General features: G+C 72.8%; 58 protein-coding genes and 1 riboswitch (1 of these 59 only partly in view). Of the genes, 20 read left to right on the top strand and 38 right to left on the bottom strand.

Going from position 1 to position 54,754, the window contains the following annotated elements; all coding sequences use genetic code 11:
* Window positions 1-119 precede the first annotated feature (119 nt).
* On the bottom strand, window positions 120-770 hold the full coding sequence (locus tag ACZDYF_RS15945) for a GntR family transcriptional regulator (protein WP_191791148.1): 651 nt from the start codon (window positions 768-770) through the stop codon (window positions 120-122).
* 145 nt (window positions 771-915) lie between these two features.
* Here ACZDYF_RS15945 and ACZDYF_RS15940 point away from each other — a divergent pair, with 145 nt between their 5' ends.
* Window positions 916-1,338, top strand: a complete 423-nt coding sequence (locus tag ACZDYF_RS15940; RefSeq protein WP_191791149.1) for a DUF1801 domain-containing protein — start codon at window positions 916-918, stop codon at window positions 1,336-1,338.
* Between the two features lie 108 nt (window positions 1,339-1,446).
* Here the strand turns inward: ACZDYF_RS15940 and ACZDYF_RS15935 are convergent, their stop codons facing one another.
* Both ACZDYF_RS15935 and ACZDYF_RS15930 read right to left on the bottom strand, forming a co-directional pair.
* Window positions 1,447-3,270, bottom strand: a complete 1,824-nt coding sequence (locus ACZDYF_RS15935) for a cation:proton antiporter (RefSeq protein ID WP_475059232.1) — start codon at window positions 3,268-3,270, stop codon at window positions 1,447-1,449.
* A gap of 62 nt (window positions 3,271-3,332) precedes the next feature.
* Complete coding sequence (locus ACZDYF_RS15930) at window positions 3,333-3,950, bottom strand: TetR/AcrR family transcriptional regulator (protein WP_475059229.1); 618 nt, start codon at window positions 3,948-3,950, stop codon at window positions 3,333-3,335.
* Between the two features lie 146 nt (window positions 3,951-4,096).
* On the opposite strand from ACZDYF_RS15930, the gene ACZDYF_RS15925 reads away from it, so the two are divergent.
* The 5 genes from ACZDYF_RS15925 to ACZDYF_RS15905 all read left to right on the top strand — a co-directional run bounded on the left by ACZDYF_RS15925 (window position 4,097) and on the right by ACZDYF_RS15905 (window position 9,506).
* Window positions 4,097-4,483 carry a DUF1304 domain-containing protein gene (locus tag ACZDYF_RS15925; RefSeq protein ID WP_475059225.1) on the top strand — a complete coding sequence of 129 codons (387 nt, stop codon included), beginning with the start codon at window positions 4,097-4,099 and terminating at the stop codon, window positions 4,481-4,483.
* 51 nt (window positions 4,484-4,534) lie between these two features.
* Window positions 4,535-5,539, top strand: coding sequence for an NADP-dependent oxidoreductase (locus tag ACZDYF_RS15920; protein WP_475059222.1), 1,005 nt, complete (start codon window positions 4,535-4,537; stop codon window positions 5,537-5,539).
* A gap of 175 nt (window positions 5,540-5,714) precedes the next feature.
* Entirely contained in the window at window positions 5,715-7,088 is a 1,374-nt protein-coding gene (locus ACZDYF_RS15915; protein ID WP_475059219.1) for a sensor histidine kinase, read from the top strand.
* Entirely contained in the window at window positions 7,085-7,738 is a 654-nt protein-coding gene (locus tag ACZDYF_RS15910) for a response regulator transcription factor (protein ID WP_475059216.1), read from the top strand. The genes ACZDYF_RS15915 and ACZDYF_RS15910 overlap by 4 nt, the downstream gene beginning before the upstream one ends.
* Window positions 7,739-7,898: 160 nt before the next feature.
* Window positions 7,899-9,506: a PP2C family protein-serine/threonine phosphatase gene (locus ACZDYF_RS15905; RefSeq protein ID WP_475059213.1), complete on the top strand. Its 1,608-nt coding sequence runs from the start codon at window positions 7,899-7,901 to the stop codon at window positions 9,504-9,506.
* Between the two features lie 4 nt (window positions 9,507-9,510).
* Here the strand turns inward: ACZDYF_RS15905 and ACZDYF_RS15900 are convergent, their stop codons facing one another.
* The 4 genes from ACZDYF_RS15900 to ACZDYF_RS15885 form a co-directional block, all read right to left on the bottom strand.
* Window positions 9,511-10,209, bottom strand: coding sequence for a response regulator (locus ACZDYF_RS15900; protein ID WP_475059414.1), 699 nt, complete (start codon window positions 10,207-10,209; stop codon window positions 9,511-9,513).
* Window positions 10,206-11,450 carry a sensor histidine kinase gene (locus ACZDYF_RS15895; protein ID WP_475059208.1) on the bottom strand — a complete coding sequence of 415 codons (1,245 nt, stop codon included), beginning with the start codon at window positions 11,448-11,450 and terminating at the stop codon, window positions 10,206-10,208. The genes ACZDYF_RS15900 and ACZDYF_RS15895 overlap by 4 nt, the downstream gene beginning before the upstream one ends.
* 188 nt (window positions 11,451-11,638) lie before the next feature.
* Entirely contained in the window at window positions 11,639-12,361 is a 723-nt protein-coding gene (locus tag ACZDYF_RS15890) for an Lsr2 family DNA-binding protein (RefSeq protein WP_475059205.1), read from the bottom strand.
* A 135-nt stretch (window positions 12,362-12,496) separates the two neighbouring features.
* Window positions 12,497-12,943 (bottom strand): hypothetical protein, encoded by a 447-nt coding sequence (locus tag ACZDYF_RS15885; RefSeq protein WP_475059201.1) that lies wholly within the window; start codon window positions 12,941-12,943, stop codon window positions 12,497-12,499.
* 322 nt (window positions 12,944-13,265) lie between these two features.
* Between ACZDYF_RS15885 and ACZDYF_RS15880 the strand changes: the two genes are divergently transcribed.
* Window positions 13,266-14,204 carry a pentapeptide repeat-containing protein gene (locus ACZDYF_RS15880; RefSeq protein ID WP_475059198.1) on the top strand — a complete coding sequence of 313 codons (939 nt, stop codon included), beginning with the start codon at window positions 13,266-13,268 and terminating at the stop codon, window positions 14,202-14,204.
* 99 nt (window positions 14,205-14,303) lie between these two features.
* Here ACZDYF_RS15880 and ACZDYF_RS15875 read toward each other — a convergent pair whose 3' ends face one another.
* Together ACZDYF_RS15875 and ACZDYF_RS15870 are read right to left on the bottom strand one after the other, a co-directional pair.
* Window positions 14,304-14,486: a hypothetical protein gene (locus ACZDYF_RS15875; protein ID WP_191791162.1), complete on the bottom strand. Its 183-nt coding sequence runs from the start codon at window positions 14,484-14,486 to the stop codon at window positions 14,304-14,306.
* A 102-nt stretch (window positions 14,487-14,588) separates the two neighbouring features.
* A complete protein-coding gene (locus tag ACZDYF_RS15870) occupies window positions 14,589-15,539 on the bottom strand; it encodes a quinone oxidoreductase family protein (protein WP_475059194.1) in 951 nt (316 codons plus the stop codon).
* A gap of 249 nt (window positions 15,540-15,788) precedes the next feature.
* On the opposite strand from ACZDYF_RS15870, the gene ACZDYF_RS15865 reads away from it, so the two are divergent.
* The gene (locus tag ACZDYF_RS15865) at window positions 15,789-16,592 is read left to right on the top strand and encodes an SCO4651 family lipoprotein (RefSeq protein ID WP_475059190.1); all 804 of its coding nucleotides are present in this window, start codon (window positions 15,789-15,791) and stop codon (window positions 16,590-16,592) included.
* 157 nt (window positions 16,593-16,749) lie between these two features.
* Here the strand turns inward: ACZDYF_RS15865 and arfB are convergent, their stop codons facing one another.
* Window positions 16,750-17,187 carry an alternative ribosome rescue aminoacyl-tRNA hydrolase ArfB gene (arfB, locus tag ACZDYF_RS15860; protein ID WP_475059187.1) on the bottom strand — a complete coding sequence of 146 codons (438 nt, stop codon included), beginning with the start codon at window positions 17,185-17,187 and terminating at the stop codon, window positions 16,750-16,752.
* Between the two features lie 210 nt (window positions 17,188-17,397).
* Between arfB and ACZDYF_RS15855 the strand changes: the two genes are divergently transcribed.
* Complete coding sequence (locus ACZDYF_RS15855) at window positions 17,398-20,544, top strand: DUF5979 domain-containing protein (protein ID WP_475059184.1); 3,147 nt, start codon at window positions 17,398-17,400, stop codon at window positions 20,542-20,544.
* A 106-nt stretch (window positions 20,545-20,650) separates the two neighbouring features.
* On the opposite strand, the gene ACZDYF_RS15850 is transcribed toward ACZDYF_RS15855, so the two are convergent.
* From ACZDYF_RS15850 to ACZDYF_RS15825, 6 genes are all read right to left on the bottom strand, one after another.
* Window positions 20,651-21,289 carry an SRPBCC family protein gene (locus ACZDYF_RS15850; RefSeq protein WP_475059181.1) on the bottom strand — a complete coding sequence of 213 codons (639 nt, stop codon included), beginning with the start codon at window positions 21,287-21,289 and terminating at the stop codon, window positions 20,651-20,653.
* 103 nt (window positions 21,290-21,392) lie between these two features.
* Window positions 21,393-22,193, bottom strand: a complete 801-nt coding sequence (locus tag ACZDYF_RS15845; protein ID WP_475059178.1) for a class I SAM-dependent methyltransferase — start codon at window positions 22,191-22,193, stop codon at window positions 21,393-21,395.
* An 87-nt stretch (window positions 22,194-22,280) separates the two neighbouring features.
* Window positions 22,281-23,096: an MBL fold metallo-hydrolase gene (locus tag ACZDYF_RS15840; RefSeq protein WP_204806658.1), complete on the bottom strand. Its 816-nt coding sequence runs from the start codon at window positions 23,094-23,096 to the stop codon at window positions 22,281-22,283.
* 118 nt (window positions 23,097-23,214) lie between these two features.
* Complete coding sequence (locus tag ACZDYF_RS15835; RefSeq protein WP_475059174.1) at window positions 23,215-24,603, bottom strand: MFS transporter; 1,389 nt, start codon at window positions 24,601-24,603, stop codon at window positions 23,215-23,217.
* Window positions 24,600-25,589 carry a polysaccharide deacetylase family protein gene (locus ACZDYF_RS15830; protein WP_475059169.1) on the bottom strand — a complete coding sequence of 330 codons (990 nt, stop codon included), beginning with the start codon at window positions 25,587-25,589 and terminating at the stop codon, window positions 24,600-24,602. The genes ACZDYF_RS15835 and ACZDYF_RS15830 overlap by 4 nt, the downstream gene beginning before the upstream one ends.
* Window positions 25,573-26,823 carry an ROK family transcriptional regulator gene (locus ACZDYF_RS15825; protein WP_475059166.1) on the bottom strand — a complete coding sequence of 417 codons (1,251 nt, stop codon included), beginning with the start codon at window positions 26,821-26,823 and terminating at the stop codon, window positions 25,573-25,575. Before ACZDYF_RS15825 ends, ACZDYF_RS15830 begins: the two co-directional genes overlap by 17 nt.
* Before the next feature lie 299 nt (window positions 26,824-27,122).
* Here ACZDYF_RS15825 and ACZDYF_RS15820 point away from each other — a divergent pair, with 299 nt between their 5' ends.
* On the top strand, window positions 27,123-27,857 hold the full coding sequence (locus ACZDYF_RS15820) for a DUF4097 family beta strand repeat-containing protein (RefSeq protein WP_204806664.1): 735 nt from the start codon (window positions 27,123-27,125) through the stop codon (window positions 27,855-27,857).
* A gap of 36 nt (window positions 27,858-27,893) precedes the next feature.
* Here ACZDYF_RS15820 and ACZDYF_RS15815 read toward each other — a convergent pair whose 3' ends face one another.
* Window positions 27,894-28,754, bottom strand: coding sequence for an NAD(P)H-binding protein (locus ACZDYF_RS15815; RefSeq protein WP_475059163.1), 861 nt, complete (start codon window positions 28,752-28,754; stop codon window positions 27,894-27,896).
* An 86-nt stretch (window positions 28,755-28,840) separates the two neighbouring features.
* On the opposite strand from ACZDYF_RS15815, the gene ACZDYF_RS15810 reads away from it, so the two are divergent.
* On the top strand, window positions 28,841-29,254 hold the full coding sequence (locus tag ACZDYF_RS15810) for a winged helix-turn-helix transcriptional regulator (protein WP_191791174.1): 414 nt from the start codon (window positions 28,841-28,843) through the stop codon (window positions 29,252-29,254).
* 48 nt (window positions 29,255-29,302) lie between these two features.
* Here the strand turns inward: ACZDYF_RS15810 and ACZDYF_RS15805 are convergent, their stop codons facing one another.
* Both ACZDYF_RS15805 and ACZDYF_RS15800 read right to left on the bottom strand, forming a co-directional pair.
* Window positions 29,303-29,773 carry a hemerythrin domain-containing protein gene (locus ACZDYF_RS15805; RefSeq protein ID WP_364075953.1) on the bottom strand — a complete coding sequence of 157 codons (471 nt, stop codon included), beginning with the start codon at window positions 29,771-29,773 and terminating at the stop codon, window positions 29,303-29,305.
* Window positions 29,774-29,874: 101 nt separating this feature from the next.
* Window positions 29,875-30,507: a nucleoside/nucleotide kinase family protein gene (locus tag ACZDYF_RS15800; RefSeq protein ID WP_475059156.1), complete on the bottom strand. Its 633-nt coding sequence runs from the start codon at window positions 30,505-30,507 to the stop codon at window positions 29,875-29,877.
* Between the two features lie 124 nt (window positions 30,508-30,631).
* On the opposite strand from ACZDYF_RS15800, the gene ACZDYF_RS15795 reads away from it, so the two are divergent.
* A complete protein-coding gene (locus ACZDYF_RS15795; RefSeq protein ID WP_400274905.1) occupies window positions 30,632-31,048 on the top strand; it encodes a VOC family protein in 417 nt (138 codons plus the stop codon).
* 55 nt (window positions 31,049-31,103) lie between these two features.
* On the opposite strand, the gene ACZDYF_RS15790 is transcribed toward ACZDYF_RS15795, so the two are convergent.
* The 5 genes from ACZDYF_RS15790 to ACZDYF_RS15770 all read right to left on the bottom strand — a co-directional run bounded on the left by ACZDYF_RS15790 (window position 31,104) and on the right by ACZDYF_RS15770 (window position 34,605).
* A complete protein-coding gene (locus ACZDYF_RS15790; protein WP_475059151.1) occupies window positions 31,104-31,406 on the bottom strand; it encodes a hypothetical protein in 303 nt (100 codons plus the stop codon).
* 131 nt (window positions 31,407-31,537) lie between these two features.
* Window positions 31,538-32,344, bottom strand: a complete 807-nt coding sequence (locus ACZDYF_RS15785) for a C40 family peptidase (RefSeq protein WP_475059148.1) — start codon at window positions 32,342-32,344, stop codon at window positions 31,538-31,540.
* A 5-nt stretch (window positions 32,345-32,349) separates the two neighbouring features.
* A riboswitch (cyclic di-AMP (ydaO/yuaA leader) is annotated at window positions 32,350-32,531 on the bottom strand.
* Window positions 32,532-32,713: 182 nt separating this feature from the next.
* A complete protein-coding gene (locus ACZDYF_RS15780; protein ID WP_191791182.1) occupies window positions 32,714-33,004 on the bottom strand; it encodes a DUF4287 domain-containing protein in 291 nt (96 codons plus the stop codon).
* A 48-nt stretch (window positions 33,005-33,052) separates the two neighbouring features.
* Window positions 33,053-33,886 carry an alpha/beta fold hydrolase gene (locus ACZDYF_RS15775; RefSeq protein ID WP_475059144.1) on the bottom strand — a complete coding sequence of 278 codons (834 nt, stop codon included), beginning with the start codon at window positions 33,884-33,886 and terminating at the stop codon, window positions 33,053-33,055.
* A 101-nt stretch (window positions 33,887-33,987) separates the two neighbouring features.
* Window positions 33,988-34,605, bottom strand: coding sequence for a DUF305 domain-containing protein (locus tag ACZDYF_RS15770; RefSeq protein ID WP_475059140.1), 618 nt, complete (start codon window positions 34,603-34,605; stop codon window positions 33,988-33,990).
* A 196-nt stretch (window positions 34,606-34,801) separates the two neighbouring features.
* Here ACZDYF_RS15770 and ACZDYF_RS15765 point away from each other — a divergent pair, with 196 nt between their 5' ends.
* Window positions 34,802-36,160 (top strand): ferredoxin reductase domain-containing protein, encoded by a 1,359-nt coding sequence (locus ACZDYF_RS15765; RefSeq protein ID WP_364075942.1) that lies wholly within the window; start codon window positions 34,802-34,804, stop codon window positions 36,158-36,160.
* 73 nt (window positions 36,161-36,233) lie between these two features.
* Here ACZDYF_RS15765 and ACZDYF_RS15760 read toward each other — a convergent pair whose 3' ends face one another.
* Window positions 36,234-36,782, bottom strand: a complete 549-nt coding sequence (locus tag ACZDYF_RS15760) for a DoxX family protein (protein ID WP_475059137.1) — start codon at window positions 36,780-36,782, stop codon at window positions 36,234-36,236.
* Window positions 36,783-36,904: 122 nt separating this feature from the next.
* A complete protein-coding gene (locus ACZDYF_RS15755) occupies window positions 36,905-37,474 on the bottom strand; it encodes a GNAT family N-acetyltransferase (protein WP_475059132.1) in 570 nt (189 codons plus the stop codon).
* Between the two features lie 89 nt (window positions 37,475-37,563).
* Between ACZDYF_RS15755 and ACZDYF_RS15750 the strand changes: the two genes are divergently transcribed.
* Window positions 37,564-37,950, top strand: a complete 387-nt coding sequence (locus ACZDYF_RS15750) for an ArsR/SmtB family transcription factor (protein WP_191791186.1) — start codon at window positions 37,564-37,566, stop codon at window positions 37,948-37,950.
* A 101-nt stretch (window positions 37,951-38,051) separates the two neighbouring features.
* Entirely contained in the window at window positions 38,052-39,809 is a 1,758-nt protein-coding gene (locus ACZDYF_RS15745) for a SulP family inorganic anion transporter (protein ID WP_475059411.1), read from the top strand.
* Here the strand turns inward: ACZDYF_RS15745 and ACZDYF_RS15740 are convergent.
* The 4 genes from ACZDYF_RS15740 to ACZDYF_RS15725 all read right to left on the bottom strand — a co-directional run bounded on the left by ACZDYF_RS15740 (window position 39,799) and on the right by ACZDYF_RS15725 (window position 42,188).
* Window positions 39,799-40,092 carry a DUF1905 domain-containing protein gene (locus tag ACZDYF_RS15740; RefSeq protein ID WP_475059127.1) on the bottom strand — a complete coding sequence of 98 codons (294 nt, stop codon included), beginning with the start codon at window positions 40,090-40,092 and terminating at the stop codon, window positions 39,799-39,801. The two genes, ACZDYF_RS15745 and ACZDYF_RS15740, sit on opposite strands and share 11 nt — an antisense overlap.
* Window positions 40,093-40,148: 56 nt before the next feature.
* Entirely contained in the window at window positions 40,149-40,766 is a 618-nt protein-coding gene (locus ACZDYF_RS15735; protein WP_475059120.1) for a hypothetical protein, read from the bottom strand.
* Window positions 40,767-40,834: 68 nt separating this feature from the next.
* Complete coding sequence (locus ACZDYF_RS15730; protein WP_475059115.1) at window positions 40,835-41,284, bottom strand: hypothetical protein; 450 nt, start codon at window positions 41,282-41,284, stop codon at window positions 40,835-40,837.
* A gap of 454 nt (window positions 41,285-41,738) precedes the next feature.
* On the bottom strand, window positions 41,739-42,188 hold the full coding sequence (locus tag ACZDYF_RS15725) for a hypothetical protein (protein ID WP_475059111.1): 450 nt from the start codon (window positions 42,186-42,188) through the stop codon (window positions 41,739-41,741).
* Window positions 42,189-42,212: 24 nt separating this feature from the next.
* Here ACZDYF_RS15725 and ACZDYF_RS15720 point away from each other — a divergent pair, with 24 nt between their 5' ends.
* On the top strand, window positions 42,213-42,353 hold the full coding sequence (locus ACZDYF_RS15720; RefSeq protein WP_475059107.1) for a hypothetical protein: 141 nt from the start codon (window positions 42,213-42,215) through the stop codon (window positions 42,351-42,353).
* A 40-nt stretch (window positions 42,354-42,393) separates the two neighbouring features.
* On the opposite strand, the gene ACZDYF_RS15715 is transcribed toward ACZDYF_RS15720, so the two are convergent.
* The 3 genes from ACZDYF_RS15715 to ACZDYF_RS15705 are packed head-to-tail and all read right to left on the bottom strand — an operon-like array spanning window position 42,394 to window position 45,629.
* On the bottom strand, window positions 42,394-43,104 hold the full coding sequence (locus ACZDYF_RS15715; RefSeq protein WP_475059103.1) for a hypothetical protein: 711 nt from the start codon (window positions 43,102-43,104) through the stop codon (window positions 42,394-42,396).
* Between the two features lie 12 nt (window positions 43,105-43,116).
* Window positions 43,117-45,378 carry a hypothetical protein gene (locus ACZDYF_RS15710; RefSeq protein ID WP_475059097.1) on the bottom strand — a complete coding sequence of 754 codons (2,262 nt, stop codon included), beginning with the start codon at window positions 45,376-45,378 and terminating at the stop codon, window positions 43,117-43,119.
* The gene (locus tag ACZDYF_RS15705; RefSeq protein ID WP_191791194.1) at window positions 45,375-45,629 is read right to left on the bottom strand and encodes a hypothetical protein; all 255 of its coding nucleotides are present in this window, start codon (window positions 45,627-45,629) and stop codon (window positions 45,375-45,377) included. The genes ACZDYF_RS15710 and ACZDYF_RS15705 overlap by 4 nt, the downstream gene beginning before the upstream one ends.
* A gap of 231 nt (window positions 45,630-45,860) precedes the next feature.
* Here ACZDYF_RS15705 and ACZDYF_RS15700 point away from each other — a divergent pair, with 231 nt between their 5' ends.
* The 3 genes from ACZDYF_RS15700 to ACZDYF_RS15690 all read left to right on the top strand — a co-directional run bounded on the left by ACZDYF_RS15700 (window position 45,861) and on the right by ACZDYF_RS15690 (window position 47,550).
* Window positions 45,861-46,532, top strand: a complete 672-nt coding sequence (locus ACZDYF_RS15700; RefSeq protein ID WP_475059089.1) for a hypothetical protein — start codon at window positions 45,861-45,863, stop codon at window positions 46,530-46,532.
* A gap of 72 nt (window positions 46,533-46,604) precedes the next feature.
* Entirely contained in the window at window positions 46,605-46,874 is a 270-nt protein-coding gene (locus tag ACZDYF_RS15695; protein WP_475059085.1) for a DoxX family protein, read from the top strand.
* A 4-nt stretch (window positions 46,875-46,878) separates the two neighbouring features.
* Window positions 46,879-47,550 carry a M23 family metallopeptidase gene (locus tag ACZDYF_RS15690; RefSeq protein ID WP_475059082.1) on the top strand — a complete coding sequence of 224 codons (672 nt, stop codon included), beginning with the start codon at window positions 46,879-46,881 and terminating at the stop codon, window positions 47,548-47,550.
* A 24-nt stretch (window positions 47,551-47,574) separates the two neighbouring features.
* Here ACZDYF_RS15690 and ACZDYF_RS15685 read toward each other — a convergent pair whose 3' ends face one another.
* The 5 genes from ACZDYF_RS15685 to ACZDYF_RS15665 form a co-directional block, all read right to left on the bottom strand.
* The gene (locus ACZDYF_RS15685; RefSeq protein WP_191791198.1) at window positions 47,575-48,063 is read right to left on the bottom strand and encodes a nitroreductase/quinone reductase family protein; all 489 of its coding nucleotides are present in this window, start codon (window positions 48,061-48,063) and stop codon (window positions 47,575-47,577) included.
* A 76-nt stretch (window positions 48,064-48,139) separates the two neighbouring features.
* Window positions 48,140-49,774: an MFS transporter gene (locus ACZDYF_RS15680; RefSeq protein ID WP_475059077.1), complete on the bottom strand. Its 1,635-nt coding sequence runs from the start codon at window positions 49,772-49,774 to the stop codon at window positions 48,140-48,142.
* On the bottom strand, window positions 49,771-50,781 hold the full coding sequence (gene glsA, locus ACZDYF_RS15675; RefSeq protein WP_475059074.1) for a glutaminase A: 1,011 nt from the start codon (window positions 50,779-50,781) through the stop codon (window positions 49,771-49,773). Before glsA ends, ACZDYF_RS15680 begins: the two co-directional genes overlap by 4 nt.
* Before the next feature lie 131 nt (window positions 50,782-50,912).
* Window positions 50,913-52,499 carry an MDR family MFS transporter gene (locus tag ACZDYF_RS15670; RefSeq protein WP_475059069.1) on the bottom strand — a complete coding sequence of 529 codons (1,587 nt, stop codon included), beginning with the start codon at window positions 52,497-52,499 and terminating at the stop codon, window positions 50,913-50,915.
* A 171-nt stretch (window positions 52,500-52,670) separates the two neighbouring features.
* On the bottom strand, window positions 52,671-53,414 hold the full coding sequence (locus ACZDYF_RS15665; RefSeq protein WP_475059064.1) for a DUF305 domain-containing protein: 744 nt from the start codon (window positions 53,412-53,414) through the stop codon (window positions 52,671-52,673).
* A gap of 161 nt (window positions 53,415-53,575) precedes the next feature.
* On the opposite strand from ACZDYF_RS15665, the gene ACZDYF_RS15660 reads away from it, so the two are divergent.
* Window positions 53,576-54,754: the 5' portion of a carbohydrate-binding protein gene (locus ACZDYF_RS15660; RefSeq protein ID WP_475059061.1), read on the top strand. It continues 555 nt past the right edge of the window; the window shows 1,179 of its 1,734 coding nt (coding positions 1-1,179); its start codon is at window positions 53,576-53,578; its stop codon lies beyond the right edge, outside the window.

Below are 54,754 nucleotides of genomic sequence, written 5' to 3'. Positions count from 1 at the left end.
GTTCTTTCTCGGGGGACGACGACGGTGAGACGGGGCGGCCCGTCGACGGGCAGGGCACGGCCACGACAGGAGGCCGAGCGGGAGGTCGAGGGGACGGCGGAGCCAGGCGGGCGGGCCCGTCAGCCGTAGTTGCCCCGCTGGACGTGCGCGCGCAGCGCGGCCTCGTAGGCCTGCGCGTCTCCGGCGCGGGCGAGCGTGGCGAGCACGCGGTGGTCGGCGAGGAGCCGCGTGGGTGAGGTCGCGTCCCGACGGACGGCGCGGTGGGTCAGGAGCTCGAGGCGTGGGCCGAGCTGTGCGAAGAGGTCCTCGATCACGTCGTTGTCGCCGGCGCGGATGACCCGGGAGTGGAACGCGAAGTCCGCCTGCGAGAAGGCGAGCAGGTCGCCGTCCTGCTCGGCGACCACCTGCTGGGCGACGAGGTCGTCGAGGTCGTGCGCGACGCCGTCGGGCAGGGGGTTCCCGTCCAGGGCGCGGATCGCGGACGACTCGAGCATGATCCTGACCGCGAGGAGGTCCGCGACCTCCTTGTCCGCGACCGTGGCGACGATCGCTCCGCGCTTGGGGAACAGCGTGAGGAGGCGGCACGTCTGGAGCTGGAGGAACGCCTCCCGGACGGGGGTGCGGCTGATGCCGAGCTCGTCGGCGACCTCGCCCTCGGTGAGGAGCGCCCCGGGGGCCGTCTCGCCCGTGATGATCGACGCGGACACCGCGGCGAAGGCGCGTTCGACGGCGCTGGGGGCCTGGTCGTCGGACTTCTTGCGAGGCGACATCTTTCGACCATAGCACCTTAGATGCAAGGGGGCACCCGGGGTTGCGCGGCTACGGTCTGGTCACGTTCTGGCGCGCCCGGTCGCCTGTCCCCGGGACCCCGCATAGCCTCGTTCGACCAGCCGCCCCGACCGGATGGAGCTCTCCGTGCAGAAGACCGGGACCGACCCCGACGAGTACCTGACGACCCTTCCCGAACGATTCCGCGACGACGCCCTGCGCCTCGACGCCGAGATCTCGGAGGTGATGGCGGGCCGCTCCCGGGTCCTGTGGGAGGGCGTCTCCTGGGGCGGCACCGACCAGCGGATCATCGGGTACGGCGACCTGCTCCAGGCACGTCCCCGCGGCGGGAGCGTCGAGTGGTTCGCGGTCGGCCTCGCGGTCCAGCAGAACTACCTGAGCGTGTACGTCAACGCCGTCGAGGACGACCAGTACGTCGCCCAGAAGTACGCGCACACCCTCGGTCGCGCCAAGATCGGCAGCTCGAGCGTGAGCTTCAAGGCCCTCGCCGACATCGACCTGGACGCGCTGCTGCACCTCGTGCGCATCGCCCGGGACCAGACGGCGTAGCGCGCCCTGCACTCCGGCCGCACCCCGCCGAGAAGTGAGTTGGTGGCCCTGGATCGCCGAATCCAGGGGCACCAACTCACTTCTCGGCGGGGGCGGTGCCGCGCGGGGCTACCGTTCCGCGGACGGCGCGTGCATCTCGACGCTGATCTGGCTCGCGTCGAGCACCTTGAGCGTCTCGTCCATGGCCCCCGAGCTGTAGGTGCCGTGGTCGCGCACGTGCAGCAGCTCCTCGCGCTGGGCCGCGAGCACCGCGAGCCGCAGCTCCCGGTACTGCCGGTGCTGCTCGTCGGCCTCGGTCGCCTCGCGGTCCACGAGGTCGTCGTGCGCGATCTCCTGGCGCACGCGCTCGATCGTCTCGGGCGCGTACGGCGTCCCGTCCGGACGGGCGAGGCCGGGCGCGTCGATCACCTCGGAGGCCACGCGCGAGAGCTCGCCCAGGAGCGCGAGCCGCTCGTCGTTCTCGGTCGAGGTGTCGACCGTCAGGTCGAGGCGTCGCACGACCCACGGCAGCGTGCCGCCCTGGACCAGTAGCGTGCCCGCCGCGACGAAGAACGCGATGAGGACGAGCAGCGCGCGGTGCGGGGTGTCGGCCGGGAGGGACTGGGCGGCCGCGAGCGTCACGACGCCGCGCATCCCGGCCCACACGAGCAGCACGCCCTCGCGGCGCCCGAGCGGCTCGGCCGCCAGGTAGTCGATGTCGGCGATGCGGCGCGTGAGGAACGTCTGGACGCGGGCCATGCGGCTCTGGACGCGCGGGTCATCGAGCGAGGGCGCCTCCCCCGGACCGGCGGGACGCCCAGGGCCTCGGGCCCCGGCGCGGCGCGGCGCGCGGCGTCGCTGCCCGCCCCTGCCCGGTCCGCGGTCCGCGGTCGTGGGCAGCTCGCCGCGGTCGAGCTTGTCGGTCGCGGCCGCGAGCTTCTCGCGCACCTCGGGGTTGCGCCGGTTGGAGCGCTTCATGAGCCACAGCAGCGCCGCGACGAACACCGAGCGCAGCGCGACGACGACGAGCGCGGCCAGGAGCGCGAGCCCCGCAGCCGTCCACAGGCTGCCGTGCTCCGCGCGGACCTCCTCGACGAGCCCGAACACCTCGAGCCCCATGAGCAGGAAGACCCCGCTCTCGAGCAGGAGCTCGACGGTCCGCCAGTTCGCCTTCTCGGCGATGCGGTCCTGCGGGCTCAGGTGCTTGGGTGCGCCGAGGCCCGTGACGATGCCGGCCGTGACGACCGCGACGAGTCCCGAGGCGCCCAGGTGCTCCGAGGGCAGGAACGCGATGAAGGGCACGACGAACGAGATCGCGGTGTTGGAGGTGGCCTCGCGCACGCGCGACCGGAGCCACAGGTTCGCCTTGCCGACGAGGAGGCCGATGACGACGGCGACGACGACCGCGTAGACGAAGTCGCCCGCGACCTGCCCCACGGAGACGGTCGCGGCGGTCGCGGCGATGGCCGAGCGCAGCAGCACCAGGGCAGAGGCGTCGTTGAGCAGGCTCTCGCCCTCGAGCACGGTCACGACGCGCGGCGAGACGCCGGCCTTCTTGACGATCGAGGTCGCGACGGCGTCGGTGGGGCTGATGATCGCGCCGAGCGCGATGCCCGTCGCGAGCCCGATCCCCGGGACGAGCAGGTGGAACAGGAGGCCGAGCACCACGGCGCTGATGACGACGAGCACCACGGACAGGCCGCTGATGGCCTTGAGGTCTCGCCGGAAGTCCATCGCGGGCATGCTGACGGACGCCGAGTAGAGCAGCGGCGGCAGCACGCCCGCGAGGATCCACTCGGGGTCGACCTCGACGGCCGAGACCGCGGGGAGGAACGACACCGCGACGCCCAGGAGCACGAGGATCAGCGGGGCGGCGACCCCGAGGCGTGGCGCGAGGGCGGTCACGCCGACGACCGCCAGGACGCCGGCGATCAGGTAGGGGGCGAACTCCATGGGCTTCTCGTCTCGTTCGGGGAATTACTTCCTATCAGACGAAGCATCTGCGCCCCGCACCGCTACGCGTCGCGCGGAACCCACTCTGCCGCCTGGTCGCGGGCGGCGCGCAGCATCGCGACGGCCTCGTCCTGGTTGACGCGCGCGAGCGCGAGCGCGCTGAGCTGGAGCGAGAGCAGCAGGCGCCCACGCCGCTCGACCGCGTCGTCCGCGAGCGCCGGGTCCGCGGCACGCAGCGCCCCGGCGAGGGCGTCGCTCAGCTCGGCCCGGTAGGCCTCGACCGCGGCGCGCAGCGCCTCGTCGTGCCCGGCGGCCCCGGTCGCGCACCCCACGAGGAGGCAGCCGAGCCGCGGGGAGTCGGCGGGCAGCTGCCCGACGGCGGAGGCGAGACGGTCGAAGTACGTCACCACCGCTCGTCCGGCCTCGGGCACGGTGGCGCTCCCCTGGCCTGCGGCGACGAGCGGGCGCAGGCGGGGGCGGATCACGGTGTCGAGGTAGTCCTCGACGGCCGCGTCGAACAGCCCCCGCTTGGATCCGAACGCGTGGTAGAGGCTCGACCGGTTGAGCCCGGTGGCGCGCTCGAGGTCCGGGAGGGATGCTCCGTCCAGGCCCTGGTCCCAGAACACGTCCCGGGCCGCCTGGACCACCGTGGTGGTGTCGAACGACTGCGACCTGCCCATGTGGACCGCCTCACTTTCCACGCCTCGTATTGCACCGACCGGTACACAACTGTACCGTCGAATAGTAGACCGACTGGTTCAGAAAGGCGTTCGCGCCGGCAGCGGCGGGCACGAGAGCACGCCCCTCACCCTGGAGGACACCACCCATGACCGCGACAGCACTGGTCTTCGCCGGCCTCGCCGCACTGATCCACGTCTACATCTTCGTGCTCGAGTCGGTGTCCTGGACCTCACCACGGACCCGCGCCACGTTCGGGACCACCGCGCAGGAGGCACGCGCCACCAAGGAGCTCGCGTTCAACCAGGGCTTCTACAACCTGTTCCTCGCGGCCATCACCGTGATCGGCATCGTGCTGGTCACGAGCGAGCACACCGGGATCGGCGCCGCGCTCGTCCTGAGCGCGACCGGCTCGATGGTCCTCGCCGGGCTCGTGCTGATCGTCTCGTCGCCCGCCAAGGCCCGCGCCGCGCTCGTCCAGGCCGTCCCGCCCGCGATCGCGGTCGTGCTGCTCGTGATCACCCTCGTGTCCTGACGGCCACCAAGCCATCCCCCGCAGAACCCCTACCGAAGGAAACCCCGACGCATGACCTCCTCCACGCAGATCCAGCTCGTCGCCCGCCCCACCGGCTGGCCCACGCACGACGACTTCCGCACCGTCCAGGTCGAGCTCGGTGAGCTCGCCCCCGGCCAGGTACGCGTCCGGAACGAGTTCGTGTCCGTCGACCCGTACATGCGCGGACGCATGAACGACGTGAAGTCCTACACCCCGCCCTACGTGCTGGGCGAGACCATGACGGGCGGCGCCGTCGGACGCGTCGAGGCCTCGACGGCCGAGGGCTTCGCCGTCGGCGACGTCGTGCTGCACCAGCTCGGGTGGCGCGACGTGGCCCAGGGCGACGCGGCCGCGTTCCGCGTGGTCCCCGAGCTCCCGGGCGTGCCGCTATCCGCCTACCTGGGGATCCTGGGCATGACGGGGCTCACGGCCTACGTCGGGCTGCTCGAGATCGCGGGCCTGCGCGAGGGCGACACCGTGTTCATCTCGGGCGCTGCGGGGGCAGTGGGCACCGCGGCCGGCCAGATCGCTCGCCTCAAGGGCGCGGGGCGCGTCGTCGGATCGGCGGGGACCCCCGAGAAGGTCGCGCTCCTGACCGAGCGCTACGGCTACGACGCGGCCTTCAGCTACAAGGACGGGCCGGTCGCCGACCAGCTCGCCGTCGCCGCACCCGACGGGATCGACCTGTACTTCGACAACGTCGGCGGCGAGCACCTCGAGGCCGCGCTGGGCGCGTTCAACGACTTCGGCCGCGCGGCCCTGTGCGGCGCGATCTCGCAGTACAACGAGACCGAGCCCGCGGTGGGCCCGCGGAACATGGGCAACATGGTGACGCGCAGCCTCATGCTCCGCGGTTTCACGATCGGCAACCACCTCGAGCACTTCCCCGCGTTCTCGCGCGACATGGGCGCGTGGCTCCAGGCCGGCGAGGTCGTGTTCGACGAGACCGTGGTCGACGGGATCGAGAAGTCCGTCGACGCGTTCCTCGACCTCATGCGCGGCGCGAACACCGGGAAGATGGTCGTGCGCGTCTGACGTTCGTCGGAGCCCGACCGAGAAGTGAGTAGATGCCCCTGGATCGCCGGATCCGGGGGCATCTACTCACTTCTCGGCATTCGATGCCACCGCGAGCGCCTCCCCCGCAGGAGGGAGGCAGGGTCCGTCGCACGCCGGTGCCGCACCCCGGGCCGGACCCGCAACAATCGTCGACATGGTCACCGCTGCCCCTCCGACCGAGCCCATCGCCCTACCGCCGACCGCCGGGGTCGTCGTCCCCGGCCGCTCCGACCGGACCGGAGCCTGGCGTCCCTGGGTCTTCCCCGGGGTGCTCGCCCTGCTCGTGGGGCTGTTCGCGACGATCACCCCCTTCATGCCTCTCCTCGGGTCCCCTCTGGGGCTGTGGGGGGACAGCCTCGCGTCCCTGTCGCTGATCACACCGGTCCTCCAGGTGGGCAGTCTGAGCGCGACCGTCGGCGTCCTCCTCTCGCGTCGTTCCCGTGCCCTCGCCTGTGTGCTGGCGAGCTGGCCCTTCCTCCTGACTCCGCTGGTCGCGACCTTCGTCTGGGCCTGGTGGCTCGCGCTGCTCGCGATCGCCGTGGTCTGCGCGTACGACGGGTGGCGACGGGCGGTCGTACCGTTCGTCCTCGCGGTGGGAATCGCCGCGGGGTACTGCGTCACGGGCATCTACGCGCTGCTGCCCGTGGGCCCGGTGACCCCGGGCAGGGACGCGTGGATCACCTTCGTCCTCTACGTCGTCTACTCGGTCGCCGTGCTGGCCACGAGCGCGGCGGTCGGCGCGAGCCGCCGCGCACGGGCGCGCACGGCCGCCGCAGCTCGCGCCTCCGACCAGGCCTTCGCGGTCGAGACCGTCGCCGTCGAGCGGGCCCGGATCGCGCACGACCTGCACGACGTCGTCGCGCACCACATCTCGCTCGTCGCCGTCCGCGCGGAGTCGGCACCGTACGTGCACCCGTCGATCGACGCCGAGTCCCGGGTCGTGCTCGCGGAGATCGCCGACGACGCCCGGCACGCGCTGGGCGAGCTGCGTCAGGTGCTCGCGGTGCTGCAGCGCACCGAGGGCGCCGACCGGGCGCCGCAGCCCGGGGCGGGTGACGTCGTGGCGCTCGTGGACGCGGCGTGGTCGGCCGGGCAGCAGGTGACGGTCGTGGGAGACGTGCCCGACCTCCCGCCGACCCAGGGGCTCGTGCTCTACCGCGCGGTCCAGGAGTCGCTGACGAACGCGCGCCGCCATGCCCCGGGCCAGCCGGTGACGCTCGCCCTCGGGACGGGAGCGACGTCGTCGGGCACGGCCGTGACCGCGCGCCTCTCCAACCTCCTGGTCCCCCGCACCTCCCCCGCCGCCCCGGGGCGGGGGCTGCTCGGGATGCGCGAGCGCGTCGAGTCGATCGGCGGCTCGCTCACGGCGGGCGAGCAGGACGGCGTGTTCGTCGTCGACCTCACGCTCCCGGTCGGCGAGCCGGAACCGGCCACGGCACCGGAGCGCACGGAGACCTTCCGGTACGGCTCCACGGGCGACGACCTGGCCGCCCCGCTTCCCGACGCCGTGGACGGGACCGACGCGTGACCCGCGTCGTGGTCGCCGACGACCAGCCCGTGGTCCGGTACGGCTTCGCCGCGATCCTCGACGCGGCCGACGACATCGACGTCGTCGGGTCGGCGGGGAACGGGGCCGAGCTGCTCGACGTCGTCGCCGCCCACCGGCCCGACGTCGCGGTCGTGGACGTGCGCATGCCCGTCATGGACGGGATCGCCGCGACGGCCGAGATCTGCGCACGCCACCCGGGCACGAGCGTCCTGATCCTCACGACGTTCGACCTCGACGAGTACGTGTTCGACGCGCTCCAGGCCGGGGCCTCGGGCTTCCTGCTCAAGGACACCCCGGCACCCCGTCTGGTCGAGGGTGTGCGTCTCGTCGCGGACGGCTCGATGCTCCTGGGCCCGACGATCACACGCCGCCTGGTCGGCGACTTCGCGCAGCGCACGACCCGGGCCGCCCCGGGGATCGAGAACCTCACGGGCCGCGAGCGCGAGGTGCTGCTCACGGTCGCCCGGGGGTTGTCGAACGCCGAGATCGGGGCCGAGCTGTTCATCACCGAGCAGACCGTGAAGTCGCACGTGTCGGAGGTGCTGCGCAAGCTCGGGTGCCGCGACCGCGTCCAGCTCGTGATCGCGGCCTACGAGTCGGGGCTCGTCGGCGTGCCGGAACGCGGGTGACGCCGCGGGGCGTCGGCGACGCCCAGTGCGCAGCTCGGGTCGTCCACCGGGCAGGTCTGACGACCCGGACTGCACGCTCGGCGCAGTCAGGGCTGTGGGCGGCACCGGTGTGCACTGCACAGGATGCACGGCGCGCTGCCGGAACCTCCTATCATGAGTCGTGAGTTCCGACTGGTTCGACCTGGCCACCCAGGGCACCGAGAGCGGTGAGCTGGCCCGGTCGATCGACTGGTCTGCCACCCCGCTCGGCTCCCCCGACACCTGGCCCAAGACGCTGCGCGCCGCCGTGCGCCTGTGCTTCAGCACGCGCTTCCCCATCTTCATCGCCTGGGGTCCCGACCTCACCATGATCTACAACGACGGCTACCGGCCCATGCTCGGGCAGGACAAGCACCCTGGCGCGATGGGTGCCCCGGCAGGCGAGGTGTGGGCCGAGATCTGGGACGAGATCGAGCCCCTGTTCGCCGGGGTCCTGAAGACCGGCGTGCCCACCTGGTCCGAGGACCAGGTCCTGATCATGAACCGCTCGGGCTTCGACGAGGAGACGGCCTTCACCTTCTCGTACAGCCCCCTGCGGGACGAGGACGGGACGATCTGCGGGGTCATGGACGTCGCGACCGAGACCACGGGCCACGTGGTCGACGCTCGACGCCTCCAGACGCTCGGCACCCTCACCGCGACCCTGCAGCGCCTCCAGGGCGACGTCGACGAGCTCGCCGCCGCGACCGTCGGGGTGCTCGGGCGCAGCGTCGACGTCACCCGCGCGGACCTCTACCTCGACACCTCGGCCGGTCTCGTGGCGTTCGCGTCGACGCACGAGCGCCACGACGAGTCGGTCCCGTCGCAGGTCCTGCGCGAGGTCGCCGACGAGCGACGACTCGAGCAGGTCGGTACGGCGCTCGTCGCCCCCCTCGCGGCGAGCCGCGACCGGTCCGTCGCGGGCGTGATCGTCCTCGAGGGAAACCCGCTCCGCCCCGACGACGAGGACCAGCGCTCGTTCCTGCAGCTCGTGGCCTCCGCGGTCGGCACCGCGCTGAGCAGCACGCTCACCCAGATCCGGCAGGTCGATGAGCTGCGCAACGTCGCGAACGCCCTCCAGGACGCGATGCTGCCCGACGACCCGACGGCCCCGGGGTGGCACACGCGCTACCGCCCGGCCGACGACAGCCTCCTCATCGGCGGCGACTGGTACGACGTCGTGGACCTGTCCGGTGGGCGGTTCGGCCTGGTCGTGGGCGACTGCGTGGGCAAGGGCCTGCGCGCCGCGGCCGTCATGGGTCAGCTCCGCAGCGCGAGCCGCGCCCTGCTCCTTGAGAACCTGGGCCCCGCGGCCACGCTCGAGGGCCTCGACCGCTTCGCACGGACGCTGCCCGGTGCCGAGCTCGCGACGGTCCTGTGCGCGATCGTCGACGAGAACGCCCGCACCCTGACGTACTCGGCCGCTGGTCACCTGCCGCCGCTCGTGGTCAACAAGGCCGAGACGTGCTGGCTCAACGAGGGTCGGGGCACGCCGCTGGCCCTCAGCACCGCACCACGCCCCGAGGCGACCGCCGCGCTCGACAGCGGCGACGCCGTCGTGCTGTACACCGACGGGCTCGTCGAGCGCCGCGGCGAGCACCTCTCGGAGGGCCTGCGCCGCCTCGCCCACGCGGCCCTCGCGATCCGCGAGGAGCACCCCGCGTCCGACCTGCCCGACGCGCTGCTCGCCGAGCTCCTCGCCGACGGTGCCCAGGACGACGTCGCGCTGCTGCTCTACGAGGTGCCCTGACCCGCTAGACGAGCCCCGCGTCGTGCACGCAGATCGCGACCTGCACACGGTTGTCGGCCCCGAGCTTGTCGAGCACCCGCCCCACGTGGGTCTTGACCGTCGCGATGCTCAGGAACAGGCTCGCCGCGATGTCCGCGTTGGACAGCCCCGTCCCGATCGCGAGCGCGACCTCGAGCTCGCGCTCGGTCAGCCGCGCGAGGCGCGCCTTCGCGGCGGCCTCCCGGTCGTCGACGGGCTGACGCGCGACGGCCGTGATGAGCTGCTGCGTCACGGACGGGGACAGCATCGACCGCCCCTGCGCGACGAGCCGGACCGCCGCCACGAGCTCGGCCGGCGGCGTGTCCTTGAGCAGGAAGCCCGCCGCGCCCAGCCGCAGCGCGGTCAGCACCATGTCGTCGGCGTCGAACGTCGTCAGGACGATGACCTTGAGCGCAGGGTCGGCGGCGCGCGCGATCTCCAGGGCAGCGAGCCCGTCGCGACGCGGCATGCGGATGTCCATGAGGACGACGTCGGGCCGGGTACGCGCGATCTCGGCGACCGCGGCGATCCCGTCGGAGGCCTCGCCCACGATCTCGATCGCCCGGTCGCCGCCCAGGATGAGGCGCAGTCCCGCACGGACCAGCGTGTCGTCGTCGACCAGGACGACGCGCAGGGGTGCGTTCGCCGGCGCGGTCTCGGGCACGGCAGGTGCCAGGGGGGTCAGGTCCACGGGAGCCACGCTCTCACGACGAAGCGCCCCGCCCCGTCGGGCCGTGCGGTCAGCTCGCCGCCGGTGAGCCGCGCGCGCTCGGCGAGCCCCGTCAGCCCCAGGCCCGACGACGGCGCACCGGACAGCCGCGGCTCGTCGCCGGCGTCGGGCACGCGGACCGCGACGAGCGGGTTGGTGACCCGCACCGTGAGCCCCTCCCCCGGGGCGCCGTCGATCTCGACGCGGACCGCCTCGCCCGGCGCGTGCTTGCGTGCGTTCGTGAGGGACTCCTGGAGGATGCGGTACGCGCTCCGGCTCACCTGGTCGCACAGCCCCGCGAGATGCTCGGCCGTGTCCGGGGAGACCTCGCACGTGACCGGGTCGGAGCCGTCCGGACGCTGCACCTCGGCCAGCAGGTCGGGCAGCGCGACGAGCGTCGGCTGCGGGCGCTCGGGGGTCCCGCCCGGGACGTCGGTCTCGCGCAGGACACCGAGGACCTCGCGCAGCTCCGTCATCGCGAGGTGCGCATTGTCGCGGATCACGCCCGCCGCCGCCGCGGACTCCTCGGGCGTGAGGTCCGTGCGGTACGCGAGCGCGCCCGAGTGCATCGCGACGAGCGAGATGCGGTGCGCCAGGACGTCGTGCATCTCGCGCGCGATCCGGGTGCGCTCGGTCGAGCGTGCCTGGTCGACGCGCGCGGCCTGCTCACGCTCGGCCGTCACGGCCCGCACGCGCCAGGACTCCGCGAGGTCGCGGCGGTTCCCGATCGAGACACCGATCGCGACGAGCAGGGCGTACACGAGCGCCCCGACGACGACCCACACCCACCACGGCGTCTGCGCCCACTCGGGGATCAGCGAGCGGAAGAGCGCCTCGTTCCCCAGGCTGGACGCCATGTAGACGAGCCCGACGCCCGCGATCTCGCGCCACCGTCGACGGGTCGCGAGCGAGATCAGCGCGATCACGACGGCCCCCGCACCGAAGGTCGTGAAGCCGCCGACCGCCCCCATGAGGAGCGTCACGGTGAGCGGTGCCGCACGGACCGCCGGGAGGAGGACCAGCGCCACGACGCCGAGGAGGAGGTCGAGCAGGAAGATCGTGGCCCACTGCTCCAAGGTCGCCCCCTGAGGGTCCTCCGCGGTCAGGAGCGCGTTGGCGAGGTACAGCAGGGCGCCGAACCCGCACGCGGCCGCCAGCCGCCAGGACAGGTCGAAGGCCGAGTAGGGCACGTAGCGGATCGGCGGAGCGGGAGGCATGTGGCGAGACTATGCGCGCGGGCGGACGGTACACATCGCCAGTCGGGACGACCCGGGGTCACCCCAAAGGATCAGGTCGTCGTCCCGTCGCCGGCTGCCGCGGGCACGACGACGGCGGCGCACCCGGGCTCGATCCCGGGTGCGCCGCCGTCGCGGGCCGGTCCGTGGACCGGCGGGTGATGCTGGGGTCAGTCCGCTGCGGTGGCCTCGCCGTTCGCCGCGCGGTACGCGGTGAGGACGGCCTTGGGCAGGCGGCCCTTGGGGCTCACCGTGTGCCCGTTCGCGAGCGCCCAGGTGCGGATCTCGGCGGTCGTCTCGCCCGGCAGGAGATAGCCGGTGCTCTTCGGGGCCGCGGGGGTCAGGGAGGCTGCGGGCTCGACGACCGGCTCGACGACGGGCGCCTCCTCGACGACGACCGACTCGACGACCTCGACCGTGACGGCTCCGGTCTCGACGACCTCGACCTCCTCGGGCGCCTCCACGACCTCGACCGCTGCGACCACCACGGTCTCGGTCCCGGTCACCGTCTCGATCTCCGTCTCGGTCTCGGTCTCGGTCTCGGTCCCGGTCTCGGCGACCTCGACCGTCTCGACTACCTCGGTGACCTCGGTGACCTCGACTACCTCGGTGACCTCGACCGTCTCTGCGGCCGCGACGGGCTCCCGTTCGACGACGGCCGGTGCTTCGACCTTCGGCGCGGTCTCGGGCTCCAGCACCGCGATGGCGACGGGCGTCGTCGCAGGCTCGACCGCTGCGGCAGGCGCGGTCGGCGCCGTCGTGCGGGCGGGCGCCTGCTCAGGAGCGGTGTCGGCAGCGGTCCCCTGGGTGGCGTCGAACAGGGACGCGACGCTCACCACCGGCGCGGCCTCCGCCTTCTTCCGACGACCCTTGAACCAGCTCAGCAAACCCATGACGACCTCTCGGCGAACGATGCGCACACCGGTCGACGTGCGCGCGGCAACTCTTTCACATCTCGGACAACCGCCGGTAGGACGCCCACGGCCCGCTCACCGGCCGCCACCGCCGCCCCCACCGGGCCGCGCGGCCTACCTGGCGAACTTCTGGTCGGTCGGCATCGTCACGTCGCACGTCACGGGAGCGCCCGGCGTGGTCGAGGTGGCCTCGATGAGCACGGCCTCGTTGGTGCGCCCCACGTCCTTGAGGACACGGCACGACGCGATGCCCTCCCCGGCGGGGGTCGCCTCGATCCGCGCCGACTGCCCGGCGGCCACGACGGCCTCGGTCGTGAAGGGCGACTCGACGGGACCGGGCGCGCTCTGCTCGACCGACGCCCCCGTGCGGTCCCCCGCGGGGGCCTGCGTCCAGACGACCGACTCGACCCCCGTGTCCGACGTGACCTCGTACGTGAGGAAGTACGAGTCGATCGGCCGGTCGACGATCGCCGTGCGCAATGCCAGGAAGCCCACCACGAGCAGGGCGATGCCCAGGATCGAACCGACGACGACGAGGACAGGACCGACCTTGCTCTGCACAGCACGCTCCGAAGGATCTGCGGCCGAGGCGTGGTGCGCGGGGCCGACGGGGACGGTCGCCGGGTGCAGCGCCGTCGGGCCCACCACCCGCCTCCGGTCCGCAGGACGGGAGGCGGGTGGTGCGCTGCTCCCACGCTAGGCGTGCGGACCGCGGCGCACATCGACCCTGCGGGCGAGGTCCGGTCGAGGGCTCCCCACGGGCACGTCGGCCCTGCGGCGTACCCGCGTCACCCGCAGGGCGACAACCGGACACCCGGAACTCGCTCGACTCCCGAGCGGCAGCGCGATGTACTGGAGACCCGCCCGCGCCACCAGGAGTCCCATGCCGTCGCCGAGTCCCTCCACCGATCGTGAGCGCCTCGGCCTGCACGCCGACTGCGCGAGCTGCTTCGGCCTGTGCTGCGTCGCGCTCGCGTTCACGCGCTCGTCGGACTTCCCGATCGACAAGGACGTGGGCGAGCCCTGCCGCAACCTGCGGCCGGACCACCGGTGCGGCATCCACCCCGAGCTCCGCGAGCGCGGGTTCGCGGGGTGCACGGTCTACGACTGCTTCGGTGCGGGCCAGAAGATCTCCCGGGTCACGTTCGCCGGGCAGGACTGGCGCGAGCACCCCGAGGTGCGGACGTCGATGTTCGCGCTGCTGCCCGTGCTGCGTCACGTCCACGAGCTGCTGTGGTACCTCACCGAGGCCGTGGCACTGACCGCCGCCCACGACCCGGCGCTGACCACAGACCTGCGCGCTGCCGTGGACCGGGTCGAACGCCTCTCCCTCGGCACTCCGGACGACCTCCTCGCCCTGCACCTCGACGCGCTGCGGGGCAGCGTCAACCCGCTCCTGCTGCGTGCGAGCGAGGGAGCGCGCGCACGCTCGGCGCACCAGCCGCGCGGCCGTCGCGCCGACCACCGGGGCGCGGACCTCGTCGGCCGGCGCCTGGCCGGGACGGACCTGCGCGGCGCGAGCCTGCGCGGTGCCCTGCTCGTCGGCGCCGACCTGCAGGGGGCGGACCTGCGCTGCGCCGACCTCGTCGGGGCCGACCTGCGAGGCACCGACCTGCGCGGCGCGGACCTCACCGACGCACTGTTCCTCACCCAGGCCCAGGTCGCTGCGGCCCGTGGGGACGCCGCGACGCGCCTGCCCACCGGGCTCGACCACCCCGAGCACTGGGCCGCCGCGCCGGCGGGCACCGCCCCGGCGCCGCGACGGCAGGGTCGGCACCCCCGCGGTGACCACCCGCGCAGGTCGGGACGCCCCCGGCGGTGAGCGACGCCGTCGGGCACCCGCAGCGCCGACCTGGCGGCCTCCCGCAGGAACCACGGCCGACGACCGAGGGGCGGCCCCGACGGGACCGCCCCGCGCCGCTCACTTGTCGTTGAGCTTCTTGGCCTGCTCGGCCACCGTGTCGACGTGCTTGTCGACCGAGTCCGACGTGCGGCCCTTGACCAGGTCCGCGACCTGGTCGATGCGCTCGTCCGTCAGCGCCTCCTTGGCCTTCGCGACGATGCCGCCCAGGCCACCTAGTGCGCCACCCTTCGACTCGCTCATGTCCTCGTCCTTCCGTCGGTTCCCGGGACCGGGCGGTACCGGGTCAGTGCGTATCCTGCCCCGGCCCGGCCGCTCGCTGCGCACCCAGGAGCGGGTGAAGCGTCACGGCACGAGCACGATCCGCGTGCCCGACGCCGTCCGGGCGCCCCAGGCCGCCTCGACGTCGCGCAGCGGGGTCGGCACGACGTCGACCTCGGGCCGGACCTGCGGCAGCAGGGCCGCGAGCTCACGGACGGCGGCGACCATCCCCGCAGGCGGCACGGACCCCTGACCGCTGCCGCTGACCTGCACGTTCGTCTTCCGGAGCGTCGCCGCGGGCAACGTGACGGTCGGCCCCGCGGTCGCACCGACGTGGACCCATCGCAGCAGGTGTGCAGGGTCCGTCCGCGCCCCCGTCACGGCTGCGAGCGCCCCCTCGGTCGGCGCTCCCCACACGTAGTCGACCACGACGTCGACGTCCGCGGCCTCGCGGGCGAGACGCTCGGCCGCGTCGTCGGCCGTGAGCGGCACGACCGCGTCCGCCCCGAGGCGCCTGACGACCTCGAGCGAGGCGGGGTCGCGCCCGGCCCCGACGACGCGGCTCGCGCCCAGGTGACGGGCGAGCTGGACCGCGAGGCGCCCGGCGTTGCCCGTCGCCCCCAGGACCAGGACGCTCTCGCCCGACCGCACGTCGGCGCGGCGCCGCAGGGCGAGCCACGCCGACATCGCCGGGTTCATCGCGGCCGCGAACGTCACGTCGTCGAGCCCCTCGGGCAGGTCCACGAGGTGGTCCTCGGGCACCGCGACGAGCTCGGCCATGCTCCCGCGCGGGGCGTGGAGGCCGGCGAAGAACACGCGCCGACCGTCCTCGGTGCGGCCCACGCCGTCGAAGCCCGGGACGAGCGGCAGCACGCCGTCGCTCGTGTAGTGCGTGCCCGCGGCGCCCGACCGGACGCGCGGGTGCAGACCCGCGGCCAGGACGTGCACGAGGACCTCGCCCGGGCCGGGCACGGGGTCGGGGATCTCGGCGTAGCGGGGCGGCTGGTCGAACGACGTGACGAGGGCTGCGTGCACGAGGGCTCCTCTCCGCGAGACGGGCGCGACGCGCGGCGGCCTGCCCGACGGCGGCCCCCGCCAGGTCGATGCTCGCACCGCGGGACGGGGTCGGCATCCGGTGCCGGCGGGTCAGGGCCCCATCCCCCGGCAGACATCACCCACCATGGGGAGCGCTCCCCATTGCGGTGGGCCCCCTCCACCCCCCAGAGTTGACCCCGTGGTCACCACGCCACCATTCACCCCACCACCCTTGAGGGAGCCTTCTTCGTGCGTCTCGTCCGCGGTATCGCCGTCCTGTCCGTCGCGTCCGTCGGGGTCCTCGGCCTCGCCGCCTGCTCGTCGGGAACCGACGCCCCCGCGTCCTCCTCGTCCGCGACGCCCGAGGGGGAGAAGGCTCCCGCGAAGGACTCGTCGTCGGACCTCACCGCCGAGAACTTCGTGCAGCGCATCACCGACGCGCAGCTCGCGGCGGGCAGCGTGACCATGGCGACCTCGACCGCTGTCGAGGGCACCACCATGGACATGACCGGCGACATCGTCTTCACGGACGGCTCGCAGAACCTCGCCATGACCATGACGGTGCCGGGCTCGGGCGAGATGCAGATCCGCTTCGTCGACGGCGTCTTCTACATGAACATGGGCGAGCTCAGCCAGAACAAGTTCGTCGCGATCGACCCCGCCGACGAGACCAACCCCATGGCTTCCTCGTTCGAGGGCCTCACCGAGCAGATGGACCCGACGGCGAGCGTCGAGGCGCTCGACGGCGCGATCAAGAGCGTCGAGAAGGACGGCGAGCCCGTCGACGTCGACGGCGTCAAGGCCCTGCCCTACACGGTCGTGGTCGACACCACGAAGCTCACGGGTTCGATCGCGGAGCAGGCCGACGCCGCAGGTGCCGCCCTCCCCGAGACGCTGACGTACCAGTACTGGATCGACGGTGACGACCTCATGCGCAAGGTCGTCGTGGACCTCATGGGGACGAGCATGGAGATGACGTTCTCCAACTGGGGCGAGGACCTGCAGGTCGTCGCCCCGTCGGCCGAGGAGATCTCGACCGAGCCGCTCTTCTGATCCGCAGCTCCCCGGGGCTCTGAGCCCGACGAACGACGGCGGCGCACCGGTCCACGGACCGGTGCGCCGCCGTCGTGCTGTCCCGGCCGCCGGACGGTCGTGAGGCGAGGCCCCCGGTGCGCGCCGCCGTCGGGCGCCGTCGGTCCGTCGGGTGCCGTCAGTCCGTGGGGCGGCGGCGCATCTGCTTGGTCGTGGTCCGCTGCTTCTTCGCCGCGAGGCGACGTTCCTGCGAGCCGCGCGTGGGGCGGGTCGCCCGACGCTGCCGCGCCGGCGGAGCGAGGCCCTCGGCGACGAGCACCGCGAGGCGCGTCCGCGCGGCGGCCCGGTTGCGGAGCTGCTCGCGGTTCTCGCTCGCCGTCACGGTGAGCACCCCGGCGACGAGCCTCTTGTCGAGGCGGGCGAGGAGGCGCGCGCGCTGGGAGTCGGACAGGACGGCCGACGCCTCGACGTCCCATGAGAGCTCGACGCGCGAGTCCGTGGTGTTGACACCCTGCCCGCCCGGGCCCGAGGAACGCGAGAACCGCCAGGCGAGCTCGCCCTCGGGGATCGTCAGGGCCGGGCTGACCGCGAGGCCTCGGTGCGGGACGGTGCTCATCAGACCATCATCGCGCGTCGGCGAAGAGCGGCGGACGGTCGAACGGCGTGAGCGCCCCCTCCGCGCTAATTCTGGTACGTACGTCTAACTCTGTGACCGGTATCACCGGAATATGACGTCATGTCCACGCACCAGCCATGTCTCCCCCGGAGTGCCCGGACCGGCCGGGCACACCGCGGTACCGCCGCGCGACGAGAGGACCCGTGAGACGTGACTGCCCTGCCCGACCGGAGGACGCACACCGGACGACGATCACCGGTCGCCTTCCTGCTGACCCTCCTCCTCGCACTCGCCTCCGTGCTGACCACGAACGCCCTCACCGCCCATGCGGCGACCGGGACCCCGATCTCGGTCGACAGCATCTCGTTCAGCAAGCAGGAGCTCGCCGACGGCAGCACCCAGGAGCTCACCGTGCGGTGGAGCGTCCCCGGCGAGGCGACGAACCCCGTCAGCGTGACCGTCGACCTGCCCGCGGGACTCACCGGGCGAGCGGACCGGTTCGCGATGATCTCTCCCGACGGCGATGCGGCCGGGGAGTGCGTCGTGGGCGCCACGACCATCACGTGCACCGTCGACCCCGCATACGTCGACGGGCACGAGGTCGCCATGAGCGGGGAGTTCACCGTCCGGGCCGACGTCTGGCTCGAGAACCTCTCGACCGTCGAGCACGTGTTCGACTTCGGTACCGTCGACGGCCCCGTCACCGTGACCGTCACGCCCAACCCCGACCGCTGCACGGAGAGCTGTACCTACCAGGGGCAGCACCAGGGCAAGTGGGGCTGGTACGACAACCTCACCGACACGATCACCTGGACGGTGTCCGTCCCCGCGCCGAGCGACGGCATGCCCGCAGGGCTCGCCGTCGTCGTCGAGGACGTGCTCGACCCCACGACCTACGAGCTCCTCGGCACGCCCACCGTCTACGAGGGCCGCTCCACGAGCTACGACCGGCTCGGCCGCGAGCAGGCCGACCTCCGGGCCAAGGAACCCTCCGACGTCACCGTCTCCGCGGACGGGCTGCGGGTCGAGTTCACCTCGGTCGCCGGCGCCGCGGGCGAGTCGCTCCCCCCAGGTCACACCGGTCTGACCGGCTCGGTCTACCGCGTCGAGTGGACGGTCCGCGCCCTCGACGAGGGCAAGGCCACCACCTACGCGAACACGGCCCGGTACACGATCGAGGGAGACGTCTCGCACGTCGTCACGGGACAGGCCACGCGCTGGTCGGGCTCCGGCACCGTCGTCGGCCGCAACTTCGGCAAGCTCCAGCTCACCAAGGAGCTCCACGGCGACACGACCCTGACCTCGGCGTTCAGCGTGCGCTACACGGCGCTGCTCGACGGCCAGGTCACCGATGAGCGCACCGTCGAGCTGCGCGCCGGTCAGACCTTCCTCACCGACGAGCTGTTCAAGGGCACCACGGTCCGCCTCGAGGAGATCACGCCCACCGGACCGGAGAACGTCACCTGGGCCGACCCCGTCTTCGTCCAGCCGGACGGCACCACTTCCGAGCGCCTCGAGCTGACCTTCGGCGCCGACCGGTCGAACCTCGGTGGCGTCACCGAGATCCGCCTGGTCAACCGGGCGACCCTCGCCCGCGCAGCCGTCCAGGCCCACAAGGTCGTCGTCAACGACGACGGCCTCCGCCTCCCTCAGGACCTGTCGTTCACCCTGGCCTACGCCTGGGACGCCGTGCCCGGCCGCGGCATCGGGGCGGGCAGCGGCCGCGTGACCCTGCCCGCCACGGGTGACCGGGTCTCGGTCCCCGACCTCCCGGTCGGGGCAACCGTCCGCTTCACCGAGCCCGCCCCGACGAAGGTACCGGGCGGCACCTGGTCGTCGCCCGCCGTCTCGCCCTCCGAGGTGCTCGTGACCGATGCGAGCGGCACCGTGGACGTGACCGTCACCAACACCGTGACGCGTGACCTCGGCGCGTTCAGCCTCACCAAGCGCCTCGCGGGGGACGGGGCCGGGCTCGTGACCGACCCCACGTTCACCGTCCGGTGGTCCTACCCCGCCGACCCGGCGCAGGGCATCGACGAGGCGGGCACCGGCGAGGTGACCGTCACGGCGGGCGAGCCCGCGATCGTGGTCGACCAGGTGCCCGCGGGCGCCCGCGTCACGCTCACGGAGGTCCTCGACGAGGTCGAGGGCGGCACCTGGGGCGAACCGGCGTTCAGCGAGCAGACGTTCACCGTGATCAAGGACGACGTCGTGGCCGTCGACCTCGACAACGTCATCACCCTGAACGCGGGGTTCGTCTCGGTCCGCAAGGCGATCGAGGGGACCGGCGCCGGGCTCGTGCCCGCCGACGACACGTTCGTCGTGCGGTACGCGTACCCCGCGGGCACGGGCTTCGCCGCTGGCGACGGTCGGCTCGTCGTGCCGGCGGACGGCGAGGTCGTCACGAGCGGTCCCCTGCCCTACGGTGCGGTCCTGACCCTCTCCGAGCTCCCCCCGGCCGACGTCGCAGGAGCGACCTGGGGCGAGGTCGGCACCTTCGCGCCCAGGGTCGTGACGATCGGTGACGGGACGACGAGCGAGGTCACGCTCACCAACTCGATCTCGCGGGACGTGGGTGCGTTCGCGCTCTCCAAGCGTGTCGAGGGGTCAGGTGCCGCGCTCGTCGCGCCCGAGGACGAGTACACGTTCACCTACTCCTATCCTGCCGGGGACACCTGGGCGGCCCTCGAAGCGACGACGGTCTCGGTGCCGGGTGACGGCACCACCGTGACGGTTCGCGACATTCCCGCCGGGGCCGTGGTCACGGTCGCCGAGGACTCGCCCGAGGCCGTCGAGGGCGGTACCTGGTCGGCCCCGACGTACGGCGCGGCGAACAGCTTCGTCGTCACGAAGGACTCGACCTACGCGCTCGACGTCGTCAACTCGATCGAGCGGACGACCGGGTACCTCTCGGTGCGCAAGGACGTCGTCGGCACCGGAGCACACCTCCTGCCGGCCGACGCCGAGTTCGTCGTGCGCTACACGTACCCCGCGGGCGACGGCTTCGCAGCGGGCGAGGGCACCGTGGTCGTCGCGGCCGACGGCGTGCCCGTCGTCAGCGAGCCTCTCCCCTACGGCGCCCTCGTGACGCTCGTCGAGGAGGCGCCCGCGCCGGTCGCCGGTGCCACCTGGACCGAGGCCGTCCTCAGCACCGAGCAGGTCCGCGTCGGCGACGGCACCGTGGTCGGGGTCGTCGTGACCAACACGCTCGACACGAACCCGGCGCGCCCGGGCCCGGGGATCGACCGGCTCTCGAACACCGGCGTCACGGTGCCGCTCGCTCTCCTCGGGGGCGCGGTGCTCCTGGTCGCGGGCGGTGCGACGCTGCGGGTCGCCGCTCGACGGCGCCGGTCGTGACGCACTGAGGCCCCCGCCCGTGCCGGCGGGCGACGGGCGCAGGACGCACCGCTGACGGTGAGCGGCGCCGTCGGGCAGGATCTCCCGCCCGACGGCGCCGCTCGCCTCAGGCGGCCTTCTCGCCCACGCGCCCCTCGGCGCGGTCGCGGATGCCGCGCAGCATGCGCGCGCTCATGAGGAAGCTGACGGGCTGGACCGGTTCGACGATCGCCCCGGACCACCAGCGCGTGTACCCGTAGCGCTCGCGCACGACGAGGCGCGTGGCGCCGTCGGCGACGGGGCGCAGCACGAAGGACCAGGTGAAGTCGTACGGCGGTGCCGACGCACCGACCGGCACCGCTCCACGCAGCACGAGGTGCCGGTCCGGGACCATCGCGGCGACGCGCAGCGCGACGTCGGGGTGGAGGCGCACGTCGTCGCCGACCGCGAGACGCTGCCACCGGGGATCGACCCGGTCCGCGTTCTCGATGTCGCAGCCCACGAGGTTCTCGAGCCACTCGTAGCTGTAGAAGCCCCCGCGCCCCTGGCCGAGCTGCAGGACCCACTTCCACACCTCGCGCGGCGGGGCGTCGATCGTGACGGCGCGGGTCGCGACCGCGTCGGCGTCGGGGACGATCTCGTCGCCCGCGAGCGGCTCGGACGGCTCGCCGTCGCGGGTCCCCCAGGTCATGGTCAGGCGTCGGGTCAGGAGCAGCGCTCCGACCACGAGCGCCGCAGCGGCGGTCCGTCGTACGAGCGGTCTCATGGCAGTCTCCTCCGTCGTGGGACCTCGGCTGTCTCGATCGTCGCATCTCCGGGGACCGAAGTCGCGACGCTTGTGACGGATTGCACAAGCGTGTCGTGGACGGTCAGCCCACGAGGCCGAAAGCCAGGAAGTGCGGGCTCGCGGCGATCATCGCCGGGTCCTGCTCGAGCAGGCGCGCCGCCCGGACCGCGGAACCCAGCAGGGGCTCGGCCTCGTCCAGCGGCAGGTTGTCGAGCGCCGGGGCGCTCGGCCCCTCGACACCGTAGACCGCGACCGTCCCCAGCCCCGCGTCCTCGAGCTCCCCCGCGAGCTCGTCGGGACGGTGGAAGTACGCGGTCGTGAAGCCGGACCGCGGGTCGTGCAGGCCGGTCTCGACAGCGCGACGCAGCGACGCCTCCGTCTCGTCCGACACCTCCCCCACGGCCGCGAGCTCCAGGAGCCCCGCGTACCGGCTGATCGCCGCGGCGACCACGACGCCTCCGCTGCGCGCCACGCGCGCCGCCTCACGGAGTGCGAGCAAACGGTCGGACCGCTCCGTGAGGTGGTAGAGCGGCCCCAGGACGAGCACGGCGTCCGCCGAGGAGTCCGTGAAGGGCAGCTCCCGCGCGTCCCCGACCTGCGCACGTACCCCCGGGATCTCCGCCGCACGGGCCACGTGCGATGGCACGGGGTCGATCAGGTCGACGTCGTACCCGGCGTCCGCGAGCCAGGCCGCATGCACCCCGGTCGCACCCCCGACGTCGACCACCCTTGCGGGGGCTGCCGGGAGGAACCTGCTCAGGAGCTCGCGCGTGCGCAGCAGCTCGAGGCGACCGTGAGCGGTCGCGTGGAGGCGACGCTCCTCGCGGTAGCGGTCGGTGTAGAAGTCCAGGATCTCGGGGTCCAGCGCTGGTCCGGTGCTCACGCGGACATCCTGTCGCGAATGTCCCTGTACGTCGAGCGTGCAGCTCGGGCCGTCCGTCGGCGAAGCGCTCGGCGACGAGCCGCAGCCCTACGTGAGGTGGTCGAAGTCCCCGCGCACCCACGCCGCGTGCCGGTCCGCGGACCGGCGCACGACGCCCCGCGCACCCACGGGGATCACGCCCTCGAAGTTGTTGTAGAGCCGGTCGAACGCGAAGCGCTCGACATGGGTCGCGACCCGGTCCACCACGGCCCCCGACAACGGGATCCGGTTGGGGTAGCTGCGCATGAAGCTCACCGACGTGCGGTCGGGGTTCGCGAAGATCGTGTCACCGCTGAGCAGGACGCCACGCCCCTGCGCACCGGCCGCCCAGTGGACGACGGCACTGCCGGGGAAGTGCCCGCCCGGCTGGGAGAGCGTCACGCCCGGCAGGATCTCGCGGTCCTCGGACCACGTCTCGATCACCGGGTCGGGGCGGGCGACCCACCCCGCGTCGGCCTCGGCGACGAGGACGGGCACGTCCCCGAGCGCGCGGCTCCACTCGACCTGGACCCCGAACATGTGCGGGTGGCTCGCGACGACGGCCACGACCTCGCCGAGCGCCCGGACCTGGCGCACGGCGTCGTCGTCCAGGTAACCGACCGGGTCCCACAGCAGCATCCCGGCCGGGGTCCGCACGATCTTGGACTCCTGCCCGATGCCGACCCCGGGGTGCCCCGCGAGCGCGAAGAGGTCCGGTTCGAGCTCGGTCACCGAGACCTCGTGCCCCTCGGCCGCGAGCTCGTCGAGCGTCGTCCACGCCTGACCGTCCGCGGGCACCCACTGGCGCTCGTCGGCGCAGATCGCGCACACCTCGGGACGGTCCGCGTGCTCGACGGCGCACGTCCGGCAGATCCACCACGTCATCGGGGTCGTCCTCTCCCTCGTCGAGCCCTAGTCCTGACCGACGTGTCAGAGTGGGCGTGACCCATGGGTCACGCCCACTCTGACACGTCATCTCCGACACGTCATCGAGGCGTCGGGATCAGCGGCTCAGCGCCTCGACACTCCGCGGCTCGTCGTCCCCGGCGGCGCCGGGCACGTCCAGCCCGCGCAACGGGTACACCCAGAAGCAGAGCCAGGCCAGCCCGGCCACCACGAGCGGCACGCCGCCCATGAGCACGCGGATCCCGGTCGACACGGCCTCGGGCTGGTCCGCCACCGAGAGACCGGCGTCGTAGCCCGTCGCGCCGAGGGCCACCGCGATCACCACGGCCTGCACGATCACCGAGCCGCGCACCACGAACCCGTTGACCCCGAAGTACATGCCCTCGCGGCGCAGCCCGGTCCGCCGCTCGTCGTCGTCGATGACCTGGCCGAGCGCGACCTCGAGGAGCTGCATCATGCCCGCGACCCCGATGCCCACGAGCCCGGCCACGGCCATGGCCCCCGGCAGCGACCCGGGCAGCACGAACAGCCCCACGGCCACGCCGTACGCCGCGACCGACCACAGCAACGCCCGGCGCGGCCCGACCTTGCGGACCACCCAGGACCAGCCGACGATCGCGGGGATCGCGACGACGAAGATCGGCGCGAGCACGAGCGTCGCGTCGGCCTCGGCACCGCCCAGCACGTAGCGCACGTAGAACGGCACCGACGCGAGCAGGAGCGCGGTCGTGGACTGGAGCAGCAGGGAGCCCAGGACGTACGTCACGAACGCCTTGTTCGCGAACGTGTACCGGAGCTGTTCGCGCAGCGGCAGCGCGGCCTCGCGGGCCTTGACCTCGACCTCGTCGACGGGCCTCTCGACCATGCCCGCGAGCGACCACAGGTAGAACGCGAGGCACAGCGCACCCAGTACGAGTCCCATGCCGACCCACCCGAGCGGCGAGCCGTAGAGCAGCGGTGCCGCGGCGGTGCCCAGGATCATCCCGACCAGGCCGAAGATCTGGCGCGGCGTGTTGCCCCGGGCGCGCTCCGCCGTCGTGCGGAAGATCTCCGGGAAGAGCGCCGAGGTGTTGAGGACGACCGCGACGTACGCGACGTCGTAGACCGCGACCACCACGAGGAACCAGACGAGCAGCCCCGTGGGGCTGACCTCGGGAGGCATCCACACGAGCGAGAACGCCGCGACGAGCGGCACGATCCCCAGCCCGATCCACGGGACGCGGCGCCCCCAGCGGGTGCGGTGCCGGTCGGAGGCCGCGCCGACGAGCGGGTTGAGGACTGCGTTGAGGATGCCGTGCGCGACCATCGCGCCCGCGACCCAGCCCGCGGGGAGCCGCAGGTGGTCGACGTAGAAGAACACGACGAACGCCGAGAACGTCTGCGCCATGAGGTTCGCGGGGAACGCCGAGGCGCCGTAGGCGAGGGTCTGACCGCGCGTGGGGAGACCGGTCAGACGGCGGTCGCGCAGGGCCGTGAGCGCGCTCATCGAGCACCCCCGACGGCGTCGCTCGCCCGCGCGGGCAGGGTGCCCGAGGCGTCTCGCGCCCGGGGTTCGAGCCCGCGCTGGACGTCGCGCAGGTCGCGCCAGCCGACGCGCACGATCCCTTCCTCGGCGAGGGTCGCGGCGACGTCGGGGTCGGCGAGCAGCCGGCGCTCGAAGCCGCGCTTGGCGACCGAGTGGTCGGCGACGTCGCCGAGCTCGTCGTCGTCGAGCATGGGGTGCAGGAAGACCTCGGTGACCCCCGGCTCGGTCGCGCGGAGCAGGTCGAGGAAGCCCGTCTTCATCGAGGCGAAGTCCTCCTCGTCCGGCGTCCCCTCCCCGAGGAGCTCGAAGGGGTGGGTGGCGAGGTGGTCGAGGATCACGACGCCGGCCGAGTCGGCCGCGGCCGCGGCCTGGTCGAGCACCGACCGGTAGGTGTCGGGCAGCCCCAGGCCGACCGTGCGCGGCAGCCGGAACGGCAGGCCGTGACGGGCCGCGAGCCCGAAGACCTGCGGCAGGAGGCTGCGGCCCGTCTCCAGCCCGTAGACCGAGCCCATGTGGTTGTCGAGGTGCGTGACGTCCATGCCGGCGGCGAGCGCCGCGTCGAGCTGGGCGGCGAGCTCGGCCACGACGTCCGCGTCGCTCGCCCGGAGCTCGACGCTGCGGCAGTCGGCCGGGAAGTACCCGGCGTCGTCGACGAGGGTCGTCCCGATCCCGGTGAGAGGGCGCCACCGGTACCTGGTCCACTCGCTCGTGAGCACGAGGTGCACGCCCAGGTCGAGGTCGGTGCGGTCGGCCGCGAACGCGAGCGCCTCGGGGGCCCACGGGCACGGCACCATGAGCGTCGCGGAGTCGAGGTGGCCCGCGACGAGCAGCTCGGTGATCGCGCGGTTGGCGGCGCGGCACATGCCGAAGTCGTCGGCGTTGAGGATCAGCGCCCGGGCGTCCGGCGGGAGGCCGAGCCGGGTCACGAGGTCAGAGGGTGCGCGCATCGTCGGCTCCTCGGGAGGAGAGGCCGGTGGTGAGGTCTGCGTCGAGGGGCGCGTCGTCGTCGGGCAGGTCCTCCGACTCGGCGGCGCGCCGCACCGCGGCCGTGAACGCCTGGTCGCGCAGCGTGTCCCGCGCGAGGGCCGCGGCGCCGAGCAGCACGGCGTCGGCCGCGACGGCGCTGGGTTCGACCACGATCGGCAGGATGCCGACCCGTTCGGCGAGGTAGGTCTGGACGCGGCCCAGGACCGCGTCCTCGCGCGCGACGCCCGCGAGGAAGATCTTCTGCGGTTCGAGCAGGAGCGCGACCGACGCGACGAGCACGGCGAGGCGTCCGGCGAGCTCGTCGACGACCGCGACGGCACGCTCGTCGCCGTCGGCCGCGAGGTCGAGGACCTCGTGCGGTGCGAGACCTGCGGGCAGGCCGGCCTCCTTGGCCGAGGTCGCGAGCGACGCGGCGCCGATGCTCTCGGCGCCGAGGGCGCGGCCGGGCTGCGGGAGGAACGCGACCTCGCCGGCCCCGCCGGACGCGCCGCGGTGCAGCCTGCCGTCGATGACGATGCCTGCGCCCAGCCCGATCCCCAGGCGCAGCAGCACGAACGAGTCGAGCCCCTTGCCCGCGCCCGTGCGCTGCTCGGCGATCGCGGCGAGGTTGACGTCGTTCTCGAGCACGACGGGACAGCCGAGGCCTTCCTCGAGGGCCGCGTGCAGCGTGGGCCCGCCCTTCTCGAGGCCGGGCACGCGGCGCACCACGGCGTGGTCGGCGTCCACGATCGCCGGGAGCCCGACGACGGCGCACCGGACCGCGACGGACTCGGCGCCCGTGTCGTGGCGCACCGCGGCGACGCAGTGCGCGGCGAGCTTCTCGACCGTGCTCGCGCGCGCCTCGGGCTCCTTCGCGGACAGCGGCTGCTCGGCGCGGGCTCGGACGCGGCCGACGAGGTCGACCAGCGCGACACGGACGCGCACGTGACCGATGTCGACCGCGAGCGCGTACCCGTGCTCGGGGTCGACGCGGTACAGCGTGGCTGCGGGGCCGCGTCTGTCGTGGTCGAGGCCGGCCTCCTCGACGAGCCCGTGCTCGACGAAGGTGCGCAGCGCGAGCGCCACGGTGGTCTTGGACAGGCCCGTGGCCGCGACGATCTCGGGTCGTCCGAGCGTGTCGTGGGCGTCGAGCACCTCGAGGACTGCGCGGGCGTTGATCTCCCGGAGCAGTCGTTGATCTCCTGCAAGAAGCATGTCTACCGGTCTCCGTCGACGGTCGTTCCCCTGGACATGAGTAGGTCGGAAACCTCCCTACCCGGGCGAGAGTACCGCGCCAGGGTTCGTGCGCGCTCGGCGAGCAGAGAGTGTTCACCCCCGTGTCCCGGCCTGCGGTGCGGAGCGCTCTCGGGGTTCACCCCGAGGGCGAAATGGGGGGAACACCCCATGTCGCCGAGAGGTCCGCGCACCCTAGCCTCGATGGTGGTGGGCCCCGCCGGGGGGCGGGGCCCCCACCACTCCACGAACGCCTCGGACACGACGAACAGGGGATCGACATGCGGACCACGAACCGGCGACTGGTGACGGCGGGCCTGGTGGCCGTCGCGGCGGTCACGCTCGGGGCGTGCGGGTTCGGGCCGCGGTCGATCGCGACCGACACCTACACCGTCACGGACGAGATCACCGCGGTGCGCCTCGACCTCGAGGCCGGCTCCGTCACGCTGCGCGGGGACGGCTCGGCGACCGAGGTCGGCATCGAGCGCACGGTCGACTACGCGGGCTCCTACCCCGAGCAGGAGACGCACCGCGTCGAGGACGGCGTCCTCGTCCTGTCCGGCTGCGGTCGGTACTGCTCGGCGAGCTACTCGATCGACCTGCCCGCCGGGCTGCCCGTCACGGGCGAGACGTCGCACGGCAGCATCGACCTGGACGCGACCGGCGCGGTCGACGTCGAGACGTCGAACGGGTCCATCACCCTCACCGACGTCGACGCGCGGATCGTCGCGCGGACCTCCAACGGCAAGATCACCGGGACCCGGCTCGGAGGCACCGACGGGATCGACGCCGAGACGTCGAACGGGTCGGTCGAGATCTCGATCACGACCCCGCAGGACGTCCGGGCGGCGACCGACAACGGCAAGGTCCAGGTCCAGGTCCCCGACGGCAGCTACCGGGTGCACGCCGAGACCGATCTGGGCGGCACGGACGTCAGCGTCCCGGACGACCCCGACGGCGAGTTCACGATCGACGCGTCCTCGTCCAACGGGCGGGTCACCGTCTCACGCGGCTGAGGTGACGCCGGGACGCCGTCGCACGCGCCACGCGCGTCATGGTGCCGGGCGGGAGCCCAGCACTCCCCGCACCACGTCCGTGACCGGGCGCGGAGGGCGTCCGAGCAGCTCCGCCAGGTGGTCCGCGTCGTCGTCCCCGCGCGCGAGGAAGCCCGCACCGAGGGTCGCGAAGATCGACGCCGCGTGCGCCACCTGGTAGGGCGGGACCCCTGCGGCCAGCGCGTCCCAGGTTCCGCCGAGCGGAGCCGCCTCGTACCTGCCACCGACGAGCGCGGCGACGTCCGACCCCGTGAGGCGCGCGTCCCCGGCGAGCTCGTAGACGCGACCCGCATGCCCTGACCTCCGACCCGCGCGGACGTCGTCGTGCACCTCGGCGGCCACCCGTGCGGCCACGTCCGCGAGGTCGTCGCGATGGACCACGGACACCGCGCCGTCTGCCCACGGAGCCGCGAACACGCCGTCGGGCTGCGCCGTGAACCCGACCGCGAGCGCCACCGGGACCTCGGCGTACAGGCCGTTGCGCAGGATCGTCACGTCGAACGGCGCGCCCGCGAGCCGGGCCTCGGTCCACCGGTGGGCCAGCGCGATCGTCAACCGTTCGGCCGTTCCCGCGAGGCTCGTGTAGACCACGTGCCGCACACCGGCGGTCGCCGCGGCGTCGACCACCGCCCCGTGCCGTGCCCGCACGACGTCGTCCTCGGCGTACCCCGCCGAGACCACGAGGAGCACGTCGACCCCGTCGAGCGCGGCGGGCAGGGTCTCGGGCCGGTCGAAGTCGACCAGCCGCGCGCCGGGCCCCCGGGGCTCCCGAGACCCCCTCAGCACGTCGTCCCGGTCGGCGAGGCGGGCGGCGACCGCCCCACCGAGGGCGCCGGAGGTTCCGGTGACGAGCAGCATGGGCAGGTCCTTCCGATGGTGTGGTTGTCTTCACGAGCGGGACCATCGTCGCCGCGGACCAGGACCGACCGTAAGGAGGCACTTCGATGTCAGCAGGGCACACCGCAGTGACCACGTCCCCCGTCGTCTCGTGCGGCGAACCGCACGAGGACTGCGGCATCCGTGACGTCCTCGACCGGATCGGCGACAAGTGGTCGGTGCTCGTCGTGGTCGAGCTCGCCCAGGGGGTCCGGCGGTTCCGCGAGCTCCAGCGCGCGGTCCCGGGGATCTCGCAGCGCATGCTCACGCTCACGGTGCGCCGGCTCGAACGGGACGGCCTGGTCACGCGCACGGTGTTCGCGACCGTGCCCCCTCAGGTCGAGTACGAGCTCACTGCGTCGGGCCACAGCCTCACGCGGCTGGTCAAGGTCCTGGCCGACTGGTCGGCCGACCACCGCGACGGTATCGCGGCCTCGCGCGAGCGGTGGGACGCGCTCAACCCGGGCTCCGAGGTGCGCTGAGGCACGCGGCCGGGCGCGCCGCCGTCGGGCACGCGCCGTCCGGGCGCGCTAGAGCGGTCCCAGGACGTCGCGGACGTCGGCGTCGAGCGCGAGCGAGTCGAGCACCGTGAGCAGCGCGCGCTCCTCGTAGCGGAAGTGGGACTCCATGATCGCGGCAACCCCCTCGAGGTGACGGTCGAGCTCGTCCGGCGTCGCCGCCCGGTCGACCGCGGCCAGCAGCCCGCTCAGCAGGTGCGCGATCATCGAGTGGTCCTGCCTCAGGTTGCGCAGGGTCCCGACCAGCTCGGGGTGGGCGGCCGCGATCGCGGGGAACAGCTCGCGGTCCTCGCCCTCGTGGTGGCCCGTCAGGGCGGTGCAGAAGCCGTGGCAGAACAGCAGCAGGTCGCGGGTCGCCGGTTCGGCGGGCTCTCCGTCGTCGAGCGCGGCCCGGGTCACGCGCAGCGCCTCGCGCAGCCGGGCGTGCACGGCGCGCAGCTCGCGGCTCCAGGCGACGAGCCTGGTCTTCTCGCCCTCAGTCACGCGAGGGCGAAGGGGTCGACGTCGTCATCGTCGTGCTCCTTCGTGTCCGGCGCCTCCATGCCTGGCACGGTCTGCCACCGGCACGCGACGCTGCGCAGACCCTACCGGACGTCGACCCACGCGGGGCGCCGTGCGTCGTCGACGCGCACGACCACGTCGGCGTCCCGCTCCGGGGCGACCTCTGCCCGGTACCGCGCGTACGCGGGCAGCGTCCAGGCGTCCGCAGGTGGCGTGCGTCGCCCGAGGGTCGCGTCCTGGAGCGCCAGGTGGACGGTCAGGTCGACGTCGAGCCCGCGCCCGAGCGACAGCGACCCGTCGAGCAGCACGACCAGCCCCGGGGGCGCCTCGACGTAGTCGGCGCGCGTCGAGCGCGACGTCACGGGGTCGCGAAGGCTCGGCAGGTAGCGCCCGTCCCCGTCCGGCCCGACGGCGGTCAGCACCTCCCGGTTCAGCGCGCCGACGTCGATCCACTCGTCGAGCAACGAGTCCGGGTCATCGTGGCCGTGCTCGAGCCGCAGCGACGCGGGGCGCAGGAAGTCCCGGACACCGATGCGCGCCGTCGGGCGGCCTGCGACGCGCAGGGGTTCGACGAGCTGGTCGGCGAGCGTCTCCGGGTGCGTCGAGGGGTGGCCGTCGACGAGCACGCGCACCGCACCACCGGCACGGGGGTGGCCCGCGACGAGCGCGGCGACCCGCGCGACCAGGACCTCGGGGCTGACCGGCTCGACGCGCACCCGGTCAGGATGCCACGGGGCCGCGAGCGGTCCGGGGAGGTGAGACCGAGAGCCCCGTCGCGCGAGCGGCCCGGGGCGAGGCCACAGTGGGAGGACGTCGACCGTCGCTGCCCAGGAGAGCCCGATGACCACGTTCCCGACCGTCCGACAGGTCGTGCTCGACACGACCGACGCCCGCGGCCTCGCCGAGTTCTACCGCGCCCTGCTCGGGCTGGAGTACCGCCCGGGCGACGAGCCCCCGGCCGAGGGCGCCGCCGACCCGAACGGGCAGGACTGGCTCGTGCTGCGCTCGCCCGGGGGCGTCCCCCTGGCGTTCCAGCAGGTCGAGCACCTGCCGCCCTCGTCCTGGCCCGACCCGGCCGTCCCGCAACAGGTCCATCTCGACTGCACGGTCCCCGACCGCGACACGCTCGACGTCCAGCACGAGCGCGCCGTCGCCCTGGGGGCCCGCCTGCTGCGCGACCGGTCGGACGACCCGGTCGAGCCCCTGCGCGTCTACGCCGACCCGGCCGGGCACCCGTTCTGCCTCTTCGTGGGCTGACCCTCCGCCCGCGCTCACGAGCGGGCCGGACGGCGAGGCGCACGCGAGGGCACCCTCACGTCTCCTCGACATCGATCAGCCACCGCACGATGGTTCGGTCCTCGATCGTCATCCGGTACGTCTGCCCGGCGTCGATCGCGTCGTCCAACCGGCTCTGGCGGTTCTCGTCGACCCGGAGCACCCCGCAGGACGTCCGCACCTCGTAGTACGTCGTGGAGCGGTTCGTGTGCGAGACCAGGTCGTCCTCGGTGAAGCACGTCAGCTCGGTCGTCGTCCAGGTCGCGACCCAGACGACGAACGGCCCGACGAGGACGACGGCCGCGACCGTCCACCCGACCACGACCTTGGGGATCCGCATGGCGTGGAGCATACCGACGCCCGCCCGCTCCCCGTCAGCGAGGAACGGGCCGCCGTCGGGCGGTCAGGACGCGCCGGGAACGCACGAGGCCCCGTCCACAGGACTGTGGACGGGGCCTCGTGGGCAGCGGGTCAGCCGACGCGGATGAACGTCGGGTTGTTCTGCCAGATCTTGCTGTGCTTGACGGTGCTGCCCGGGGTCGTGGCCTCGATCTGCATCCCGTTGCCGGCGTAGATCGCGACGTGGCCGGGGGTCCAGATGAGGTCGCCCGGACGGGCCTCGGCGGCCGAGACGGGCGTGCCCGCGTCGCGCTGGGCACCCGACTGGTGCGGCAGCGAGACGCCGAGCTGCGCGTAGACGTACTGCGTCAGACCGGAGCAGTCGAACCCGCTCGGCGAGGAACCGCCGTAGACGTAGGGCACGCCCACGTACTTCAGGGCGATGTCGACGGCGGCCGAGCCGGAGGCCGAGGCCGCCGGGGCGGCGACGGCCTTGGCCGCTGCGGGCTGCGCGCGCTCGACGCTGCGCGAAGCGGCCGCGGAACGCTCGGGGGCGGGAGCAGCGACCGGCGCGGGCGCCGGCTCGGGCTCGGGCTCGGGCTCGGGCTCGGGAGCGGGGGTGACCGCGACCGAGGCCTGCTCGATCGGCAGCACCGCGTCGGCGGCAACGGTGATCGCGGGGCTGGTCTGGAGGGCCTCGCGGGCCTGGGCGGTCACGGCGGCGAGGTCGACCGAGCCGATGGACTTCGACTCGTCCGAGGCAGGGGCGGCGTTCGCGGGGGCCGTGAAGACCGAGATCAGCAGGCCGGACGAGGCGGCGACGACCGCACTACGACGCACGACGGCGTTGGCGCTGGACGCGGCAGACCGGCCGAGCGAGGTCAAGGGGGTGATGGGGCGGTGCGCGGCACGGTGGCGCGCACGTGGGCGTGAGGTCACGTGTGTTTCTCCTGGACGCCTGAGAGGTCAGCTGTCGGGTTCGGGCCGGAGAATCTTCTGCCCGGCCGGTCGGACCGAGGTCCGACCGGCTTCACCCCAAGGACACCGTCTCCGGTGCCCACAAGATTGGGTCCCCCACCCCTGCCATGGGTGTAGTTCGTGGCTCCGGAGGTGACAGGGTTCGGCGTCCACCGGAGCACTCCAGCGAGAAGGTTCTCTGCGGAGCAGAATCGACCGTACATGGCAACCACGGGATTGTCACAATGAGGTAACGAACCTCGCGAGTCGGACACGTGTCCACCTCGACGACGGACCGCACCCGCACGCGGGCGGTGCGGGCCGTCGTCGCGCAGGCCGGCCGAGCCGGGCTCAGGCGGGCTTGGTCGCCCTGCCGTCCAGCCACAGGGTGTCCGACTCGTCGCGGTGCGTGCCGGTCGAGCCGACGTGCTTGCTGTCGATCGTCGGCCCCTTCTTGATCACGTGGACGATCGCCATCGCGTGACCGCGCCCCAGGCCGTAGTCCTCCTTGAGCCACTCCACGATCACGCCGGCCTTGACGGACGGGTCGTCGTAGCCCTTCTCCTGCGCGATCGTCACGAGCTGGCGGGGGGTGAGCCCGGTCTTGTCCTCGACGGCGTCCAGGTAGGCCTGAAATGACATGGTGCTCCTCGTGTCTGTGGGTCGGGTCGGCGGTCGGTCCGGGGGGGCTCAAGCGGTGCGGAGCACCCTGCGCAAACGCTGGGCGAAGGCCGACGGGTCGTCGACGAAGCCCGTGTGGTCGCCCGGGAAGAGCGTCGTCGTGGTGCCGAGCAGGGCTGCGAGCGCCGTCGACGTCTGGTCGCAGAGCTGCCCGGTCGAGTCCTCGCCGACCCCGACGACCACGCGGACGGGAGAGGCACGCAGGGCCTCGACGTCGGGCTCGAAGAGCGTGGTCCCCAGGAGGTCGTGCGCGAACCAGAAGCGTTCGTCCGCGACCTGCTGCGGGTCGCGCTCGCCGCCGAACACCTGCTCGACCATCCCGTCCGGGACGTCGATGTCACCGACCGCGAAGAACTTCCGCCAGGCCCCGACGACGTCGCCCGCGCGATGATCCTCGACGAGCTCACGCGTCGCGGCATGCAGCCGCTCACGGTCCGGCATGAGGGCGTCCAGCGGCGGCTCGTGCGCGACGACCGTCCTGACCAGGTCGGGGCGCGACTGGACGAGAGCGAGCGCGGTCACGGCGCCACCGCTCGACCCGACGACGGTCGCGGGGCCCGCGTCGAGGTGGGTCAGGAGCCGCGCGAGGTCGTCGGCACGGACCTGCGGCGGCGTGTCCTCGTCCGGGTCGTCGACCGTGCTGCGGTGGATCCCGCGCGGGTCGGTCGTCAGGACGGTGTGGTCGGTCGCGAGCAGGTCGGCGAGCGGCGCGAACGCGTCGGCGTCCATGGGCGCGCCGACGAGCACCACGAGCGGCCCCCGGCCCCTGACCTCGTGGTGGAGCGTGGCGCCCGGGACCCGCAGCGTCCGGGCGGTCGCAGGGACGGTCGGGGTGTCGGTCACGGGAACCTCCAGGAGTGCGCACGGCGGATGGTCGAGGGGGTGGACCGTGCGGAGGGCCGGAACTCATCGGTCCACCGCCCACGCCCGCGACGCAGCGCGACCTACCGCCCGAGGAGCGTGTCGATCTCGGCCATCTCGGCCGTCTGCACGTCGACCATGACCTGCGCGAGGTCCCGGAGCTCGGCGTGCCCGCCGCCCTCGATCTCGCCCTGCGTCATCGCGATCGCCCCCTCGTGGTGCGAGTGCATGAGCTCGAGGAACGTCTTCTCGGCCGCGGCCACCGCCGTGGCGTCACCCGCGCTCGCGTCCGCGAGGCGAGCGAGAGACCCCATCTGGTCGCTCGTGAGCATGCCGTTCGCGACGTGCACGGAGTGCATGTGCATGAGGTCGTCCATGGCCCAGGCGTCGGCCCAGCCGAGCATGGTCTCGATCTCCTCGGCCTGCCCGTCGAGGATCCGCTGCGCGAGATCGCGCGTCGGTTCGCTCACGCCGTCGACCGCCAGGATGATCTCGCTCATCTCGACGGCCTGCTCGTGGTGCGGGGTCATCATCGCGACGAAGTGCGTGTCGACGTCGTTGACCTCGGCCGGGGTGCCCGCCGAGCCGCTCGCGGCGGGCGCGCTGTCGTCCCCCGAGGCGGGCGACCCGTCGGCTGTCGAGCACCCCGCGAGGGCGGCGGTCAGGACGAGCGCGGTGAGGACGGCGGGCAGCTTCTTCATGAGGACTCCGGTGTGTCTCGGGATCGCCGGGGCACGCGGGCGCCGGTTCCGGCGAGCGTCCGACCAGGGTAGGTGCGAAGTCTGGGAGCCGGCTGTGTCCCCACGGCGCGGTGCGCCGCCAGATCACCCTGTGGATCCCGCGCCCCGGCGGTCCCCGTCACAGTATGGTCAGCGCACTCGACGAGGAGGCCACCGTATGACTTCCCCCCTGTCCACAGACCACCTTCCGGCCACGCCCACCCTGGCGCGCGCCTCCGACGAGGCCGACCTGCCGCCCCTGCTCACGGGGTGGCGGCGCCTGTGGACGCGCCCCGCGCTCATGCCGTACGTGCGGCTCGTCGTCCTGGTCCTGGCGATCAACGTGGCGGTGGCCGTCACGGTGCTCCCCGGCACGTCGTCGCCCGCGCGTCTCGACCTGACCCTCACGGCGGCCGCGCTGAACCTCGGGGCCGCGGCCGTGATCCGGCAGCAGCACGTCGTCAACCTGCTGTTCCGCCTCGCGACGAGCGCGCCCGTGACGTGGCCCCTGCGCGTCCGCGCGGGGCTCGCGAAGGTCTACCACCTGGGCGGGATCCACGTCGGCGCGGCGATCTCCGCGACCGCGTGGTTCACGGTGTTCGCCGCGACCGCGCTGAGCCCGGACGGGCGGGGCGAGCTGTCGGGGCCGACGCTCGGGGTCGTCGTCGTCCTCGCGCTGCTGCTGCTGACGATCGCCGCCCTGGCCACCGCGCCGCTGCGCCGCAGGCGCCACGACCTGTTCGAGATGAGCCACCGGCTCGGTGGTTGGTCGACCCTCGCGGGCTTCGCGGCCCTGACGGTCCTGTTCGCGCGCGACCTTTCGCCGGACGACCCGTCGGGTGCGATCCTCTCCGCCCCCGCGACGTGGGTCCTGGCGGTCGTCGTCGTGTGCGTGGGGCTTCCGTGGCTGCACCTGCGCAAGGTCGCGGTGGACGTGCACACGCCCTCGTCCCACGTCGCGATCGTGCGTCTGCACCACGACCCGAAGACGTTCGTGGGTTCCTCGACGACGATCGCCCGGCACCCGCTCGGGCAGTGGCACCCGTTCGCCAACCTCGTCACGCCGAGCCGACCCGAGCTGCGTCTGGCGATCTCCCGGGCGGGCGACTGGACGGGGTCGTTCATCGACTCCCCGCCGGACCACGTGTGGGTCCGCGGCGTGCCCACGGCCGGGGCGGGGAACGTCGGCAAGCTCTTCCGCAAGGTCGTGTGGATCACGACGGGCAGCGGGATCGGCCCGTGCCTGCCCAGCCTGCTCGCAGGTGCGCCCGCCCACCTGGTCTGGGTCACCCGCACGCCCGAGGCCACGTTCGGCCCCGGGCTCGTCGGCGAGATCACGCAGTCGCTGCCGGACGCCCTCGTGTGGGACACGCGCGCGCTGGGCAAGCCCGACCTCGTGGCCCTCGCGCTCGACGCGGTGCGCACGACCGGCGCCGAGGCCGTCATCTGCATCTCGAACCGTCCGACGACGTTCCAGGTCGTCGAGGGCCTCGAGTCGCGGGGCATCCCCGCGTTCGGCGCCATCTGGGACTCCTGAGGCGCGCTGCTCCTCCCCCCGCCCGACGGCGTCACGAGCGTGACGCCGTCGGGCTGCGGCAGGTCTCAGCGCGTCAGCGCGCGTCGCACGTCAGCCGTGCCCCCAGCGTGACGGCCGCGACCACGGCCGCCGCGGCGACGAACACGACGTCCTTGAGGACGTACTGGCCCAGCAGCGTCATGCCGTCGCCGAAGAGCTCGCCGGGGAAGAGCACCACGGGTGACATCATGCCGACCAGCGCGACCGCGAGCACGACCAGGCCCACCTTCAACCATCGCCCCGTCAGGAGCGTCAGCCCGATGACGGTCTCCACGACCGCCGTCAGGACGACCGCCGCCGTCCCCTCGACGACGCCGAAGGTCAGCGCCCCGACCGTCTGCGTGACGATCTGCTCCGCCGGGCTCGCCCCGGGGAAGTACTTGAGCACCCCGAATCCCAGGAACACCAGGCCGAGCGTGACCCGGAGCGCGGGGACCGACCACCGCGTCAGGAGGGCGGCCAGGGCCACGGCCACGGCGTCGGACCGCCCGAGGAGACCAGGCCGCGCGGGCCGGTCGCCGGTCGGTGCCGTCGAGGCAGGCAAGGCAGGCGAGGGCAAGGTCTGGGGTCCGGCAGCAGGCATCTGGTCTCCTCGTCGAGAGCGTGCGGACGGGCGGCGCTCTGCGGAGAAAGCACCGTGACGTCCGGCTAGGTGATGGCTCGGCGAGCGTAGCCACCGCTGATGAGGGCCAGATGAGGCCGGGATCAGCCCGCGAGGCGGGCGTGCAGGTGCATGTCGTGCCAGCCGTCGACGTGCTTGCCGCTCTCCCGGAGCGTGCCCTCGGGCACGAATCCCGCGGCGAGCGCGACCTTGCAGGACGCCTCGTTGCGCGTCGAGTGCACGAGTCGCAGCCTGTGCAGGCCGAGTTCCTCGAACGCCCAGGCGACCAGCAGCCCGACGGCCCGAGGCGCGACCCGGCGGCCCCGCGCGGCAGGCAGGACCCAGTAGCCGACCTCTCCCCCGCCCTCGTGCAGGTCCAGGTGGTGCAGGGCGGTGCGGCCGACCACGACGCCGTCGGACTCGACCGCCCAGTCCCCTGCCGCCTCCTGCACCCAGTGCTCGTGCCGCGAGTCGACCCACCCCTCGGCCTCGGCGACGTCGGCCATCGCGCGGGCGTGCCAGAGCTGGATCGCCGGGTCCTGGTACGCGGCGAGGAGGGTCGGGGCGTCGGCCCGGACCCAGGGGCGCAGCGTCAGCCCGTCGCCCGCGAGGACGGGCATCGGCTGTGCGCTGAGGTGGCCGGGGCGGACGGTGGGCTCGGTGAGGAGGGGCACGCCGCGATGATGCCACGGGAGAAGGAGGAGAGCGGAGAAGAACGATGGATTGAGGAGTTGCTAAACTCGCCAAGTCTCCAGGAGGTCCTGTGCCCACCACCGCCACCACGGCGCCGCTCTACGCGATCAAGGCCGAGCTGTTCCGCTCCCTCGCGCACCCCACCCGCATCCAGGCGCTCGAGGTGCTCAGCGCCGCGACCGGCCACGAGGCCCCCGTGAGCGACCTGCTCGCCGCGACGGGCGTCGAGGCCTCGGTCCTGTCCCAGCACCTCGCGGTGCTCAAGCGTGCCGGTGTCGTGACGTCGTCGCGCACGGGCAACACGGTCGTCTACCGGCTGAGCCGGCCGCTCGTCGCCGAGCTGCTCGTCGTCGCGCGCGCGTTCCTGCGCGAGACTCTCGACGCGTCCGGGCGACAGCTCGCCGCCGCGGACGAGCTGCCTCCCCTCCAGGGGGAGAGCGAACGGACCGGGCAGTGACCCGGGCGCCCCGGCCGTCAGGCCCGCCCCTGCCCGTCGGCTCGACCCCGCCGACCCGCTCGGCCCGCTCACCGCGCTCCGCCCGGTCCCCGCGCGACCTCCTGCCGTCACGCACCGACCTCGACCTGCGGCCACGCACGCTGCGCGCCGACCTCCTCGCCGGGGTCACGGTCGGCGTGGTCGCCCTGCCGCTCGCCCTCGCGTTCGGTGTGAGTGCCGGGGTCGGCCCCGGGCCGGGCCTCGTCACCGCCGTGGTCGCCGGCATCGTGGCCGCGGTGTTCGGCGGCTCGCGCGTTCAGGTCAGCGGGCCGACCGGCGCGATGGCCGTCGTCCTCGCCCCGATCGTCGCCCAGCACGGCCCCGCGGCGGTACCGCTCGTCGCGATCCTCGCGGGCGTCGTCGTGCTGCTGGCCGGGGTGACGCGGCTCGGGCGCGTCGTGACGTTCATCCCGTGGCCCGTGGTCGAAGGGTTCACGGCCGGGATCGCCGCGATCATCTTCCTCCAGCAGGTCCCCGCGGCCCTGGGCGTCACGGGCACGGTGGGCGGCAACCCGCTGGTCGTCGCCGTCGACTCGGTCGTCGCCGCGTTCGCGAACGGCCCCGCGGCCCTGTGGACGCTCGGCACGGTGGCGCTCGTCGCCGTCGTGATGCTGGTCCTGCCCCGCGTGGCGCCCGCGCTGCCCGCGTCGCTCGTCGCGGTCGTGCTCGCGACCGTCGTCGTCCAGCTCACGGGCGCCCCCGTCGCACGCATCGGCGCCCTGCCCGACTCCCTGCCGCTCCCGACCGTGCCGCACCTCGACGCGGGCATGCTGCGGTCGCTGATCGGCCCCGCGGTCGCGGTCGCGGCGCTCGCCGCGATCGAGTCCCTCCTCTCGGCCCGCGTCGCAGCGGCGATGCCGTCGCCCGCGCAGGGCAGGTCCGCACGTTCCGGAACCGTCAGGCCGTCACGCGGGCCGTCGGGCGCCACGACCGTGCCCGACGACGCCTCCCACCGCTACGACCCCGACCGCGAGCTCGTGGGCCAGGGCCTGGCGTCGATCGCGAGCGGCGTGTTCGGCGGCATGCCGGCGACGGGTGCGATCGCGCGGACCGCGGTCAACGTGCGCGCGGGTGCCCGGACGCGGCTCGCGGCCGTCGTGCACTCGGTCGTGATCCTGGTCGTCATCTACCTGGCGACCGGGCCCGTCTCGACGATCCCGCTCGCGGCCCTGGCCGGTGTCCTCATGGTCACCGCGGTGCGTATGGTCTCGGTCGCGACCCTCCGTGCCGTGCTGACCTCGACCCGGGCCGACGCCGTCGTGCTCGTCGTGACCGCGGTCGTGACGATCGCGGTCGACCTCATCGAGGCCGTCCAGATCGGGCTCCTCGTCGCAGCGTTCTTCGCGCTGCGGTCGGTCGCGAAGGCCGCGGCCGTGCACCGCGAGCCGCTGCCCGGACCGGCCCTGCCGGGTGACGAGCACATCGCGCTCTACCGGCTCGACGGCGCCATGTTCTTCGGTGCGTCAGACCGCATCCACGCGCAGATCCGCGACGACCAGGACGCCCTCGTCGTCGTCCTGCGGCTCTCGCACCTGCGCCTCGTCGACGCGACGGGCGCCCACGCGCTGGGCGAGCTGGTCGCGGACCTCGAACGCTCGGGCGTCACGGTCCTGGTCAAGGGCATCCAGCCCGCCCACCTGCCCGTGCTGACACGCGTCGGCGTGCTCGACGAGCTGCGCCACGAGAATCACCTGTTCGCCGACCTGCCGCCCGCGATCGAGCACGCACGCTCGCACGTCGCGCGGGCACAGGCCGGGACCGGGTCCCCGACCGCGAGCGCCGCCGGGGCCACGGCCCCCCGGGATCCCCTCAGCGCGTGACGTCGAGCGTCAGCAGCACGGTGACGGTGTCGCCCAGCTCGACGCCCTCTGCCGCACGGATCGCGTCCTTGAGCGGCACGACGTACAGGCCGTCCTTGGCGAACAGCGACGTCGTCCAGGTCGTGCCCCCGATGCGCGCCGAGACCGGGATCATGCCCCAGCCGTAGGTCACGAGGGCCGCGACCTCGTGGATGCGGGCGCTCTCGACGTCGGGCACGGTCACGAAGTGGAAGGGTGCGGGCCCCCGCCAGTGCCACACCTCGCCGACGGCCTCGATGTCCATCCGCCCAGCATCCCCCGGGGACGCGCCGCCCGCCGCCCCTGCGCCGAGCGCGCGGCTCAGACCAGGATCGCGACCACGACGACGAACAGCGTGACGAGGACGAGGAGCACACCGAGGCCGACGAGCAGGCTGACGGCGACGGGGTGGGCCTGGCGCCACGGCACGAGGCGCGGGTCGAGGGCACGGAGCTGGGTCGGCGTGACGGGCTGACGAATCGGCGTGAGCGGGACGCCGCGACCGGCGAGGTCGAGCGCGAGGGCGGAGAGCTGCTCGCGGTCCCACATCTGTCCCACGAGCAGGAGGAGACGCTTGCGCGGTCCGACGACGAGGTGATGGGTGGGCGCGGCGCCGGCGAACCCCATGCTGTCGATCGTGACGACGCGTTCCATGTCCTCGACCGTGAACGTCTTCGACCGCCCCCACCCCTGGACCGTGAGGGTCCCGTCACCGAACGTGACGCGCGACTTGTCAGCCACCTGGCGGGCGAGGGCGTACGTCAGCGGGATCATGGCGAGCACGAGGCCCAGGAAGACGAGCGGGAGCGCGATGCTCCGCGTGGTGATCGCGAGCGTGACCGCGTTCAGCCCGAGGAGCGGCGCCAGGATCCCGATGAGCATCAGGTTGGTGCGCACCATGCGCCGCTTCGCGTCGTCGTGCAGGGTCAGCTCGGTCATGCGCGACATCGTCCCACGGCCGATACCGGCGTCCGGGACTGCGCCCGCGCCTCGACTCCCCGCTCCGCTCAGGTGCGGGTAGCCGTCGCGACCGCCCGCTCGAGAGCGCCCGTGAGCGCCGCACGGACCGCGTCCGGGGCGTCGGGGGCGCAGCGCGCGGCCACCGTCGCCGCGAGCTCGGCGAGGTGGGGCAGCAGGGCGTCGAGCTCTGGGGTCGTCGCGTCGAGCTCGTGCGCGGGCACGACGACCGTGGCAGTGATCCGTCGCCGGGGCCGCGAGAACCGGACGTTGCGGACGCCGGCCGGGCCGGCCGAGGGCGTGACCGAGCCGCCGAGCGCGAGCATGAGGTCGAGCTCGTCCAGGCCAGGGACGTCGAGCGGGGCGCACTCGGCCCGCCCCTGGTCCAAGATCTCCTGGGGAAGCGGCCCCCCCCCCGCCCCGGCGCGCAGGTGCCCGTCCTCACCCCGCACGACCTTGTACGCGCTGTACTCCCAGTCCGCCTCCAGATCCACCGTCATGTCCTGCAACGACACCCACGTCCCACCGAACCCGCAGACCACGACCGTCGCCAACTCACCTGAAGGATCAACATCGACCCGCAACGGCTCGAACGCAAACGGCCCCAGTACGACGTTCGGGTCCTGCCGTTCGGACCTGGCAAGGTCGACAACTCGGGCTTCAGCGCTACGGATCTCGATTCCCGAGGCCGTGTTCCACAAGTCCAAATCACTGAAGTCGTGCGCATTGGCCGCCACTGCAAAGTTCAGCTCCGAGGACCGCACCGCCTGCACCCACGGATCCAGCTCCAACGGCCCCGACGGCTCACTCCCCTCTCAGCGGATGTCCGGCGTCGCCAGATCGGACGGCCTCACCGCGTCCGAAGCCGCCGGAGAACACCCCACGAGCGCGCCGACGGCGAGCGCCGCGAACCCCACGATTCTCCACGTTCTCGCGTTCAACAGTTCTCCCTTTTCAGTCCCTGTGATCGGGCGTGCCGCTGGTGGCCCCTGCCCGGCCTGCGTTGATCGCCGCGTCGACCAGGTCGTTCATTGCGAGCTCTTCGGCCTCGGCCACAGGCCTCCCCGCCGCGACGTGTCGGTCCACGGCGGTGTTCCACTCCTGGTCGTGGTGTCCGGTTGCGACGAGCGTTCCCAGGAGGTTGCTGACGTCGGTGTGTTGGCCGACGAGCATCGTCTCGACGCTCGCGTCGCCTGTCACGCCGGTCGCGGCCCGCGTGTTCGCCCAGGTAGCGGTTGCCTTCTTGCCGAGCGCGGTCACGATCTCCCCGTACACGTACTCGACCCCGACCCCTCCCTTGACCGGCGCGAGGCCCGCGATCGACGACGCCTTGTCGATGATCGCCTGGGTCTGCTCGTCGTCGAAGGCCGCCCGGAGGTAGGCGGCCCCGTTGCTGGATCCCATGGCGAACCCCTGGAGGCTCGTGATGTGCGTCGCCACATCGCTCTGCACGAGGCCGTGCATCGCGGTGACCTGTCCGTCGAGGTCAGACGGGAGCGGCTGGCCCGCGTCGTCCGGGGAGTGGTCGAGACGGCGCCGTACGAGGCGCTGCTCGAGCCCCTGGCGTGATCTGCGCCTCGGGGTTGAACAAAGCCTCGAACCACCCACCTCACCCGGCCGGTGACTGACTCGAAGCACCCGACGGGCTGCCCTTGACGACGTCCTCGGGCTGGAAAGGCTCGACCACGGGCACAGGATCGAACCACCCGATGCTCCGTTGCGACGGCACGCATGCGAACGAACGAGTCCGTTCCCCCTCGTCCACGAGGTCCTGCGGAATCTCCCCCAGCCCACTCCGCAGACGACCGTCCTCACCCTTCACGACCTCGTACGCGTAGAGCTTCCACTCCGCCGCTCCGTCCACCGACATGTCCTGCGCGGACACCCAGGTCCCCGCGAACTCGCACACCACTACCGTCGCGCGCTCGCCCGAGGGATCGGCGTCGACCCGTATCGGATCAAAAGCCAACGGAGCCAGTACGACCAGGTGATCGTCGGGCTCCTCCTTCGCTCGGCCCGTCACGAGTGTCTCGGTGCCTTCGATGAGAGCCGGCGTCGTCGTGCTCCACAGATCCGGATCACTGAAGTCGTGCTCATTGACCGCCAACGCCCGGTTCAGCTCCGAGGCCCGCACCGCCTGTACCCATGGATCGGACTCCAACGGTCCAGACGGCTCACCCCCCTCCCACCGCATCCCCGGCGTCGCCAGGTCCGACGGCCCCTCACGCCCGGCGGGCACGGGAGAGCACCCCACCAGCACCACCGCCCCGAGCAACACGCCCACGACGCCCGCCGCGCCATCCCGCACGGTCACTGCCATCTCGTCTCCTCGTCAGTCCCTGTAGTCCGGCGTGCCGCTGCTCGCTCCGGCCCGGCCTGCGTTCACCGCGGCGTCGACCAGGTCGGTCATCGCAAGCCGTTCGGCCTCGGCCGAGGGCAGCCCGGCCGCGACATGGCGTCCTACGGCGGCGTCCCACTCCTGGTCGTGGTGTCCCGTCGCGACGAGCTCGGTCAGCAGCTGCCCGACAGCGGCACGCCGGTCGACCAGCATCGACTCGACGCTCGAGTCGCCGGTCACACCTGCCACAGCCCGGGCGTTGAGCCAGGAGGAACCCGTCACGTGCTTGCCTACCGCGGTCACCATCTCCCCGGCCACGAAGTCCACGCCGAGCTGGAGACCGGGAGCGGACACCGGCACCAGACCGACGGCCGACGAGGCCACGTCGACGAACGCCTGGTTCTGCTCGTCGTGGTAGGCCGCCCGGAGATACGCGGCCCCGTTGCCGGACCCCTCGGCGAAACCCTCCAGACTCGTGACGTGCGTCGCGACGTCCACGAGGGTCGGCCCGCGCCCGTTGGCCGCGTCGGTGCCGTACTGGTCGATCTCGCCGAGGAGAAGCCTCCCTAGCGCGCTCTGCGTGGACCCGTTCTCGCCGACGATCCCCATGACCTTGCCGAGCGCGGCATCGGAGACGTTGGGAACGGAGTGATACGAGCCGTCCGAGAGGAGAACCCTCTCACCGACGACGACCGTTCCCTTCTGCGCCTCGGACTCGTGCGTGATCGGGTACATCGCGAAGTCCCGTACGTGAACTTCGAGGACACGGTAGAGGTTCTGTGCGCCGAGGTCGTTCACCCCGACCGGGGTGAGGGACGTGTTGTTCCCCAGGGCATCCACGACCTGCCCGGTCAGAGCGGCCGAACGCTTCTCCGCCCCAGGATTGGGAACCTCGGCTGTCCGTCCGCCCTCGACATGCAGTGCCCCGGCCCACAGTGCAGCCGGCCCTGCGAAGCCGTCCCCGGTCGTCCCCGTGGCCCAGTCACGGACGCCGAACCAGTAGTCGACCCGGCCCCAGTCGATCTCCCCCGTGTCACCGTTCTGGGGCGTCAGCCACGCCATAGCCTCCGTCGGGTACAGACCGAGCGTCTCGAACACCCGACCCGTCGCATCGTCCGACGGTGCTCGACCGGCGACGTCAGGGTGGTCGTTCCAGCTCAGGTACCGGCCGCCGGAGACCGCGCTCTGGTCGATCACCGCTGCGACCCCCACCCGCTCGGTCGGACGCTCCCACGCGTCCAGCCGGTCTGCGGCCGCGACGGCCAGCGAGGGACCCATCGGTGCTCCCGATGCGTCGCCGAAGATCCATCCGAGCGTCGAGAACGATCCGCCCACGACAGGGCTCGCGCGGTGCAGCATGCCGTCGACGAACGATGCCGCCTGCTTCCCGCTCCAACCTTGCGAACCGGTCGAGAGACCCGCGCGGAGCGCGAGGGCGGTCGAGGCGAGCAGACCTGGGTCGAGGGTCTCGTTGTCCACGCCCCCCATGGCCGTCCCGAGGGTGTTGACGAGGTCACGCGTCCGTTCCCCGCCGAGAGCCTGGAAGTAGGCGTCCATGACGACGGGGTCCTGGCCCCAGGCGTCGAAGAAGCCCCGCAGGTAGGTCACGTCCCCGCTCTTCAGGTCGCCGTCCAGGGCCTGGTCGGCGAACCGGGTGTACGCATCGACGAGCTTGGCCGTGCTCAGCACCTCGACCCCGGTGATCCCCGCTCGGGACAACACCTCCTTGCGCTGGGCCCACCCCGAGGACGCGGGGACCGCCAGCGCGACCACCAGCGTCTCGTCCAGCGCCTGACGCTGGGTCGCGAGGTCGCGCAACGCAGCGTTCGCCGCGTGCTCCTCCTGCGCGGCCTGGTCGGCGAGCATCGCCTTGCGCGCCACGACCGCCGGGCTCGCCCCCGCATCGAACCCGCCCATCGCGTAACGCATGCGCTCGGCGTCCTCACGTACCTGCCGATGGAACACCACCTGCGACTGCAGGGCCATGACAGCGTCCGCGTACCTCTCCAGCGCGGCGTGCACGGGACCGACCACCTCGGCCAGCCCCGCCTGGCGTGCCCGCACCGACCCCGCCTCCACCTGCCACGCCGTGGCGGCCTCACCGTCCCACGTCTGCGGACCGAGCGTCCCGCGCACCCCTTCGACCCCCGCCGCGACCTGCGTCAGCGCGTCCTGGCACCGGCGCAAGGTCGCCGCGAACCCCAGCGGGCCCATCATCACGCCCGCCCCCGGGTCCTCCTCGTCCCACCGGATCACGACATGACCCGAGCCAGCGCCCCGTCGGCCTCCTGCATCGCCTCCGCGACCCCCGTCGCGTGAGCGGCCAACCCGTCCACCTCGCCGCGTGCGAGCAGAAGGTCGGTCGAGAACCACAACGCCCATTCCTCCACGGCCGCAGCCACGGCCGCGCTCCCCACGTCCTCGCACCACGCCTGTACCCGCTCCGGCACCTGCCCCGCCAACGACACCAACCGGGCGCCACCGCTCGCCAACGCCTCGAACGACACGCTCAGATCCCCAGCCACCACACAACCCCCTGCATCCCCCTGTGCGGCGGGAAGCGCCCTGCCGACGGCCGCACACTAGCGGAACTCCGGACCCGCCCGGGTGCGGGTCCCGACCGCGGACGGCGAGCCGCAGGTTCACCACGACCACGGGACGAGCCTTGGTCCGAGCGGGCCTGGTAGCGTCCTGCTCTTCGGCAGGCCGCACCGACCGGAGCCCTGGAGAAGACCTCGATGCTCCACGTGAACGACCTCGCCGCGGCCGTCGCCCGGATCGACCGTCTCTTCGGCGGCCCGGCGTCCCGCGTCGACGCCTCCGCCCTCGACCGAGGGTGTGCACGGTGCTTCAGCGACCCCGAGGACGCCCTGCTCCGGTCGGGGAACGCGCTGCTCCCGGACCAGCTCGTCGAACGTGTCGCGGCGAAGGACCCTACCCACTGGTCCGACCAGCCGGCTCTCGTCCGCCGTGTCCTGCCGCAGCTGGTCCGACTGCTCGCCGACGGTAGGGCCACGGACGCCCGGTGGTGCGCCCGGGGCCTCGTCGCAGCGGGCTGGCACGGGTGGCCCGACGACCAGCGACGGTCGGTCGAGGGCTTCCTCACGACCTGGTGGCGGCACACCCTCCGTACGGCGCCGTCCTTCGGGCGGATCCGCGAGGTCTTCACGAGCTGTGCGATCGCGAGCCTCACGGTCCGGCCATGGCTCGACGTCTGGGACGAGGAGGCCACGCAGAGCGGGTCCGTGCGTGAGCTGCGCGCACGGTGCATCGCGGACTGGCACGAGGATCTCGCCCGGTACGGGTCGACCTTTCCCTGCTGGTGGGGACCCGACGGGAGCGAGGAACGCGCCGTCGAGGCGCTGACGGCTTGGATGCTCGACCCGGGCGGCCGGGCCCACCCGAGGTGAGGGCCGCCGTCGGGCGCCGTGCCAGGAAGCCTCCCGGATGCCAGCCGACCCGACCGCGAGGACCATGGCCGCATGACGAAACTGCTGACCGCCGACCCACCGCCCGACACCCTGCCTCGCCGGATCGGGCGCGTCGCGGTGGGGCTGATCGCGGCGGCGTTCTTCGTCGTGATCTTTCCCGGGAACATCGGGCAGTGGCTCGAGCACAAGGACGGGTTCGGGCTCGACACCGACGCCATGCGGTTCGGCAGGTTGTTCTTCCAGCCCGTGCTCGTCGCGTGGGCGCTGTGGTCGACGGGGGCGTTCAGCGCCCTGCGACGTGCGCGGGCCGACCGCCCCTGACCGCATGACCGTGACCCTCGCGCTGCCGTTCCGCGGGCGGTGGCTCGTGCAGAACAGCCCGGCCCGACGCGTGCCCAGCCACGGCGTCGACGTCCTGGGCCAGCGGTTCGCGATCGACTTCGTGGGCGTCGACGACCGGGGCCGCACGGCGACCGTCCGCGACTGGCGCACCGTCCTGGCGACCGAGCCTCCCGAGCGCTTCGTCGCGTTCGGTCGCTCGATCCTCGCGCCGGCGGACGGCGTCGTGGTCCAGGTGCACGACGGCGAGGAGGACCACGCGGCCCGTCGCTCCCAGGCGACGCTCGTGCCCTACGCGCTGGGGGCCGCGGCTCGGCTGCGCGAGGGAGTTCACGCCGTCGCCGGTAACCACGTGACCGTCGCGCTGCGAGGCCCCGGCGCGTTCGTGTCCCTCGTCCACCTGCGACGCGGGTCCCTGCGGGTCCGGGTGGGCGACGAGGTGCGCGTCGGGCAGCCGCTCGCCGAGTGCGGAAACTCCGGGAACTCGACCCAGCCGCACGTGCACCTGCAGGTCACGGACAGCGCCGACTTCTCCGTGGCGCACGGCGTGCCGGTCGCGTTCCGCGACTTCCGCGAGTGGCCCCGCGGACGAGGCGAGCCCCTCGACCGGGCGACGGGACTGCCCGGGGAACGCTCCGTCGTCGGGCCGCTGGGGTGACGACCCGCCCCCTCGGCACCCCGGTCACGCGACCGGCTGGAGCCGGAACAGGCGGACCACGCGCCCCGAGTCCCGCTCGTAGGCCCTGTACCCCGGCCACTGCGCCTGGATCAGGTCCCACGCAGCCTCGCGCTCGTCGTCGTGCTCGACGAGCGTCGCCCGCACCCGCATGTCCCGGCCACGGACCGTGATCGACGCGTCAGGGTGCGCCAGCAGGTTGTACGTCCAGGCGGGGTGCCGGTCGCGCGCGAACGACGTGCCCGCGACGATCGCCCGGCCGTGACCGTCGGGCGTGTACATGAGGTAGGTGCTGCGCGGCTCGCCCGACCGCGCGCCCGTCGTGTGCAGGACGAGCGACGGGACGAGGATCGCGCTGATCTGCCACCGCCCGCCCGACACGCGCGCGAGGAACCGCTCGACCGGCGGCAGCACGACCGGCCCGGCCCTGCGGAAGGCCCGCGTGCGCGTGAGCGGGGCAACCAGGGAGCGGACGACCTGCAACAGGGAGGTCATGCCCCCATGATGGCCGGGGTCGCCGCGGTGCGCGCGGCCGCGGGCCCCTGCCCGAGCGCCCCGACCAGGCGTCGTGTCACACCGCGGGCTCGGGCGACGGGTCGGGGATCTCCCCGCGTCGGTAGCGCGGGAGCCGGCTGGCGGGCAGGATCGCGGTCGCGCTGACGCCCGCGAGGATCAGCAGACCGATGCGCAGCGTGTCGAGGCGGCTCTGCTCGTTGATCGTGACGGCCGCGTCGACCTGGGCCTGGTTCGCGTCGGTCTCTTCGAGGACCTCGCGCAGCTCCTCGTTGCTCACGAAGTTCACGTTGTCGAGGTCCACCTGCGCGACGAGCGACGGCGGCAGCTCGGGGTGCTCGACGACGGAGCGGGCCACGCTGATGCCCAGGACCGTCACGAGCAGCGCCCCGACGACCGCTGTACCGACGGCCGACGCAAGGTTCTGGGTGGTCCCGCGGATCGACCCGACGTCCCCCGCGAGCGTCTTCGGCACGGCCGTGACCAGCACGTTGAACACCAGCGTGACCAGCGCGCCCTGCCCGACCCCGAACACCAGCAGCCCGAGGATCGTCGGCACCGTCTCCCAGTTGTTCGTGACGACGAACGACAGCCAGGTGAGCGCGCCCGTCGTCAGGACGAACCCGAAGACGCCGATCGTGCGCGGGCTGAACCGCCCGTAGAAGCGCACGACGAGCGTCGCCGTGACGAACACCGTGAGGTTGAACGGCATCATCGCGAGCGCAGTGTCGAAGGGCGTGCGACCCTGCACGATCTGGATGTACAGGGGGACGGTGAAGTTGAGCGCGGCTTCGAGCGCCACGACGACGAACATCGCGTACACCGCGGCGCGCTCGCTCGACGACCCGAGGACGGTCAGGTCGACCAGGGGTACCTTCCCTGCTGCCGCTCGTCGCCGCGTCCACCAGAAGAACGTCTGCCCCAGCACGACACCGACGACGACGAACAGCGGCGCCGGGGAGACCCCGACGACCGAGAAGGGCGCGTCGGGCGAGGCGTACAGCAGCCCCCACGCGTTGAGGTTGTTGAACCCCAGGGTCAGCAGGACGATCGCCGCGCCGATCAGGACGGCCGCCACGAGGTCGATCCGGATGCCCGGGTCGCCGCGGTCCGAGCGCAGCCGAAAGCTGAAGGCGAACACGACGACCGCGAGGAGCAGCACGATCCCGAACACGGGGCGCCACCCGACCAGGGTGCCCAGCGCGCCGCCGATGAAGAAGGCGCTCACGCCGGAGATCGCCCGGGCCGAGCCGAGGGACCCGATCGCCGTCGCCTGCTGGGGCCCGTGGTAGTTCTCGGCGATGAGCGCGACGAGCGCCGGGACGATGATCGCGGCGGACGCGCCCGCGACCGCCTGGCCCGCGATCGCCCATCCCACGGTGGGCGACAGGATCATCATGAGCGCGGACAGGGCGAACGTCGCCACCACGACACGGAAGACGACGACCCACCCGATCCGCTGACCGAGCTTCGCCCCCGTCATCACGAGCGCCGCTACCGCGAGCCCGTAGACGACGATCGTCGAGCTCACGACGGTCGGTGGCACGCCGAACTCCTCGACCATCCCGCCCAGCGACACGGGCAGGGCCGCGACGTTGAACGACATGAGGACCTGGGCCAGGAACAGGCCCACCATCGGGACCCAGGACCCTCGGACCTCGGTGGCGGTGGGCTCCTCGCCGACACGGCTCACGGGCGGGACTCCGTCTTCTCCGGGACGTGCACGGACGACGCGAAGAGGTTGAGACCGAGGGCGCGGGACAGGTAGGCCGTCGCGCGCTGACCCCGGACGCTGTTGCCCGCGGAGTCCAGCGGTGGCGAGAACGTCCCGATCGCCCCCTTTCCCGGCGCCACCGCGACGACGCCCCCGGCGACCCCCGACTTCGCGGGGAGCCCGATCTCGAAGAGCCACTCCCCCGACCGCTCGTACAGGCCCGTCGAGGCCAGCACCGCGAGGGTGTCCCGGCAGACCTGCGCCGAGACGACCCGCTCCCCGGTGACGGGGTTGACCCCGCCGTCGGCGAGGGTCGCGCCCATGACCGCGAGGTCGCGCGCGGTCACGCGCAGCGCACACTGACGCGTGTACACGTCGACCACCTCGAGCGGGTCGGTCTGGATCCGTCCGTAGCTCTCGAGCAGGCGCGCGATGGCCCTGTTGCGGATGTTGGTCTCGGACTCGGACCGGTAGACGACGCCGTCGAGCTCGAGCGACCGGCCCGCGAAGCGCGAGAGTCCCGTCCGGACGTTCTCCCACTGCTCGGCGGGCGTCCCGCCGGGCATCATCGCGGTCGCCGCGAGGGCGCCGGCGTTGACCATGGGGTTCATGGGGTGACCGTCGTTGAGCTCGAGCGCCATGACCGAGTTGAACGGGAGCCCGGTGTTGTTGACACCGACGCGGTCCCGCACCGCCTCGTGCCCGTAGGCCTCGCACACGAGCGCGTAGACGAACGCCTTGGAGATCGACTGGACCGAGAACTCCACGCGCGTGTCCCCCGCCTCGTGCATCTCGCTGTCGACCACGGCGACGCTCACACCGAACAGCGCGGGGTCTGCCGTGGCCAGGACCGGGATGTAGTCGGCGACCGCTCCGGCCGTGAGGTCGCGGTACCGGGCGTGCGCCTCGACGACCAGGTGCTCGACGCGGTCCCACCGGGGCAGCGCCCCGGTCGCAGCCACCTGTTCGACGTCGTCGACGTCCATCGCGCACCGCCCGTCTCTGGAACCCTCCGTGATGCTCCCACCACGTTCGCGAGGGCGCACTCGGAGACCGGAGGCCGGTGCGGGAGGTGACGATCGTCGCCCGCCCACACCCCCTGCCCCGACGACGTCGCTCACCGCTCGACGGCCGCTCCCCTGGCCACCAGGCCCGCCTTGTCCGACAGCTTGATCTCCTTCATGAAGAAGGCGATGACGAACCCCACCACGCCGAGCGGGACCAGGTACCAGAACGCGGGGGCCAGTGCGTCGGTGTACGCCGTGACGACGACGTCGTGCAGCTGGGCCGGCAGCTCCTTGACCGCCTCCGGGGTGAGGGTGTCCGGGCCGAAGTTCGCCGGGACGTCGCTCGGGGGCAGGCCCTTGGCCGCGTCGGTCAGGTTCGTCGCGAGCCTCGTGGTGAACACGGTCGAGAACACGCTCGTACCGACCGCGGCACCGATCTCCCGCAGGAAGTTGTTCGTCGACGTCGCCACCCCGACCATCTCGGGGGCGACCGAGTTCTGCACCGCGATGACGATGGTCTGCAGCACGAGCCCCAGCCCGAACCCGAGCACGAAGATCATCGCGCCGAAGGTCACCATCGAGATGTCGGCCGTGAGCTGCGTCAGCAGGACCAGGCCGATCGTCGCGATGCCCATCCCCAGGATCGGGTAGATCTTGTACCGGCCCGTGCGCGCGATCAGCAGGCCCGAGCCGATCGCCGTGATCATCAGCCCGACCGTCATGGGCAGCATGAGCAGCCCGGACTCCGTGGCGCCGTAGCCCTGCGCCATCTGCAGGAAGGTCGGCAGGAACGACAGCGCCGCGAACATCGTCATGCCCAGCACCAGGGCGATCGAGACCGACACGGAGAACGTCGGGCTCTTGAACAGGTGCAGCGGGATGAGAGGGTCGGCCGCCCTGGTCTCGACCACGAGGAACCCGACGAGCGCGAGCACCGCCACGACCAGCACCGTCAGGAGGGCGGGGCTGCTCCAGTCGTACTTCTTGTCGCTCGAGATCGTGCTCCAGCTCGTGAGGAGCACGATGCCCGCGGTCGTGACGGCCATCAGGACCGCACCGCCGACGTCGAACCGGCGGCTCGGCGTGCGGGACGGGAGCCGGAGCTTGAACCAGGCGATCGCCAGCGCGGTCAGCCCGATCGGCACGTTGAGCCAGAAGCACCAGCGCCACCCGGGGCCCTCGGTGAACCAGCCGCCCAGCAGCGGGCCGGCGACCGTCGCGATGCCGAAGACCGCGCCCATGGGCCCCATGTACTTGCCGCGGTCCCTGGCCGAGACGATGTCGGCGATGATCGCCTGGCTCAGGATCACGAGGCCCCCGGCCCCCAGGCCCTGGACCGAGCGCCACACCACGAGCTCGACGAACGAGCCCGACAGCGCGGACCCGGTCGACCCCACCACGAAGATCGCGATCGCGACCAGGAAGGGCAGGCGTCGCCCGCGCACGTCGCCGATCTTGCCGTAGATCGGCATCACGATCGCGATCGCGAGCAGGTAGGCCGTGATGATCCAGCCCTCGTCCTGCGCGGCGCCGAGGTCCCCCACGATGGTCGGCAGCGCCGTGCCCACGACCGACTGGTCCAGCGCGGACAGGAACATCGCGGCCAGCAGGGAGCTGAAGATCACGTAGACGGTGCCCTTGGAGAGCACGATCTCCGGCTCGCTCGTCGTCGTGGCACGGGACGTGGCGTCGCTCATCGCAGCTTCCTCACTGGCGCACCGGACCTGGCAGCGCCCGTCGGGAGATCTCGGGACTCGCGTGCGGAGGATGCGGCCGGCCCCCGACGAGAGGGTCGTCGGTCGCGTCCCTCGATGGTCGTACGGTGGCCCGGAGGGCGCAACACCTGACGGACTGCCGCTACCCCGGGCTCAGAGCCCGTCGAGGAGATCGCGCATGCGGTCGATCTCGCCGCCCTGGCCCGACGCCGTCTCGGCGGCGATCTCGTGCGCGAACAGGTCCTGACCGTCGACGAGCACGACGTCGACCATGTCGAGCGCGCCCTCGTGGTGCGCGATCATGCCCTCGAGGAAGAGCCGGTCGAACGTCGCCCCGCTCGCTGCCGCGAGCGCCGCCATCTGCTCGTCGGTGAGCATCCCGACGGCGGCCTCGCCGTGGGTCCCGTGCCCACCGTCCGCACCGTCGGGGACGCGCGGGCCCGTGCCGGCCGCGGTCTCGGCCCCCTCGGGCACCTCGACGTCGCGCGCCTGCAGCCACGACGCGAGCGCATGGATCTCCGGTCCCTGCCCGGCGGTGACGCGCTCGGCGAAGGCGCGGACGGCGTCAGACTCCGCGCGGTCCGGTGCGAGCGCGGCGATCTGGAGGGCCTGCAGGTGGTGCTCGATCATCCCCGCGACGAACCCGACGTCCGCCTGGTTCCAGGAGCCCTCCGCCGGGGCACCGTCGAAGTCCTCGGGTGCGACGGTCGCGTTCCCCTCCCCCGGCAGCCCTGGCTGGACGACGACGCTCGACGGCGTCGAGGTCGGTGCCGCCTCGCCCGTGCACCCCGAGACCCCGAGCGCCAGGCCGACGACGACGAACCCCCAGGTCAGCGTCCGGGCGCCCGGGCGTGGGGCGCTCGCCCACCCTGCGTTTCCAGCGGGAAAACTCCGCATCGGCTCTGTTCCCTCCGTGTAAAACCTCGCCGGAACCATCCCGTTTAAGTGGTGCATGTCACATTTGACGGTCAGAATGCGCAGAACCCTACCAAGGAGGTGTTTCCCTCGTGCATCGAAGAACGCACAGGCGCAAGAGCCGGGTACTGCTCGCCTCGTCCGTGGCCGCAACCCTCGCCGTCTCCTCGCTCGCGGTCGCGTCGGGCGCGTACGCCGAACCGTCCGACGGATCTCCGGAGGCGGTGGCCGAGCTCCTCGAGCAGGCTCCGTCCTCCCTTCCCGCGCAACGCCTCGCTCCCCTCGCCCAGGCCACCGACGTCCTGGCCCCCGGGGAGATCGCCGGCAGCCCTAACCTGACCCTCGTCGCCAACATCCCCAAGAACGGGGCCTTCGCGCCCGAGGGCCAGTACAACAGCGACCTCGCCTTCCAGGGCCGTTACGCCTTCGCCGGCAACTACGGCGGGTTCACGGTCTACGACGTCGCCGACCCGACGAACCCCCAGCAGGTCGCGCAGGTCGTCTGCGCCGGCTCCCAGAACGACATCTCGGTCTACGGCGACCTGCTCGTCCTGAGCACCGACTCCTCGCGCAGCAACGCCTCGTGCGACAACGTCGCCCAGAGCGCGACGATCAAGGAGTCCTGGGAGGGCCTGAAGGTCTTCGACATCTCCGACCCGACGTCGCCCCGGTACGTGTCGGCCGTCGAGACCCAGTGCGGCTCGCACACGAACTCGCTCGCCCCGTCGAAGGACGGCAAGGACCTGTTCGTCTACGTCTCGTCCTACTCTCCCAACGCCGCGTTCCCCGACTGCAAGCCGCCGCACGACCTCATCAGCGTCGTGCAGATCCCGATCGACGACCCGGCGGCGGCCGAGCTCGTCTCGACGCCCGTCCTCTTCCCCGACGGCGGCAACCCGGGCGGCAACGGCTCGAGCACGACGTCCGGGTGCCACGACATCACGACCTACCCGTCGAAGGACGTCGCGGCAGGCGCGTGCATGGGCGACGGCATCCTGATGGACATCTCCGACCGTGCGCACCCCGTGGTCACCGAGGTCGTGCGGGACACGACGAACTTCGCGTTCTGGCACTCGGCGACGTTCAACAACGCGGGCACCAAGGTCGTCTTCACCGACGAGCTCGGCGGCGGCGGCGCGCCCACGTGCAACGCGACGGTCGGACCGGAGAAGGGCGCCGACGCGATCTACGACATCGTCGACGGACAGCTCGTGTTCAAGAGCTACTACAAGATCCCTCGCGAGCAGGCCGCGACCGAGAACTGCGTCGCGCACAACGGCTCGCTCATCCCCGTCCCGGGCCGCGACATCATGGTCCAGGCC

The sequence above is a fragment of the Oerskovia sp. PE-21s genome (assembly GCF_056158145.1).
The sequence above is the reverse complement of the archived record's forward strand: the minus strand, read 5'-3'. Positions and strand labels throughout refer to the sequence as shown.

Bases quoted from the DNA above. Each gene is read 5' to 3' on its own strand.
- ACZDYF_RS15700 (WP_475059089.1), top strand. From the start codon at position 45,861: ATGCTCCACGTGAACGACCTCGCCGCGGCCGTCGCCCGGATCGACCGT.
- ACZDYF_RS15920 (WP_475059222.1), top strand. From the start codon at position 4,535: ATGACCTCCTCCACGCAGATCCAGCTCGTCGCCCGCCCCACCGGCTGG.
- ACZDYF_RS15875 (WP_191791162.1), bottom strand. From the start codon at position 14,486: ATGAGCGAGTCGAAGGGTGGCGCACTAGGTGGCCTGGGCGGCATCGTC.
- ACZDYF_RS15880 (WP_475059198.1), top strand. From the start codon at position 13,266: ATGCCGTCGCCGAGTCCCTCCACCGATCGTGAGCGCCTCGGCCTGCAC.
- arfB (WP_475059187.1), bottom strand. From the start codon at position 17,187: ATGAGCACCGTCCCGCACCGAGGCCTCGCGGTCAGCCCGGCCCTGACG.
- ACZDYF_RS15670 (WP_475059069.1), bottom strand. From the start codon at position 52,499: ATGAGCGACGCCACGTCCCGTGCCACGACGACGAGCGAGCCGGAGATC.
- ACZDYF_RS15695 (WP_475059085.1), top strand. From the start codon at position 46,605: ATGACGAAACTGCTGACCGCCGACCCACCGCCCGACACCCTGCCTCGC.
- ACZDYF_RS15690 (WP_475059082.1), top strand. From the start codon at position 46,879: ATGACCGTGACCCTCGCGCTGCCGTTCCGCGGGCGGTGGCTCGTGCAG.
- ACZDYF_RS15770 (WP_475059140.1), bottom strand. From the start codon at position 34,605: ATGAAGAAGCTGCCCGCCGTCCTCACCGCGCTCGTCCTGACCGCCGCC.
- ACZDYF_RS15915 (WP_475059219.1), top strand. From the start codon at position 5,715: ATGGTCACCGCTGCCCCTCCGACCGAGCCCATCGCCCTACCGCCGACC.
- ACZDYF_RS15820 (WP_204806664.1), top strand. From the start codon at position 27,123: ATGCGGACCACGAACCGGCGACTGGTGACGGCGGGCCTGGTGGCCGTC.
- ACZDYF_RS15850 (WP_475059181.1), bottom strand. From the start codon at position 21,289: ATGAGACCGCTCGTACGACGGACCGCCGCTGCGGCGCTCGTGGTCGGA.
- ACZDYF_RS15815 (WP_475059163.1), bottom strand. From the start codon at position 28,754: ATGCTGCTCGTCACCGGAACCTCCGGCGCCCTCGGTGGGGCGGTCGCC.
- ACZDYF_RS15935 (WP_475059232.1), bottom strand. From the start codon at position 3,270: ATGGAGTTCGCCCCCTACCTGATCGCCGGCGTCCTGGCGGTCGTCGGC.
- ACZDYF_RS15895 (WP_475059208.1), bottom strand. From the start codon at position 11,450: ATGCCTCCCGCTCCGCCGATCCGCTACGTGCCCTACTCGGCCTTCGAC.
- ACZDYF_RS15835 (WP_475059174.1), bottom strand. From the start codon at position 24,603: ATGAGCGCGCTCACGGCCCTGCGCGACCGCCGTCTGACCGGTCTCCCC.
- ACZDYF_RS15930 (WP_475059229.1), bottom strand. From the start codon at position 3,950: ATGGGCAGGTCGCAGTCGTTCGACACCACCACGGTGGTCCAGGCGGCC.
- ACZDYF_RS15780 (WP_191791182.1), bottom strand. From the start codon at position 33,004: ATGTCATTTCAGGCCTACCTGGACGCCGTCGAGGACAAGACCGGGCTC.
- ACZDYF_RS15730 (WP_475059115.1), bottom strand. From the start codon at position 41,284: ATGACGGTGGATCTGGAGGCGGACTGGGAGTACAGCGCGTACAAGGTC.
- ACZDYF_RS15735 (WP_475059120.1), bottom strand. From the start codon at position 40,766: ATGACCGAGCTGACCCTGCACGACGACGCGAAGCGGCGCATGGTGCGC.
- ACZDYF_RS15840 (WP_204806658.1), bottom strand. From the start codon at position 23,096: ATGACGTGGTGGATCTGCCGGACGTGCGCCGTCGAGCACGCGGACCGT.
- ACZDYF_RS15810 (WP_191791174.1), top strand. From the start codon at position 28,841: ATGTCAGCAGGGCACACCGCAGTGACCACGTCCCCCGTCGTCTCGTGC.
- ACZDYF_RS15825 (WP_475059166.1), bottom strand. From the start codon at position 26,823: ATGCTTCTTGCAGGAGATCAACGACTGCTCCGGGAGATCAACGCCCGC.
- ACZDYF_RS15715 (WP_475059103.1), bottom strand. From the start codon at position 43,104: ATGGCAGTGACCGTGCGGGATGGCGCGGCGGGCGTCGTGGGCGTGTTG.
- ACZDYF_RS15760 (WP_475059137.1), bottom strand. From the start codon at position 36,782: ATGCCTGCTGCCGGACCCCAGACCTTGCCCTCGCCTGCCTTGCCTGCC.
- ACZDYF_RS15665 (WP_475059064.1), bottom strand. From the start codon at position 53,414: ATGCGGAGTTTTCCCGCTGGAAACGCAGGGTGGGCGAGCGCCCCACGC.
- ACZDYF_RS15790 (WP_475059151.1), bottom strand. From the start codon at position 31,406: ATGCGGATCCCCAAGGTCGTGGTCGGGTGGACGGTCGCGGCCGTCGTC.
- ACZDYF_RS15945 (WP_191791148.1), bottom strand. From the start codon at position 770: ATGTCGCCTCGCAAGAAGTCCGACGACCAGGCCCCCAGCGCCGTCGAA.
- ACZDYF_RS15795 (WP_400274905.1), top strand. From the start codon at position 30,632: ATGACCACGTTCCCGACCGTCCGACAGGTCGTGCTCGACACGACCGAC.
- ACZDYF_RS15830 (WP_475059169.1), bottom strand. From the start codon at position 25,589: ATGCGCGCACCCTCTGACCTCGTGACCCGGCTCGGCCTCCCGCCGGAC.
- ACZDYF_RS15740 (WP_475059127.1), bottom strand. From the start codon at position 40,092: ATGGACATCGAGGCCGTCGGCGAGGTGTGGCACTGGCGGGGGCCCGCA.
- ACZDYF_RS15765 (WP_364075942.1), top strand. From the start codon at position 34,802: ATGACTTCCCCCCTGTCCACAGACCACCTTCCGGCCACGCCCACCCTG.
- ACZDYF_RS15725 (WP_475059111.1), bottom strand. From the start codon at position 42,188: ATGGGATCCAGCAACGGGGCCGCCTACCTCCGGGCGGCCTTCGACGAC.
- ACZDYF_RS15685 (WP_191791198.1), bottom strand. From the start codon at position 48,063: ATGACCTCCCTGTTGCAGGTCGTCCGCTCCCTGGTTGCCCCGCTCACG.
- glsA (WP_475059074.1), bottom strand. From the start codon at position 50,781: ATGGACGTCGACGACGTCGAACAGGTGGCTGCGACCGGGGCGCTGCCC.
- ACZDYF_RS15890 (WP_475059205.1), bottom strand. From the start codon at position 12,361: ATGGGTTTGCTGAGCTGGTTCAAGGGTCGTCGGAAGAAGGCGGAGGCC.
- ACZDYF_RS15925 (WP_475059225.1), top strand. From the start codon at position 4,097: ATGACCGCGACAGCACTGGTCTTCGCCGGCCTCGCCGCACTGATCCAC.